Consider the following 57,671-nt stretch of genomic DNA (forward strand, 5'->3'; position numbering starts at 1 on the left):
CCCTGCGGGGGGTGCTGCTGCGCGTTCACGGCGAGGTGCGCGACGTGCAGGTCGCCGGCGACCACGACGTGGTCATCGGCCATGTCCACGAACTCGAACCCGTCGTCACCGAGCAGCGGCCGATGCTGTTCTTCCGCGGACGGTTCGGAGTGGACCAGAACGACCCCGCCGCCGCTCTCGGTCCCAACCTGTGGGGCTGGGGCGACCACTGGGGCTGATCCCTCTCCCAAGGAGACCGGCACGCCTGCGCTTCTGTGTCGGAGTCCGCTGTGTCGGAGTCCGCGTCGGCGCGGCATGAGGTCGTCGGTGCGCCGGCAACAGCACCGTGGTGCCGCACATATGGCCGATTGGTCCGCGTCCTCCCCCGTGGCGAGCAATCCCAGGTGCTGCGCCGCGCCCCCGAGCTCGCTCTTCCCTCCTCACCTGTAACTCCAGCTAATCGTGCTGTCCGGTTGCTCGACGGCCTGTGACTACGGGAGAATTCATACAGGTTTTCGAATTGTTCGGGGGAGGTGCGGTGGAGCCGTCTACGGTTGATACCGAAAACCCTCCTGGTTCGAAATCCCCTGAACCGGATTGGCGCGACCAGCTGACCGCTGGTTCCCCGCTTTGGGCCTCCACCTCGAATGGAGACACGGATACCCCCTGCGACGGCCCCGGGACGACCGGCGACCAAGCGGCGAATGGTGATCGCCGGGGTCGGTCGTCGTGGGTGCTGGTGGGTTCTGTTCGAGAGTCGGCGCAGGCGTTGGCGTTGGCGCCGGTTCCGGACGATGTGGATGTCTGTTTGGCCGAGGCTGAGGAGTTGGTGTTCGCGCGGGATCGGATCACGTGTGCTCTGGCTGATCGGGTGGGGCGGGTGCATCGGGCGGGGCAGGCCCGGCGGCATGGGCATGCCTCCACCCGCAGTTGGCTGCGCACCGCCGCGGGGATGACGGTGGCGGGTGCGGGCCGGCTGCTGACCTTGGGGATCGAGTTGGCTCGGCTGCCGCGGGTGCGGGAGAAGTTCGCGGTGGGTGGGTTGGCGGCGGGGGTGGTGGAGGCCATCTGCGCGGTGATCTCTGGCCTGTCGGATGAGCACGCTGCGGTGGCTGAGCCGATTCTGCTGGAGTTGGCGGGGAGGGCGGGGGCGGCGGAGGTGGCCAGGGCGGGCCGTTATCTGCGGGCGGTGCTGGACCCCGCTGGTGAGGACCGCGATGAGCGGGCCGATCACGGGCGGCGGTTCCTGCGGGTCCGCCGGGGTAAGGGCGGCGGTTTGGAGGGGGAGTTCTATCTCCCGCGTGAGCATGCCGCCCGGTTGCAGGCGTTGCTGGATGCGTATGCCAGGCCGAAGGCGGAGGGTGATGACCGGCCGCTGCGAGTGCGTCAGGCGGATGCGTTCATGGCGTTGCTGGAGGAGAAGATCGCCGCCGAGCTCCTGGTGCTGGTCAACGCCGAATCCCTCCCTGCCGACCCCACCCCCGGCCCCGAGACCTCCGAGCACCCCGAGGCCCCGAAAGACACTCAGAACAGCCACAGCGCCCAGAACGCCCAGAGCGCTCGGAACGCCGAGGCGGCTGAGGACAGCCGGGACGGCGAGGACACCAGCGCCCCCGCCGAGGGGGACACGACTGACGTCGCCAGCACCGACCCTGTCGACCTTGCCGAGACCGCCGACCTTGCGACCGGCCCCCATGAAGTGCAGTCCGGCGATGACGCGACCGGACGACACGAGCACCAGTGGTCCGGCCAGGGCGAGGCCGTGTGCGGGTGCGGCAGTAGGGCGCGGTGCTCGACCACAGCGCCGGAAACACCGAGGACGCCGGAAGCGCCCGGCGCGCGGGGACCAGAGCCGGGACCAGAGCAGGGGACGCCGCAGGGCGTGCTGGGACCAGAACCGGAGAGGCCACCGGGAGGAGAGCCGGGGTCTCCACCGGGAGCGTCGGCCGGAGGGCTGCCGGGGGCACTGGCGGGGGCGCTGCTGGGGGCGGTGTTGGGGACGGCGCCGGGGTTGCTGCTGGCGACCGGGCAGGTGCTGCCCGTCTCCAGCGTGCACCGGCTGGCCCGCACCTCCACCCTGGTGCGCCTGGTGATGGACGCCGACGGGCAGGTCCTGGACATGGGCCGCAAAGTCAGATTGGCCACCCCCGCCCAGCGGCGGGCCATCTTCACCCGCTACGCCACCTGCTGGATCGACGGCTGCCCCCTGCCCGCCACCAGGTGCCAGATCGACCACGCCGACAACTGGAGCACCGGCGGCCTGACCGACCTCAAACTCCTCGGCCCGGCCTGCCAGTTCCACAACCGCGACCGCTACCAGCACCCCGACCGCTACACCCGCCGCAAGACCGGCAAAGACCGCTGGGCCTTCACCTACCACCCGGCCCGGACCAGGCGGCTGCGAATCTAGACGGCGAACCCAGACGAAGTCAGGACCGGGCGGCCGGCGTGCAGCGAATGGCGCGGATCAGAGCTAGCAGATCAGAGCCAGTCGCCGTTCTGGCCGACGGCGAGCAGGCGGTTCATGGTCTCCGGGGACCAGGTCCGGTCGGGCACGCGGTGGACGGCCCGGGACCTGCGCTGGGACTCCAGATCGGGGAAAAGGGCGAGCGAGACCTGACGCGCGGCGTCGACCACGAGCGGGGCCACCTTCTCCAGCGGGGTGCGGGCGTCGCCGACCAGGGAGATGCTGGCCACCGGCCCCTCATGACCGCGCACGGCGGCGGCGACGCAGGAGATGTCGGGGAAGCACTCCCCCCGCTCGAAGGCGAGGCCCCGGCGCTGCCGGATGCGGTTGAGCTCCTGGTGCAGGGTGCCGATGTCGCCGATGGTCCGGTTGGTCAGGCGGCTGATGTGCCCGTCGATGAGCACCTCGACCTGCTCGGGTTCCAGCCAGGCGAGGATCGCCTTGCCGAGGGCGGTGCAGTGGGCGGGGGCCCGGCCTCCGACGCGCGACGGCACCGACAGGGCGAAGCGCCCGCCGACCTTGTCGAGGTAGAAGACCTCGGCGCCGTCGAGCACGGCGAGGTGGACGACCATCCCGGTCCTGATCTGCAGGTTGTGCAGCAGCGGCGCGGCCGCCTCGCGGATCTCGCCGTGGCTGCCGTCCCGGCCGCCGAGCCCGAGCGCCCGCTTGCCCAGGCTGTAGCCGAACGACGTGTGGTCCAGCCAGTTCAGCCGTACGAGCTGGTCGAGGATGCGATGAGCCGTCGAGCGCGGGAGGTGGGTGCAGCGAGCCACGTCCTCGAGGGTGAGGCGGGTGGAGCGACCGGTGAACGCGTCCATGATCAGCGTCATCCGTTCGACCATCGACGGCGGCAGCTCTCGCCGCGCGGGCGCCATCGCCTCCTGCTCGGCGCGGAGAGCGGTCATCACACCTCCCAAAACTGAAATGAATTCTTGCTTCGGAATGTAGCAACGCTCAGCGTCTCTGGGAAGAGGGGAAGAGGCATCCCGTTATGTCGACCGCTGTCCGGTTCCGGTCAGCGGGACGAGCGGCGGCAGGGGCGTGCTCCTCCACTAGAAAGATTTCTGCCAAGCGTGCTTCCCGACGTGAGGCCCTGTTCCTGGTGGATGTGGAGGTGCGCCGGTGCGGATCGGCATCGTCAGTCCTGTAGTGGTCCGGCTGCCCGGGATCCACTCCGATTGGGAGTGCGAGGCGAGCGTGGAGGACCTGGCCCGGATCGCCGAGACCGCCGACCGGCTGGGCTATCACCACCTCACCTGCAGTGAGCACGTGGCCGTCCCGGCCGGCATCGCCGCCGAGCGGGGCGCCGTCTACTGGGATCCGCTGGCGACCTTCGGCTACCTCGCCGCCCGCACGCGGCGGATCCGGCTGGTCACGCAGGTGCTGGTGCTGGGTTACCACCACCCTCTCGCCATCGCCAAGCGGTACGGCACGCTCGACCGCGTCAGCGGCGGACGGCTCACGCTGGGCCTGGGCGTGGGCAGCCTCAAGGAGGAGTTCGAGCTGCTCGGCGTGCCGTTCGAGGGCCGGGGGGCACGGGCCGACGAGGCCATCGAGGCCCTGCGCGGCTCGCTGTCGGAGCGGGAGCCGGAGTTCCACGGCGAGTTCTACGACTTCTCGGGATTCGTGGTGGAGCCGCACGCCGTGCAGCCGCGGGTGCCGCTGTGGATCGGCGGGCGCACCCCGCGGTCGCTGCGACGGGCCGCGACCTACGGTGACGGGTGGGTGCCGTTCGGCCTGCCCCTGGACACGCTCGCGTCGATGGTCCGCGAGGCGGAGCTGCCGGACGCCTTCGACGTCGTGCTGTCCGCCGGACGCCCGGTGGACCCCATCGGCGCTCCCGACGCCGCACGGCGCGCGCTGGAGCGGGTGCGCGACGCGGGCGCGACCGTGACCGGCGTCACCCTCGCCGCGACCTCGGCGGAGCACTACCAGGAGCAGTTGGAGGCGCTGCACGCCCTCGCGACCGCGATGGGCGCCGACTTCGGGAGGACCGATGGCTGACACGGCGATGACCGGGACCGACGTCGAACGGCGGCTCGCCCGCCTGGAGGAGCGCGTCCGCGTGCTGGAGGACGAGCGGGAGGTGACCCGGCTCATCCTCTCCTACGGGCCGCTGGTGGACAGCGGCAGCGCGGACGAGGTCGCCGAGCTGTGGGAGCCCGACGGCGTCTACGACGTGGACGAGCTGCTGATGCGGGGGCGGGAGCAGATCGCGGCCATGGTCCGCTCCGATGCCCATCAGGGCTGGATCGCGGGGGGCTGCGCGCACTTCAACGGCGCGCCGCACGTGACGGTGTCCGGCGACGAGGCGACCGCGATCGGCTACTCGCTCATGGTGGTGAACCGGCCCGAGGGCTTCACGCTGCGCCGGGCCACGGCCCACCACTGGACCCTGCGCCGCGGCCCGGAGGGCTGGCGGGTGGTCAACCGCACCGCCCGGGTGCTCGACGGGCGGCCGGAGTCCCCGCGGCTGCTGGCGGACGGCGTCGCCGGGAGGCCCGCGTGAACGACCGTGACAGGAACGACCGTGACAGGAACGACCGTGACAGGAACGACCACGACCTGATCGTCGAGCGGCTGGCCCGGCTCGCCGCCGCACTGGACCGTCGCGACTGGGACGCGATCGCGGGCATCTTCACCCCGGACGCCACCGGCTACCGCCGCAGGGGACGTACGGAGATCGTCGCCACGATCCGGGCGCATCTCGGCGGCTGCGGCCCCTCCCAGCACCTGCTGGGCAACCACCGCGTCGAGATCGACGGCGACCGGGCCAGGTCGCTGACGTACGCGCGGGTGTACCACCAGGGCGCCGGGGCGTACGAGGGCCGCTTCTACGAGTGCTTCGGCGAGTACGAGGACCACTGGCAGCGCACGTCCGAGGGCTGGATGCTCGCGTCCCGGGTGTTCGGCATGACGATGTCGACCGGCGATTTCGGGGTTCTCCAGCCGGGATGAGGCATCGCAGCATCACCAGGTCGCCCCGGCGGGCGAGCCCGCGCTGACCGCCTCGCCGAGACGGTCATCGCTCCCCCTCCCGGCCGCGTACGCGCCGTACCGGCCTGGTCTCGATCCAGTCGATCCGCACCTCTCGGCGGGCGATGCGCCAGGCGCCGTCGTGCCGCCGGTACGTGTCGGCGTACCTCAGGTGCCAGACCAGGTCGGACGGCCCGCCGTCGGGTACGGAGGGGCGACTGGACAGGTGGTGGGCCACGCAGGCCACCGCGCCGGTTGCGGTGCCGGGCTCCGGCCCCGCGTCGAAGACCTGCCCGGCGATCGCATGGAAGGTCATCGTGAGGTCCCGCAGCGCGGCCATCGCGCCGGCGATCTCGTCACGGCCCGTACGCGTGCCGACCGGGCCGAGCGCGCGCGGCGGGTCCGGCAGCACGAGCACCCCGTCGGGGGTGAACAGGTGGATCAGGCGCGGGATGTCGCGCTGGTCGGCGTACAGCGCGTACCTGGCCACGAGGTCGGACAGCGCGACGGCGTCGGCCGTGTCCAGGGTCATCGCGTGCTCATCTCGGGGTCAGCCCGAGGCGGGCGGCGCAGGCCGACAGCTCGTCGGTCGCCGCCCCGAGGTCGGCCGTCGGGGTGGGTGACAGCAGGATGCGATCGGCGCCCAGCGCGGCCAGCGAGGCGGCCTTCTCCGGGGTGATGCGGGAGACCAGGTGGCCGAGCGTGAGCTCCAGCGCTCCGGGGTCGCGCCCGCAGGCCTCCGCCTCGGCGCGCATCACGTCGAGCAGCCGGCGCAGGTCGTCTCCCACGACGCCGAGCGGCTGGAAACCGTCGCCCAGGCGTCCGGCGCGCCGGGCCGCGGCGACGCTGTGCCCGCCGATGTGGATCGGCACGGCCCCGCGCGCCGGCTTGGGGTAGGTCATCGCGCCGTCGAAGCGGAAGAACTCGCCATGGTGGTCGGCCCCGTCCGGGCCGCCGCCGGCCCACAGCGCGCGCATCACGCGGATCTGCTCGTCGGCCCGGCGGCCGCGGGTGGCGAAGTCGGTGCCGCAGGCCTCGATCTCCTCCTTCATCCAGCCCATGCCCACGCACACCCGCAGGCGCCCGCCGGACAGCGCGTCCACGGTCGCCAGGCGCTTGGCCAGCACGACCGGATGGTGGTTGGGCAGCACCAGGACGCCGGTGGCCAGCCCGATCTCGCTCGTACGGCCGGCCAGGAAGGCGAGCAGGTCGAGCGGGTCGGGGATGTCGCAGTCGTCGGGCAGTTCCATCCGGCCCGAGCTGTCGTAGGGGTAGACGCTGGAGTAGCGGCTCATCACGACCGTGTGCTCGACCACCACGACGGACTCGAACCCGCACGCCTCGGCATGCCGGGCGAAGCCCGCGATCCACTCCGGGTCGGCTGTCGTGTTCGCCGCCACCGGCGCCAGCACGGCGTATCTCATCGCTCCGCTCACGCTGGGAAGTTATCGGCGCGGTCCGGGGCCGGACCGCGCTCCTCCCGATGACCGGGACGCTCCCCCCACCCGCGCCGTGATCGATTCGTGACCTTGATAGCCTGCCTGCTCCGAAAGGCACGGGGATCGGGGGCCCGATGGGGGAAGGGCGACGGGTACGGCTCGGTGCGCCGCTCGACACGGCCGGAATCGTCCTCGCCACGACCTTCTTCTGCCTGTCGCTCACGCCGTCGCTGCTGCCCCGCCCCTGGTCGCTGCAGGGGATCATCGCGGGCGTGCTCTCCGCCACCGGATACCTGGTGGGAGTGATCGCCGGCGCGCTCGTACGCCCGGCCGCGGCCCGGATCACGGTGCAGATCATGGTGCGATGGCGCGAGGGGTGGAACCGCACGGGACGGCGGCGGGTCCGGCGCGTGGTCGCGACGTTCGGCTGCGGTCTCGGCGCCGCCTCGCTGGTCCTGGGTGTGCGCGCGCAGCGGGACATCTACCTGCTGATGGGGCTGGAACCGCCGGAGCGGCTCGGCTATCTCGGCGTCCCGCTCGTCGCGGCGGCCCTGTTCCTGGCCCTGCTGGCCGCCGCCAGGACGCTGCGGATCGCGGCGCGGGCGCTGGGCCGCCTCCTCGGGCGGTGGTTCCCCGCGACGGCCGCGCAGTTCGCCGCCGGACTCGGAGTGGGCGTGCTGGCCGTCTTCCTGACCGACGGGGTCCTCACCGAGGCCCTGCTCAAGGGGGCCGACCGCAGCTTCGCCGCGATCAACAGAGAGACGGCGCCGGGCGCCACCCGGCCGCGTGCCGACACGCTGTCGGGCAGCCCCTCTTCACTGGTGCCGTGGGCGTCCCTCGGCCTGGAGGGCCGCGCCTTCGTCGCGGACGCGCCCACGACGGACGAGCTGAGCCGGTTCGGCGGGCGGCCCGCCGTCGCCCCGATCCGCGTCTACGCCGGGCTCGACTCCGCCGCGACCACGCGCGCGCGGGCCGCCCTGGCCGTACGGGAACTGGAACGGACCGGCGCGTTCGGCCGCGCGGTGATCTGTGTGATGACGACGACCGGCACCGGCTGGGTGGACCCGCAGGCGGCCGCCGCCCTGGAGTTCATGTACGGCGGCGACACGGCGCTGGTCTCGATGCAGTACTCCTACCTGCCGAGCTGGCTGTCGTTCCTGGTCGACCGCGACCGGGCCAGGACCGCCGGGCGGGAGCTGTTCGACCGGGTGTACGCCCGCTGGTCGGCGCTGCCCGCGGGGCACCGGCCCAAGCTGCTGGTCTTCGGGGAGAGCCTGGGGGCGTTCGGCGCGGAGTCGGCGTTCGGCGGCGACCGGGACCTTCGTGAGCGCACCGACGGCGCGCTGTTCGTCGGGCCGCCGGACAGCAGCGCGCTGTGGCGGCGGCTCGTGGACGGCCGCGACCCCGGCAGCCGGGAGGCGCTGCCCGTCTACCGGGACGGCGAGACCGTGCGCTTCGCCAACCGGCCCTCTGACCTGGACGTCCCGGCGTCGCCGTGGAACCCGCCGCGGGTCGTCTACCTGCAGCATCCCTCCGACCCGATCGTGTGGTGGACGCCCCGGCTCGTCCTCACCCGGCCCGACTGGCTGGAGGAGCGCCGCGGCGACGACGTGCTGCCGTGGATCCGGTGGTATCCGTTCGTGACGTTCTGGCAGATCACCGCCGACCTGGTGTTCTCCCTCGACGCGCCGCCGGGGCACGGCCACGACTACGACGGCGAGGTGATCGCCGCGTGGGCGCGGATCGTGCCGCCGGCCGGGTGGGACGACGCGCGGACGGCGGCGCTGACCGCACTGATCGCACACCGCCACCCCGCTTCAGGCCTCCAGTGAGTCGAGCCAGGCGAGCAGCCGGGCTCCCTCACGCGTCATGATCCCGGGGTCGCGCAGGGCGTTGGCCAGCAGCGACATGCCCTGGTAGGCGCCCACCAGGGTCAGCGCGAGGCCGTCCGGCCCGGGCAGGCCGAGCTCGCGGAACTGGCCCTCCACCCAGTCGAGCAGCAGCCGGATCACCCGGCCCGCCTCCGCGTCCAGGCCGCCCTCGTCGCGTTTGTCCAGCTCGGCGGCGAGCGTGCCGGTCGGGCAGCCCCACCGTGCCGCGACGTCGCGCTGGCCGACCCACGCCTCCACGAGCCCCTTGAGCCGCTCACGCGGGTCCGGCAGCCGCTCCAGCCGCGCGGTGAGCTCCCCGAGGTGCCGGGCGTGCTCGTCCAGCGCGGCGGCGACGAGCTCGTCCTTGGTCTTGAAGTAGTAGTAGACGTTGCCCACGGGGACGTCGGCGGCGCGGGCGATGTCGGCGATGGTCGTTCGCTCGGCGCCCTGCCGGTGCACGACCTCGGCGGCGGCGGCCATGAGCCGCCGCCGCTTGGCGCTCGCGGACTTCACCCGGGCACTCGTCGAGTCAGTCACCTGACTGACTATAGGACGTGCTCCGCGTCACCAGTTGGCCGGCAGTCCCGGGGTCGTGGGGGGCAGGGGGCGGTTCTTCGGGTGGATGACGTACACGACCCCGCCGCTGCCGGAGCTGCGGAGCCAGACGTTCTCGAAGTCGGCCCGCGGGTAGACGTGGCGCACCGCTTCGTTGTCCGGCGAGGCGGGGTCGTTGGCGATCACGTCACCGTCGGCGGTGAAGCCGATGATGACCATGAGGTGACCGTTGGTGCTGTATCCCGCGCCGGGCAGCTCCTCCGCCTTGAACGACTGGGAGGTCACCACCGGGATGCCGGCCCGGATCAGCCGCTCCAGCTCGGTCAGCGAGCGGAGCCGGGTGACGAAGCCCTCCAGCCCGTACCGTCCCGCGTAGGCGGTGTTGAACGGCCAGTTGCCCGCGCCCTCGTAGGCGTAGTCGTAGGTGTACCGGGCGGCGTAGTCGACCTCGGGGTCGGGGTCGGAGGGGTCCACCCAGGAGGTGTCCTGCCTGCTCGGCCACTTGCCCCAGTAGCCGAGGACCATGGTGGTCGAGGTCGGGCTGCACCACGCCTCTCCCCCGCCGTCCCACTCGGGGTAGTGGCCCTCGTGGACGTTCTGCGAGCGGCGGGGCACGGGCAGCTCGACGCCCCAGGCGATGCCGCCGGGGCTCACCGGGACGGTCTGCCGGTCGGGCACGGCCGACGCCATCGCGCCGAGCGCGCGCACGACCGGATTCGCGGCCGAGCCCTGCGCGCGGTAGAGCGTGACGCGCAACTGGTAGGAGGTGATCGCCTTGCCCGCCGCGGCCACGAACGTGTCGACCGAGACGGTGCCGTCGGCGTCCCGCTGCCCGGACAGCGACGTGCGCCGGATGTCCTCGTCGCCGTACGCCCAGCGGCCGAGCACGTACCACTTCGTCTGCCCGGCGGCGTGGCGGCCGCGCATCTCGACCTGCAGCCAGCTTCCCGCGGGCACGTCGGCGTTCCAGGAGGCCACCAGCTCGGTCGCGGCGAACCCGACGGGCCGCTCGGCGCCGGTCCACCGGGCGTACTCCCAGGTCTTCGTGCCGAGCGCGTCGGTGTAGGAGATCGTGCCCACGGGGGCGGCGAAGGACAGGGTGTTCCCCGCCTTCACGCCCTCGCGGAGGCCGGGGCCGAAGTGGGCCCGCTGGTAGACGACGTCGACGGCGGACGCCGGGGGTTTTGCCGCGGCCTCGGTGGCCGTGGCCGGAATGGTGAGGGCGGAGGTCGTCAGGAGGGCGGACAGGAACACGGGCAGGAACACGCTCGGCACGCGCATGGCTCACCTCGGGGTGTCGTCGGCGTCCCCGACGCTAGAGACCTGCCGCCCTCCCGCGCATCGGCAGGAATACGTATCCGCTACCGGCGTTCGCGCGGCAGGCCCAGCACGCGCTCACTGATGATGTTGCGCTGGATCTCGTTCGAGCCCGCGTAGATCGTGTCGGATCGGGAGAACAGGTAGAGCCGCTGCTCGTCGCTCAGGTCGTACGGCGGGCCGTCGGCGACCATGCCGGCCGCGCCGAGCACGTCCATGGCCAGCTCGCCGAGCTCGCGGTGCCACACGCCCCACACCAGTTTGGAGATGGACGACTCCGGGCCGGGCGCGCCCGCCGCGATGCCCGCCATCGTGCGGACGGCGTTGAGGCGCATGGCCTCCAGGCCGATCCAGGAGCGGACGAGCCGGTCGCGCAGCAGGGGATCGTCGACGGCGCCCGTCCTGCGGGCCAGCGCGATGACCGCCTCCAGCTCGCGGCGGAAGCCCACCTGCTGGCCGAGCGTGGCCACGCCGCGCTCGAAGCCGAGCGTCGCCATGGCGATCTTCCAGCCGTCGCCGGGCGCGCCCACGATGTTCGCCGCGTCCGTCACCGCGCCGTCGAAGAACACCTCGTTGAACTCGCTGGTCCCCGCCATCTGCACGATGGGCCGGATCTCCACGCCCTCCTGCCGCATGGGCACGAGCAGGTAGGACAGGCCGTGATGACGCGACGACCCCGGCTCGGTGCGGCAGACCACGAAGCACCAGTCGGCCTCCATGGCCAGGGAGGTCCACACCTTCTGGCCGGTGACCCGCCAGCGGTCGCCGTCCAGCTCGGCGCGGGTCTGCACACCGGCCAGGTCGGACCCGGCGTTCGGCTCGGAGTAGCCCTGGCACCACAGCTCCCGGGCGGCCACGATCGGCGGCAGGAAGCGGGCACGCTGCTCGTCGGTGCCGAACGCGATGATCGTCGGGCCGAGCAGGTTCTCGCCGATGTGACCGACCCGGGCGGGCGCGCCGGCCAGCGCGTACTCTTCGTGGAAGACCACCTGCTCCTCGACGCTCGCGCCCCGCCCGCCGTAGCGCTCGGGCCAGCCCAGGCAGGTCCACCCGGCCTCGGCCATGTGCCGCTCCCAGGCCAGCCGGACGTCGAACGCCTCGTGCTCACGGCCGGGCCCGCCCAGCCCTCGGGCGCCGGCGAACTCGCCCGACAGGTTGTCCTCCAGCCAGGCCCGTACCTCTCGCCTGAACGTCTCACTCACAGCTGACACTCTACCAAACAGTTGTTAGAATGAGTGCCATGTTCACCACCGAGGAGCAGGAGGAGCTGCGGCGCACCGTACGCGCCGTGCTCGAGCGCAACCCCGCGGCCCGCCCGGCGCCCGACGAGACGCCGGAGTACGACGAGACCGTCTGGCGGCTGCTCGCCGACCAGGTGGGGGCCTTCGGCCTGGCCGTTCCCGAGGAGCACGGCGGAGCGGGATTCTCCTACGCCGAGACGCACGTGGTGTGCGAGGAGCTGGGCCGCGCCCTCGCCACGGTGCCCTACCTGGGCTCGGCCGTGCTCACCGCCGACGCGCTGCTGGCCTGCGGCGCGACCGGCGACCTTCCCGGGATCGCCGGCGGCGGCCTCGTCGGCGCGCTGGCCTGGGCCGAGGGCGGCACGTGGGATCCGGCCGCGATCCGCGCCCGCGTGACGGACGGCCTGCTCACCGGTGTCAAGGAGCACGTGCTCGACGGCGCGCGCGCCGGCCTGTTCGTCGTGCCCGCCCTCACCCCCGAGGGCGGTCTCGGCGTCTACGCGGTCGAAGCCACCGCGCCGGGTGTGCGGGCCGAGCCGCTGGTCACGCTGGACCGGACCCGGCCGCAGGCGCGCGTGACCTTCGACGGCGCCCCGGCGCGGCTCCTGAGCACCGACGGGCACCGCGTGCTGGACCGCCTGCTCGCCGTGGCCGCGACCGCGCTGAGCGCCGAACAGCTCGGCGGGGCGTCGCGCTGCCTGGCAATCACGCTGGAGTACGTGAAGACCAGGGAGCAGTTCGGCCGGCCGATCGGCTCGTTCCAGGCGGTCAAGCACCGCCTGGCCGACCTCTACGTGCTGGTCGAGTCGGCCAGGTCCATGAGCTACGACGCGGCACGCGCGCTCGCCGAGGACGCCGCCGACCTGCGGGTGCGGGCCGCGGCGGCGCAGGCGTACTGCGCCGAGGCGTTCTCCGCGGTGGCGGCCGAGACCGTCCAGCTGCACGGCGGCATCGGCTTCACCTGGGAGCACGAGGCGCACCTGTACTTCAAGCGGGCCCACTCGGCGGCGCAGCTGTTCGGCGACGCCGCCTGGCACCGGGCCCGCCTCGCCCCCGCCGTCCTCGGCGGCTGACCGGCCCGTATGTCGTCAGCGGATTGCCGCGATCCCGCGGGCCCGATGTGGATAAGGGCCCCTTCGGGGCGAGGTCTCCACTTGACGGCAGCGCGCGGCGCGTCTTCGCGTCGCGGCCGGGGGCGCTCGGTCAGACCCGCTGGATGATCGCGCCGGTGGCCAGCGCGCCGCCGGCGCAGATGGCGACCATCGCGGTCTCCTGGTCGCGCCGCTCCAGCTCGCCGATCGCGGCGGCGATCAGCCGGATGCCGGTCGCCCCCACGGGGTGGCCGATCGCGATCGCGCCGCCGTTGACGTTGAGCCGGTCCTGGTCGACGCCGTGGACCTGCGCGAACGACATGGGAACCGAGGCGAACGCCTCGTTGACCTCGAACAGGTCGATGTCCCCGATCTTCATGCCGGTGCGGGCGAGCAGCTTCTCGGCGGCCTTGACCGGGCCGTCGAGCAGGAACTCGGTCTCCGCGCCGACCAGGCACTGGGCCACGATGCGGGCGCGCGGGCGCAGGCCCAGCCCGCGGGCCCGGTCCTCGTCCATCAACACGGCCGCGCTCGCCCCGTCGGAGATCTGCGAGGCGGTCCCGGCGGTGTGCAGGCCGCCGTCCAGGATCGGCTTGAGCCCGGCCAGCGCCTCCGTGCTGGTCTCGCGCAGCCCCTGGTCCCTGGTGACGGCGGCGGGCCCGTCCCCGGCGGACCGGCCGGCGGGCGCCGTCACGGGGATGATCTGCCCGTCGCACCTGCCCTCGGCCCACGCCCGCGCGGCCCGCTCCTGGGAGCGGAGCCCGAAGGCGTCGAGCTGCTCGCGGGTGAAGCCGCGTCGGCGGGCGATCCGGTCGGCGGCGACGTACTGCGCGGGCATGTCGCGGTCCCACGAGTCCGGCCGGGGCCTGCCGACGCCCTCGCCGAGGTTGGCCATCAGCGGCACCCGGGACATCACCTCGACGCCGCACGCCATGCCGACGTCGATCACCCCGGCGGCGATCTGCGCGGCGATCAGGTGCACGGCCTGCTGGGCCGAGCCGCACTGGCAGTCGATCGTGGTCACTCCGGTCTGCTCCGGCAGTCCCGCGTGCAGCCAGGCGGTGCGGGTGACGCTGCCGGACTGCTCCCCCGCCTGGGTGACGCAGCCGCCTATCACCTGCTCGACCAGTTCGGGGTCGACGCCGAGGCGCTCCAGCGCCCCGCGCTGCGCGATGCCGAGCAGCTCGGCCGCGTGCAGTCCCGAGAGCCATCCGCCCCGGCGCCCGAACGGCGTCCGCGCGGCATCGACGATGACCGGAGTTCCCATGCGCTCTCTCGTTCTCGTGTCGGGGGTGTGGGCGTCATCGTGTCTCCCCACCCCGCGGTGGGCGGAGCGCGATCCCGGTCAGCGGAACCGGACAGGTCACGCCCGATCGCCCGCAGCGCCCCTTAAACCTCCCATATCACGCGCGTTCGGGCGCTTTGCTGACTTTTTGCGAAGTTTCGCCCGAAAGGCCCGAATAGTCATGGCACGCTGATTCGCATGTTCGCCCGAAAGCTTTCTCTTGGTGTCTCCATGACCGCCTTTGCCCTGGTCACGGGGATGGCATCACCGGTTCTCGCCCCTCCCGCCCTGGCCTCTTCCGGCGTGGCGCAGCACGTTTCCGAGCACGCGTACGCGCCGCCGCGCGTGTACGGGCGGGCCGTCTATCTGTGGGACGCCACGACCGGGCAGGACCTGCTGGACAAGAACGCCGGCAAGCGCATGCCGGTCGCGAGCCTGACCAAGATCATGACCGCGTACATCGTGCTGCGGGAGGCGAACCTCGACGACGAGGTCAAGATCAAGCGCGAGGACCTCGTGTACGCCTGGAACAACGACGGCACGACAGCCGACCTCGAAGCCGGCGACACCCTGCGGGTCGGCGACCTGCTGTACGCGTTGATGCTCCCCTCCGGCGCGGACGCCGCGCACGCCCTGGCCCGCGTGTACGGCCCCGGGGTGCGCGGCTTCGTGGACAAGATGAACGCCACGGCGCGCGAACTCGGCCTGAACGACACCCTCTACGTCAACGCCGACGGGCTGCCGACCTCCCGCGGCGACGGCTACTCCACCGCCCGCGACCAGGCCAGGCTCGCGGAGATCGCGCTCCGGAACCCCGTGTTCACCGAGATCACCTCGACTCGCCACCACGAGACCGAGGACGGCCGGTACGACTGGTACAACACCAACCGCATGCTCGGTCTGCCGGGCGCCATCGGCGTGAAGACCGGATTCACGAACGCCGCCGGGTTGTGCCTGGCCTTCGCGGCCGACCGGGACGGCCGCCGGCTGATCGGGGTCATCCTCGGCGAGAGCGTCGGCAGCCGCCGCTGGGACACCGCCGAGAGGCTGCTCGACTGGGCATCCGAGTCCTGGGCGACCGAGTCCGGCCGCTGAGCCGCCGTACGGCTCGGCGTACGACGAGTGAGCGGGCCCGCGCAATACCCCGGCGGGCCAGAAAACAGGGCCTTCCGCGATCGGTCAATCCCGGTTAGGTTCCCGATCAGTGTCCATCGGGGGGGCCTGACAACTGGAACCGTTCGGACCGTCATTGGACCCGAAGGAGAGCCCAATGCGCGCCTCGCTCGGCATGCGGGCCGTCGTCGCCACCGCGGCGTCCGCCCTCGTGCTTCCCCTCCTGCCGGCCGCGCCGGCCAACGCCGACCCCGATCCGGCGCAGATCGCGCAGACCGTGGTCGCGTCCGCGGTGAAGAAGCACCTGCGCAAGCTGCAGGACATCGCGAACGCCAACGGCGGCACCCGCGCCGCCGGCACTCCCGGCTTCGCGGCCTCCCGCGACTACGTCGCCGGGGTGCTGAAGAAGGCCGGCTACAAGGTGACCCTGCAGAAGTTCGACTTCCCGTTCTTCAACGAGAACTCCACCGCCGTCCTGCAGCGCACCGCGCCCTCCCCCAAGACGTACACTCCCACCCCGCCCGACGGCAGCACCGTCGGCGACTTCGCCACGATGACCTACTCCGGGTCGGGCGACGTCACAGCGGCCGTCCGGGGCGTCGACCTCGTGCTGCCGCCGGGAGCGGAGGCCAACACGTCCAACTCCGGCTGCGAGGCCGCCGACTTCGCCGGCTTCCCGGCGGGCGCGGTCGCGCTGGTCCAGCGCGGCACCTGCACCTTCCAGGCGAAGGCCGAGAACGCGCAGGCCGCCGGCGCCTCCGCCGTGATCATCATGAACGAGGGCCAGGCCGGGCGCACGGCCACCCTGCAGGGCACTTTGGGCGAGCCCACCGTGCACATCCCCGTCGTGGGCGTGAGCTTCGCGGTCGGCCAGGAGCTGGCCGCCGCCGGGACGTCCGTGCGGGTGAAGACCGACACGGCCAGCGAGATGCGGCCCACGCACAACGTCATCGCCGACTCCCGCTGGGGTGACCCGAACAAGGTGGTGCAGCTCGGGGCGCACCTGGACAGCGTGGTCCCGGGACCCGGCATCAACGACAACGGCTCCGGCAGCGCCGCGATCCTGGAGGTCGCCTCCGCGCTCGGCAAGATCCCGACCAGGAACAAGCTGCGCTTCTCCTTCTGGAGCGCCGAGGAGTTCGGCACGCTCGGCTCCGAGCACTACGTCGCGAACCTGTCCGCCGAGGAGCAGGCCAGGATCAAGCTGTACCTGAACTTCGACATGGTCGCCTCCCCGAACTACGCGCTGAAGATCTACGACGGCGACGACTCCGACGCCGCCGGCTCCGGCCCGGGCCCCGCGGGCTCCGACGAGATCGAGAAGCTCTTCGAGAAGTACTTCGACACGCTCCGCCAGGGCCACGTGGGCACCGACTTCGACGGACGGTCGGACTACGGCGCCTTCATCGCGGCGGGCATCCCGTCCGGCGGCCTGTTCACCGGCGCCGAGGGCGTCAAGACGCCGCAGGAGCAGGCGTTGTTCGGCGGCACCGCCGGCGAGGCGTACGACTCCTGCTACCACCAGGCCTGCGACACCATCGCCAACATCAACGACAAGGCGCTCGCGCTGAACACCGGAGCGATCGCCACCGCCGCCGTGGTCTACGCCTTCAGCCGGGACCTGCCCGGTCCGGACAGCCGCACCACCGCGGCGGCCGCGCGCACGACCGCCGCCGCCCCCGCGGCCCACGCCGTCGGGGCGCACGGCGTGCCCGCCCAGTGATCCGTACGCGGTAGCCGCACGCGGGCCCCGCCGGACGTCGATCGTCCGGCGGGGCCCCGTCATGTGGTCGTCAGCCCGTGAAGTTCACGTCGCTGCAGAAGAAGAACGTCTGGTCCATGTGCGAGGCCTGCCAGATCGTGTAGACCACGGCCCGGCCGCTGCGGCCCGAGGTGCTGAGGTTGACCGAGTAGTACTGCCCGGGGGCGTACCTGCCGGTCTTGGTGAGCAGCTGCAGGTCGTTCCAGCCGACCGCCTGCCGGGTCGGGTCGAAGCCCTGCTTGGTGACGTAGACGAGCAGGTAGTCGGCGCCGTGCCCGGCCTGGTCCCACAGCTTGATCGTGAAGTTGTTGCGGACGTCGGTCGCCTTCCACGCGCCGGGGACGTCCATGGCGTTGTACCGGCCGTTCTCCGCGTGGCCACCGCTGCACAGCTGGCCGTTCGGGATCGCGGCCTGGAAGTTGCCGCCGAGGTTCATGCGGTAGAGGCCGTTCCAGTTCCACATGGCGGTGGTGTCGGCCTGCCACGCCTGCCAGCACATCGGGTCCTGCTGGGCCATGGACGGGTTCTGGAAGTCGCTGCCCCAGCGCTGCCAGCAGCCGTAGTTGCGGGAGGCCGGGTCCACGATCGAGCCGTGGGCGGAGGCCGCGCCCGCCCAGGTGACCAGGCAGGTGATCGACGCGGTCAGCAGGGCCGTGAGGCGCAGGGCCCAGCGGCGGATCCGGGAATGTGAATGCGCGTGCACTGTTGGGTCTCCATCTTCCGGTGGGGGGTTCCGGGCCAGATGGGGAGCGCTCCCTGACGCGCGATGCTAGTTCACCGGCGTTTGTTTGACTACTCGACCAACTTGAGTCAAGAAGTGGACGTCTCCGACCTCGCGTTTCTCCGCGCCGCCCGGGAGGAACACCGTGCACGTTTCATCCTGCGATGCCGGAGCACGTCAGGTCCGCGCACCTGCCACGCCCGCGGTTCACCTCCTGGCGGGAGGGGCGCTCTGCCCCTGCTCCGACTTCGCCAGGAACGGCGAGCGGCCGAGGATGACGATGCCCGCCACGAGCGCCACCAGACCGCCGACCGCGCCCGCGAGGCCCGGCGGATCCACGTGCAGTCGCTCGCCGAAGATCGCCACTCCCAGGACGATGCCGATGATCGGCTCGGTCGCGGTCGTGGCGGGCAGCGAGATCCGCAGCGGCGCGGCGTCGAAGGCGCTCTGATTCAGCAGGATGCCGGTCGCGGCGATCACGGGCAGCAGGTAGGGCTGCCAGGAGGTGAACAGCACGGCCGGCCCCCGTGCCAGGGTCAGCAGGGACCCGCGGGTCAGCGCGTCCTGGAGGCCGTACAACGCCCCCGCCGCCCCGGCGAGCAGCATCGCCTTGGCCTGCAGGGGCATCCGCAGCGCCACCGCGACCATGCCCGCGGCCACTCCCGCCACGATGAGCACCGCGACCCAGAGCAGAGTGTCCGACGCCGGCATCCCGCCGCCGTGGGGACGCCCGGCCAGGAGGAAGACGGCGACGCCGCCGCTGACCAGCACCGCCCCCAGCCACTCCGTCGCGCCCAGGCGCTCCTGGTAGATCAGGGCCGCCGAGGCGAGGGCGAAGAGGAGATTGGTCGCCAGGAGCGGCTCCACGCGGGCCACGTCGGCGCCCCGCAGGGCCAGCGCCCCGAGAATCTGCCCGCCGACCATCGCGGCGATCCCGGCCAGCCAGATCGGCTTGCGCGCCAGGTCGAACAGCAGCCGGACGTGCAGCATCTCGCCCAGCGGCTCGGTGTACGCGACGTGCTGCTGCGCGACCCAGCCCAGCCCGAGGAACGCCGCGGCCGCGAGGCCGAGAACCACCGTGACGATCACGGCGCCGGAGCCCTCGGCATCATGATCGGTCACTCCCCTCGGCGTCCGGGTCTGCCATACGTATCCGGCCATCCCCAGTGACGACGACCTCATGTCCCGGATATGCTTTTTGGGCAATCGTCCAAGGCGTTCGACCAAGACGATCGTATGAGTCTGAAGGGAGCACGTGGGAGATGGCGGAGGTGTCCGCGGACCGGGGCAGGACCACGCGGCAGCGGCTGCTCGGCGCGGCGGCGGCCCTGATCGCCGAGGTCGGCTGGGGTGGCGTCAGCACGCGGATGGTGGCCGAGCGGGCCGGGGTCGCCCCCGGGGTCGTGCACTATCACTACGCGTCGCTCACCGACCTGCTGATCGCGGCCTCGACCGGCGCCGCGCGCGGGATGCTGGAGGAGCTGACCGGGCGGCTGACGGAGCAGCCCGGCCCCGAGGCCGGTGTCGAGTGGCTGCTGGGCGAGCTGTCCCGGTACACGGGGACCGATCCCGCCTCGCTGCTGATCGTGGAGATGTACCTCGCGGCCGCCCGGCTGCCCGATCTCCGCGAGCAGTTGCAGGAGATCGTCACAGCCTCCCGCGCCCGGGTCGCCGCCTGGCTACGCGGCGGAGGGCACGCCGGCGACGCCGAGGCGGCCGCCGCGGTCCTCGTCGCGGCGGTGGACGGCCTGATGCTCCACCGCGGTCTCGACCCCGCTCTCGACCTCACCGCTCTGGCCGGGCCGCTGCGGGCGATGGTGCGTACCAGCGGACACGAGAAGGGACGAAGCACATGAGAGCGATCATCTGCGGCGCCGGGATAGCCGGGACCACCCTGGCGTGGCACCTGGAACGCGCGGGCTGGGACGTCGAACTGGCCGAGCGCGCCCCGGCGTTCCGCGAGGGCGGATACATGATCGACTTCTACGGCCCCGGGCTCGAGGCGGCCGGGAGGATGGGGCTCCGCCCCCGGCTGGAGGAGCTCCGCCACCCCGTGCACGAGATCGGCTACGTCGACGGCGCCGGGCGGCAGACCAGCCGTCTCGCCGTCGAGGCGGGGTACGCCGAGGTGGTCAGCCTGCTGCGGGGCGACCTCGCCCGCGTGCTCGCCGAGCAGGTGCGCGCGCCGGTCCGGTACGGGACGACGGTCGCAGCCGTCAGCCAGGGCGACGGAGGCGTCCGCGTCGAGCTGACCGACGGCAGCCGCCACGAGGTGGACCTGCTGGTCGGCGCCGACGGCGTGCACTCACGGGTCAGGGAGCTCGTCTTCGGGCCCGAGGACCGCTTCATCCGTTATCTCGGCCATCACGTGGCCGCGTACGTGGTCGAGGACGAGGACCTCAGCCGGCGGGTCGGCGCGCGCTACCGGATGCTGACCGTGCCGGGTCTGATGGCCGGAGCCTACGCGGTGGGCGAGGACCGGCTCGCCCTGCTGTTCCTGCGCCGCGAGCCCGATCCCGCCGTTCCCGCCGACCCGGCCGCCTCGCTGCGCCGCCACTTCGGCGGCCTCGGCTGGATCCTGCCCGAGGTGCTGGACAGGTGCCCGCAGCCGCCCGAGCTCTACTACGACCAGGTGACGCAGGTCGAGGCCCCACAATGGAGCAGCGGCCGCGTGGTCCTGCTCGGCGACGCCTGTCAGGCGGTCTCCCTGTTCGCCGGTCACGGCGCGTCCCTCGCGATCGCCGCGGCCTGGGTGCTCGCCGGCGAGCTCCGCGCGGCCCCCGCGGGCGACCTGGCCCCCGCCCTCGACCGGTACGCCGCACGCATGCGGCCCGTCGTCGCCGACGTCCAGTCGTTCGGCCGGCGGTTCCTCCCCTGGATGGCGCCCTCCAGCCGCCTGCGCATCATGGCCCGCGACTGGCTGCTGCGGCTGGCCTCCCTCCCCGGAGCCGACCGGCTGTTCCTGAGCTCCCTGAGCCCCGGCGGCCACCGGCTCATCACCTGACGCACCGCGACATCAGCTCACGCACTGGGCGGCGTCACGCCGGGTGACGTACCGGTAACGGCTTTTTATTCCGGATGCCGCGGTCCGGAAACCCGGCCGGACTGAAGTGGCCGTCATGGAATCGGTGGCGGAAACCAGCACACCGCGGATCGCCGGGGCGCACTACCCCGTCGCGGTCGTCGGCGGCGGCCAGGCCGGGCTGTCGGTCAGCCACTGCCTGGGCCGGCGCGGCATCGAGCACGTCGTCATCGAGGCGCGGCGGGTCGGGCACGAATGGCGCGAGCGCCGCTGGGACTCCTTCTGCCTGGTGACGCCCAACTGGCAGTGCGACCTGCCGGGCTTCCCCTACCCCGGACCCGATCCCGACGGTTTCATGGTCCGCGAGGAGATCGTCCGCTATCTGGAGGACTACGCCGCCTCCTTCGGGCCCCCGCTCGCCGAGGGCGTGCGCGTCACCCGCTTACGGAGGGCCGCGAGCGGGACGTTCGAGCTCGCGACCACCGCCGGGGACCTCACCGCCGACCAGGTCGTGGTGGCCACCGGCCCCTACCACGCGCCCTCCGTCCCACGGCTGGCGGAACGACTGCCCACGGGGATCGAGCAGATCCACTCCTCGCGGTACCGCCGTCCCGCGCAGCTTCCCGAAGGCGATGTCCTCGTGATCGGCACCGGGCAGTCGGGCTGCCAGATCGCCGAGGACCTGCATCTCACCGGGCGCCGGGTCCACCTCGCCGTCGGGAGCGCGCCCCGGGTCGCCCGCTTCTACCGGGGCCGGGACTGCGTGGCGTGGCTGCACGACATGGGCCACTACGCCAGGAGCATCGACGAGTTCGACGACGCGGACGCCGTACGCCCGCGGGCCAACCACTACGTCACGGGCCGCGACGGCGGGCGCGACATCGACCTGCGGGCCTTCGCCCGCGACGGGATGCGCCTGTACGGCCGGCTGACCGGCGTGACCGGCACGACGCTGGAGTTCGCCGGCGACCTGAAGGACAACCTCGACCGGGCCGACGCCGTGGCCGAGGGGATCAAGGACGCCATCGACGCGTACATCGCGGCGCGCGGCGTCGACGCCCCCGCCGAGCCCCGCTACGTGCCGATGTGGGAACCGGACGGGCCGGTACGCTCCCTCGACCCGGCGGCGGCCGGGATCACCTCGGTCGTCTGGGCGACCGGGTTCACCCGCGACCACCGCTGGATCGAGATCCCCGCCTTCGACGGCCGGGGCTATCCGATGCACTGGCGCGGTGTCACGAACTGTCCCGGGCTCTACTTCCTCGGGCTGCCCTGGCAGCACACCTGGGGCTCCGGCCGGTTCGAGGCGGTGGGCCGGGACGCCGAGTTCCTAGCCGGCCACATCGAGGCGTCCCGGCGGCTCGCCGACGTGTGCGGCGCGCTGACCGGCGCGCCCGCCGAGCTCTCCCCCGCCCTGCCGGTCGGGTGAGCCGGATGGTCTTCGACGCGCACCGCCACATCGGCGTACTGCCCGCCCATCCCTTCTACGGCGGCCCCGCGGTCAACCCCGACGTCACCGCGCGGGCCACGGTCAGGCAGCTGATCGCCGACCTCGACGCGGAGGGCACGGAGCGTGCGCTGGTGCTGCCCAACTACGGCGTACCGGACCCGGCGGTCGCCTTCGCGCTCAACGATCTCGTCCTGGAGGCCGCGCAGGCCGACGACCGGATCCGCGCCGGGCTGTGGGTCTCGCCGCTGCCCCGCGACGAGGAACGCACCTCCCGCGTCCTCGGTCTGGCGGGCGAGCGGGGCGTGCGGGCGCTGAAGCTGAGCTTCCTGCTCGGCGGCCGCCCCGCCGACCCCGCCTGCCGTCCGGGCCTCGACCGGATCTTCGCCGCGGCCGAACGCCACGGCCTGGTCGTCCACGTCCACACCTCCCCCGGCGCCGCCTCGGACGTCGACGAGATCGGGCACCTGGTCGAGTGGTACGCCGACCGCGTGCCGGTGCACCTCGTGCACTTCGGCGGCGGGATGAGCGGCCACGTCAAGCTGGCCGGCTCCCGGTTCTTCGACTGGATCACGGCCGGCAAGCGCGTCTACACCGACCTGTCCTGGGCCATCGGCTTCGCGCCCTACTGGCTGGCCCGGGAGATCGAGCGGCGCGGCCTCGGGCACGACCGCGTGCTGTTCGCCAGCGACCAGCCGTGGGGCGACTTCGCGGGCGAGCACGCCCGGATGCGCGCCGCGGCCGGGGACGGCGAGCTGGGCGCGCTCGTCTTCCGCGGCACCTTCGCCTCCCTCTACGACTGACCCCGCTCACCCAAGGAGAGACACCATGTCCGTCGACCTGACCGACCTCGAGAAGAAGAGCATGGGCGAGATCCCCCATCCGTCCCTGCCCGAGGGCTCCAGCATCTACGGCAGCACCAAGGTCTTCCCCGACTACAAGGCCGAGGACGGAGAGTCGTACTTCACCCTCGTCCACGGCATCGCGCACGAGTCGTCGGTCAGCTTCGTGGCCGTGCTGCAGGCCACCCGGGCGCTGCGCAAGGGCTTCGAGACCGCCATCTACTTCTACGGCCCGGGCTCGCTGAACTGCCTGGCCACCCGCGGCTTCCCGACGACAGGCAACTCGGCGTTCCCGGGCGAGCACAACATCAACAACCAGCTCAAGACGTTCATCGCCGAGGGCGGGAAGGTCTACTGCTGCCGGTTCGGCCTGTCCCTGCACGGCGCCCGCGAGGAGGACCTCATCGAGGGCGTGATCCCGACCCACCCGCTGGACGTGCAGGACGCGCTGATCCACTACGCCCGCAAGGGCGCCGTCATCAACTCCACCTACCAGCTGTAGTGCCGTGACCGTCGATCTGCGGATCATGACCCGCGCCGAGCTGGCCCTGCGCGGCGTGGCCTTCGACACGCCCGTACGGCGGCCGGAGGGCGCGGGGCCGAGCGGCGACGGCCACGTCCTCGTCGACGGCGCCGGCGCGGCGCTGCCCGTCGACCCCGGCAGCCCCTACACGGTGCGCGACGGCACGGTCTGGCTCGGCGACCAGGACACCGGGGTCTCGCTGGTGCCCGTGCGGCGGCCGAGGTTCTACGACCTGACCACCGCCGACGGCGTCCCCTACGAGAAGATCGCCCGGCTGCACGGCGCGGACGTGCTCGCCACGACCGTCGTGCAGACGTGCGTCCGGTACGGCGAGGCCGACCGCTGCCGTTTCTGCACCATCGAGGAGTCGCTGCGGTCGGGCGCCACGGTCGCCGCCAAGACGCCCGCCCAGCTCGCCGAGGTGGCGGAGGCGGCGGTACGGCTCGACGGCGTACGGCAGATGGTGATGACCACCGGTACGACCACCGGGCCCGATCGGGGCGCGCGCACTCTGGCGCGGTGCGTGCGCGGCGTGCTGGACGCCGTGCCGCACCTGCCGATCCAGGTGCAGTGCGAGCCGCCGGGCGACCTGGCCTGGATCGGCGCGTTGCGCGAGGCCGGGGCCACCGCGATCGGCATCCACGTGGAGTCGCTGGACGAGGAGGTCCGGCGGCGCTGGATGCCGGGCAAGTCGTCGGTGCCGCTCGCCGGCTACGAGGCCGCCTGGGACGAGGCGGTCCGGGTGTTCGGGCGCAACCGCGTCTCGACGTACCTGCTGGTGGGGCTGGGCGAGGACCCCGACGAGCTGATCGCGGGCGCGGGCCGGCTCATCCGGCGCGGCGTCTACCCCTTCGTGGTCCCGTTCCGCCCGATGCGGGGCACGCTCGCCGCCCGCGACGGCATCGAGGCGCCCGGCGCCGCCCTGCTGACGTACGTCACCGAGGGCGTGGCGGCGCTGCTGCGCGCGGCCGGCATGCGCGGCGCGGACCAAGGGGCGGGCTGCGCGGCCTGCGGAGCGTGCGGCGTGCTGAGCGCGGCGGGCGGGTGAGGCACCGATGTACCTCGACGGGAACACTCGGGCCCCGGCGCGGGAGGAGGCGCCCGACATCCTCGCGCTGCTCGGCGACCACAGCACGCTCGCCCGCGGCCCCGGCCTCCGGATCGAGCAGGCCGCGGACGCCGCGTCCCTTCGCGCCTACCGGCGGCTGCGGCACGAGGCGTTCGTCCGGGAGCAGGGGCTGTTCGACGGGCACGACCTCGACGACAGGGACGACGACCCCCGCACGGTCACGCTGGTGGCCAGGGACCCGGCGGGCACGGTCGTCGGCGGCGTGCGGCTCGGGCCCGCCTGCGACGGCCCCGACATCGGCTGGTGGACGGGCGGGCGCCTGGTCGTGGCGCCCGCCGCGCGCGGCGGGCGGGGCGCCGGCGCGGCGCTGGTGCGGGCCGCGTGCGCCCGCGCCGAGGCGGAGGGCGTGCTGCGCTTCGAGGCGAGCGTGCGGGCCGGGGCCGAGGCGTTCTTCCGCCGCCTGGGGTGGACGCGGGTGCGGCCGGTGACGGTCGCGGGCGCGCCGCACGTGCTGATGCGCCACCCGATCGGCCGGATCGCGGCCCAGGCCGCGGCGGCGAAGTCGGCGCTCGGCCCGCTGCTCGCCGCCCTCGCCGGACAGGTCCCGCACGCCCTCGGCGGCCCGGGCTTCACCGGCGACGACGGAGCGCCGGTGCCCGGCAGCGACGTCGTCGCCGCCTGCGACGCGATCGTGCCGTCCATGGTCGAACGCGACCCTGAGTGGGCCGGCTGGTGCTCGGTCCTGGTCAACCTCAACGACCTGGCCGCGATGGGCGCCGCCCCGGCGGGGCTGCTCGACGCGCTCGCCGCCCCCGACGCCGCGCACGCCGCCCGGGTGCTGGACGGCCTCGCGCGGGCCGCCCGCGCGTACGGGGTGCCGGTGCTCGGCGGGCACACGCAGCTCGGGGTGCCGGCCGCGCTGTCGGTGACCGCGCTCGGCCGCGCCGCGCGTCCCGTGCCAGGCGGCGGCGGGCGCCCCGGCCACGAGGTGCGCCTCACGGCGGACCTCGGCGGCGGCTGGCGGGCCGGATACCGGGGCCGCCAATGGGACTCGACCACCTCCCGGCGTACGGACGAGCTGCGCGTGATGCTCGGTGCGGTCGCGGCCGGCGCGGCCGCCGCCGCCAAGGACGTGTCGATGGCCGGGATCGCCGGCACGCTCGGCATGCTGGCCGAGGCGAGCGGTTGCGCGGCCGTGCTGGACGTGGCGGCGGTGCCCCGCCCGGCCGCCGCCTCCACGGGCGACTGGCTCACCTGCTTTCCCGGCTTCGCGATGCTCACGGCGGACGAGCCGGGCGCGCCGGCGCCTCCGGCGGGGCCGGCCGCCTCGGCGGTGTGCGGGGAGTTGACCACCGGCCGGGGCGTCTGGCTGCGCTGGCCCGACGGACAGGTCACGGAGGCCGTCGGCGGCCCGGTGACCGGATTGGGGACCGCGTGAGCGCCCTGCGCATGGCGGCGGTGGCGGCCGCGTTCGGCCGCGACCTCGAAGAGGACTTCGCGATCGCCGGACGCCTCATCAAGGAGGCGCGCAACGAGGACGTGCGGCTCCTCGCGCTGCCCGAGGCGTGCCTCGGCGGCTACCTGCTCAGCCTCGACGGCGACGCGGCGGACGCCGGGCCGCCCCCGCTCGCCGTGGACGGCCCCGAGATCCGGCGGCTGGCCGCGCTGGCCGGCGACATGGTCGTGGTCGCGGGCTACTGCGAGGACGGCGGCGACGCCCGCTACAACAGCGTGGTGTGCGTCAGCGGCGACGGCGTGCTGGGCAACCACCGCAAGGTCCACCAGCCGCTCGGCGAGAACGCCAGCTACGCCTCGGGTGACGGCTTCCGCGCCTTCGACACGCCCGTCGGCAGGATCGGCATGATGATCTGCTACGACAAGGCGTTCCCGGAGTCCGCCCGCGCGCTGGCCCTCGACGGCGCGCAGATCGGGGTGTGCGTATCGGCCTGGCCGGGCTCGCGCACGAACGCGGCGCGGGACCTGGAGCGGGACCGCTGGAAACGGCGCTTCGACCTGTTCGACCGGGCCCGGGCGCTGGAGAACCAGATCGTGTGGCTGTCGGCCAACCAGGCGGGCACGTTCGGGTCGCTGCGCTTCGTCGGCAGCGCGAAGGTCGTGGACCCCGGCGGCGAGATCGTCTCGGCGACGGGCGTCGGGCCCGGCACGGCGGTCGCCGAGATCGACGTGCCGCGGGCGCTGGAGACCGCGCGCCGGTCGATGGGGCACCTGCGCGACCGGCGGCCGGAGACGTACGGGGCATGAGCGTCCTGCGGATCGCCGCGGCGGCCGCCCACTTCGGCCGCGACCTCGCCTTCGACCTGGCCCGCATCGCCAAGCTGATCGACGACGCCCGCGCCGCGGGCGCCCGGCTGCTCGTGCTGCCCGACGCCGCGCTCGGCGGCTACCTCGCCGACCTGCGCCGGCCGGACCCCGACGCGCTGCCGCCCGCGCTGAAGCCCGACGACCCGGTGATCGCGCGGGTGGCGGCGCTGGCCGCCGAGATGGTGGTGTGCGTCGGCTTCTGCGAGGACGGCGGCGACGTCCGCTACAACGCGGCCGTGTGCGTCAGCGGCGACGGGGTGCTCGGCCTGCACCGCAAGGTCCACCTGCCCGCGGGCGAGACCGCGGCCTACGGCCCGGGCGGCCGGTTCGACGCCTTCGACACTCCGGCCGGGCGGATCGGCATGTTGATCGACTACGACAAGACCTTCCCGGAGTCGGCCCGCAGCCTCGCGCTCGACGGCGCGCAGATCCTGGCGTGCCTGTCGGCGTGGCCCGCCAGCGTCACCAACCGCGCGCCCCGGATGGCCCAGGACCGGCAGTCGCGGCTCTTCGACCTGTACGACCAGGCGCGGGCCGCCGAGAACCAGGTCGTGCTCGCCTCCTCCAACCAGACCGGCGTGATGGGCGGCATGCGTTTCCTGGGCCAGGCCAAGGTCATCGGCCCGGGCGGCGACGTGCTCGCCCGCACCTGGTCGAAGGCCGGATTGGCCGTGGCCGAGCTCGACGTCGCCGCCGAGATCGACCGCGCCCGGCGGATCCTCCATCACCTCCACGAGCGCAGGGCCGACGTCTACCGGGAGGCGCGCGGGTGAGAATCGCGCTGCTCAGCTACTCGACCAGGCCCCGCGGCGGGGTCGTGCACACCCTCGCCCTCGCCGAGGCACTCGCGGCGGCGGGGCAGCAGGTGACGGTGTGGACGCTCGGCCGGGGCGGCGACGCGGGCTTCTTCCGCCCGGTCGACCCGGCCGTGCGGTTGCGCGTCGTGCCGTTCCCCGACATCGCCGGGGAGGGCGTCGGCCCGCGCGTGCTGCGGTCGATCGCGGTGCTGCGCAGGGCGTTCGCCCCGGAGGCGGCGTCCTACGACGTCGTACACGCCCAGGACTGCATCAGCGCCAACGCGGCGGGCCGGTGCGTACGGACCGTCCACCACGTCGACCACTTCACCACGCCCGAGCTGGCCGCCTGCCACGAGCGCGCCATCGTCACGCCGTACGCGCACGTCTGCGTGTCGGCTGCGGTGGCGGCCGAGCTCGCGGCCGGGTGGGGCATCACGGCGGCGGTGATCCCCAACGGCGTCGCGTACGAGCGCTTCGCGTCCGCCGATCCGGTCGCCACCCGGATGTGGCGCCGGCGACTCGGGACGTACGTCCTGACGGTCGGCGGCATCGAGCCGCGCAAGGGCTCGCTCGACCTGCTGGAGGCGTACGCGCTGCTGCGGGAGGCACGCCCGGACGTCCAGCTGGTGATCGCCGGCGGTGAGACGCTCTTCGACTACCGCGACTACCGCGCGCGGTGGGAGGCCCGGGCGGCCGAACTCGGCGTCGAGCCGACGGTGCTCGGCCCAGTCATCGACCCGGACCTGCCGCCGCTCGTGGCGGGCGCGGGCGCCTTCGCCTTCCCGTCGGTGAAGGAGGGCTTCGGGCTCGCCGCGATGGAGGCCCTGGCGGCGGGCGTCCCCCTGGTGGTGCGCGACCTGCCCGTCCTGCGTGAGGTCTTCGGCACCGCCGCGCGCTTCGCCGCCACCCCCGGCGCCCTCGCCGCCGAGCTCGCCGACGCCCTCGGCTTCGCCGATCCCGGCAGGCGTACGGCGGGCCGGGCGCTCGCCGCACGCCACACCTGGCCGGCCGCCGCCGAACGGCACATCGCGTTGTACGAGACGCTCGCGTCGTAGGCTCGGAGCGTGGTGATCAGACCCTTCGACGCGGTGCTGTGCGACTTCGACGGTGTCGTGAAATTTTCCGATCTCGAGCAGCAGGCGGAGATCGAGCGGGCGTACGGGGTGGAGCCGGGGACGGTGGCGCGGGTGACCGGTGGGTCGGCGCTGGTGGTCCCGGCCCTGACCGGGCTGGTGACCCGCGAGGAGTGGCTGGCGTCGGCCGTTCCCGTCCTCGCCGAGCTGGTGGGTTCGCCCGCGCGGGCGAGCGCGCTGACCGCCGACTGGCTGGCGGCCCGCACGTGGGCGGACGAGGAGGTGCTCGCGCTGCTCACGCGGGCCCGCGCCCGCGTCCCCGTCGTGCTCGTCAGCAACGCCACCTCGGAGCTGGCCGCCCACCTGCGTGAGCTGGAGCTGCACGACGCCTTCGACCACGTCGTCAGCAGCTACGACGTGGGGGTGGCCAAGCCCGACCCGCGGATCTTCGAGATCGCCGCCGGCCGCGCCGGTGTCCCCGCCCGGCGCTGCCTGTTCGTCGACGACCGGGCCGAGAACGTCGACGCGGCAAGGGTGCTCGGCATGACCGGGGTCGTCTACCGCGCCCCGGCGGACCTGGCGGGGGCGCTGCTCCCGCTGTTCGGGGAGGTTCACTGATGGCGGTGCGGCGGGTGCTGGCCTTCATCGACAGGCCCGCCGGGGCGCGGTTCGGGGAAGCCGCCGCGTTCTGGACGGCCGTCACCGGCACGCGCCTGTCGCCGCGGCGGGGCGACGGCGGGGAGTTCGCCACGCTGCTGCCGGAGACCGGCGACGCCTGCGTGAAGATCCAGGCGGTGGGCGACGGGGGCGGCGCGCACCTCGATCTGGAGGTGGACGACGTCCGTGCCGCGATGGCCCGGGCCGTGGCGCTCGGCGCCGCCGTCGCCGACGACCACGGCGACTGGGCCGTGCTGCGCTCCCTGGAGGGCAGGACGTTCTGTCTCGTCCCCGGAGAGGGGGCGACGCGGCGGCCGCCCGTCTTCGCCGGCACCCGCCTCGACCAGGTCTGCCTCGACATCGCCCCCGGCGCGTACGAGGAGGAGGTGGCCTTCTGGGCGGCGCTGACCGGGTGGCCCCCGCGCCGAGGGTCGCTGCCCGAGTTCACGGTGCTGGCGATGCCGGGGATGCCGGTGCGGATCCTCCTGCAGCGGCTCGGCGAGGGTCCCGGCCGGTCCGCCCACATCGACCTGGCCTGCGCCGACCCCGACGCCGCTCGTGTACGGCACGAGCGGCACGGCGCGGTGCTCGTGGCGCGGGGGCGGCACTGGCTCGTCATGCGCGACCCGGCGGGCGGTGTCTACTGCCTCACGTGCCGGGACCCGGAGACCGGCTCACTGCCGGGGTAACCGTCAGGCGGCGGGGCGCAGGTGCCGCAGCGCGGCGGCGAGTCGCTCCAGCTCGGCCACCATCGCGTCCGCCGCCGAGCTCATGACCTCGTTGGGCCGCAGGCGGCCCTCCTCGTCGAGGAGCTGGGCGACGAACGGGATCGAGACCGCGTCGAACACCGGCACCATCTTCAGCGTGGTGACGACCTGCTTGAGCATCTGCACGGCCCGGGTGCCCGCGGAGACGCCGCCGTAGCTGACGAACCCGGCCGGCTTGTACTGCCACTCGTGGTGCAGGTAGTCGATGGCGTTCTTCAGGACGGCGTTGAAGCCGTAGTTGTACTCCGGCGTGACGAACACGAACGCGTCGCCGCGTTCGACGGTCGCGCTCCACTCCTTGGTGTGCTGGTGGACGTACTGCCGGAGCCGGGGGTGGTTCGGCTCGTCCAGGAACGGCAGGTTCACCTCCGCCAGGTCGACGAGCTCGACCTCGAAGGCGTCCTGGGCGACCGCGCGGTCGCGGAACCACTCCGCCACCGGTAGCCCGACGCGCCCGGGACGCGTGCTGGCGATGACGATCTGCAGAACTGGCTTCGCCATAATTCCCCCAAATCATGACTAACGGGATTGAACGCCCCAACAGTACGCCTTGGTCCATTTGGCCATCGACCGGGTCCGCCCACACGCACAGAAACGGATGTGGAGAAGCTCGCGACGTGCGGCTCGACGCGGTGGGGGCGTCCGCGGCTTTAGCGAGCGCGTCCGGGCGGCGCTCGCTGAATCCCGACCGGTGACGCCTCAGCGGGCCAGGTGGCGGCTGATGACGAGGCGCTGGATCTGGTTGGTGCCCTCGAAGATCTGCATGATCTTCGCCTCGCGCATGTAGCGCTCGACGCGGAACTCGCGCGTGTAGCCGTACCCGCCGAAGACCTGGACCGCGTCGGTGGTGACCCGCATCGCGGTGTCGGTCGCGACCAGCTTGGCGACGCTGGCCTGCCTGCCGTACGGCAGGCCGGCGTCGCGGCGGCGGGCCGCGTCGATGTAGGTCGCCCGGGCGCAGTCCACGCCCGCGGCCATGTCCGCGAGCAGGAAGCCGAGCCCCTGATGGTCGATGATCTTCTTGCCGAACGTCTCGCGCTCCTTGGCGTACGCGACGGCCTCGTCGAGCGCGGCCTGGGCGAGGCCGGTGGCGCAGGCGGCGATGCCCAGCCTGCCGGAGTCGAGCGCGCCGAAGGCGATGGGCAGGCCCTGGCCCTCCGCGCCGATGAGGCGGTCGGCCTCGATCGGCACCCCGTCCCAGTGGGCGGTGGTGGTGGGGATCGCGTGCAGGCCCATCTTCTCCTCGGGGCGGCCGAAGGTCAGGCCCTCGGCGGCGCCCGGGGCGAGGAAGCAGGAGACGCCCCGGCTGCCCTCGCCCGTCCGGGCGAACAGCGCGTAGAAGTCCGCCCGGCCGCCGTGGGTGATCCACGCCTTCGTGCCGGTGATCCGGTAGCCGTCCTCCGTCTTGTCGGCCCTGCAGGTCAGGGCCGCCGCGTCCGACCCGGCCTGCGGTTCGGACAGGCTGTAGCCGCCGATCAGCCGCCCCGCGAGCATGTCCGGCAGCCAGCGCTCCCGCTGCTCGGGCGTGCCGTACGTCGCGACGGGGAAGCAGGACAGCGTGTGCACGCTGACGGCGACCGCGACGGCGGCCCACCGCGCGGCCAGCTCCTCGATCACCTGGAGATACACCTCGTACGGCTGGCCGCCGCCGCCGTACTCCTCCGGATAGGGCAGGCCGAGGAGCCCGGCCGCGCCGAGCGTGGCGAACAGGCCCTCGGGGTAGGTCTCGGCCCGCTCGTGCTCGTCGACCCGGCGGGCGAGTTCCTTGTCGGCGATCTCACGCGTCAGCTCGACGAGGTCCCGGGCGTCCTGGCCGGGCAGCAGACGGTCGACAGTCACAGCACCTCCATCAGTGCGGGGTCGTCCAGCCGGGCGAGCAGGGTCGTCGCGCGGTCGCGGAACTCCGCGACCCGGGCGAGCTTTATGCCCTCGTAGCCGCGGATCACATCCGGCAGTGCGGCGATCTCCGCGACGGTCTGAGCGGTCGCCGGGGTGAGCCGGTCGAGCGCGCGCCGTACCAGCTCGCGGTACTCCCCGACCAGCGTACGCTCCACGCGGCGGACGCCGGCGTGCCCGAACACGTCGAACGCGGTGCCGCGCAGCACTCGGGCGGCCCGCAGCCCGCGGAACACGACATCGGCGGACCGGCGCAGCCTGATCTTGCGCTTCAGGCCCATCGCCCGCAGCAGCGGCGGGTGCAGCAGCACCGACACGGCCGCGCCGGAGCCGAACTCCCGCTCGCGCCGGGCCCGCTCCACCGGGTCGAGGTGCAGCCGGGCGACCTCGTACTCGTCCTTGTACGCCATGAGCTTGTGCAGTCCCCGGGCGTACGCGAGCCCGATCCGCGTGCCGGCCTCCTCCCCCGCCCGCTCGGCGGCCAGCGCGGCCACCCGCCGCACGTCGCGCGCGTACGAGCGGGCGTAGGCCGCGTTCTGGTAGCCGGTCAGGTCGGCGATCCGCACCGCGAGCGTCTCCTCCAGCGCCCCGGTCCCGGCCGCCTCGCGCAGGGCGGCGTCGTCGACCGGGACGGCGGGAGGGGCCGGGGGGATCGCGGCCCGGAAAACGGCCTCGCGGTCGATCACAGCGGCCCGCCCCCAGCGGAAGGCCGCCAGGTTCTGCTCCACCGCCGCCTTATTGAGGCGGATGGCCCGCTCGATCGCCTCGGCCGAGATCGGGATGCAGCCGTGCTGGTAGGCGGCGCCGACGAGCACGAGGTTGGCGGGCATGTGGTCGCCGAACAACGCCTCGGACAGCGCGCCGGCGTCCACCTGGAGGCCGGCCTCGGGCAGGGTGGCCGACGCGATGCGGGTGACCGCGTCCTCGGGTCCGGAGAGGGCGGCGCGGCCGGTGACCATGGCGGCGGTCGGCACGATCGCGGTGTTCACGACGGCGACCGTACGGCCGGGCGAGGCGACGGCGAGCGTGTCGTCCGCGGCGGCGCCGAGCACGTCGAAGCAGAGGAGGACGTCGGCGGTGCCGCGGGCGGCGCGGACCGACCCGCCGATCCGATCCGGGGACACCCGCACGTCGCTGATGACGGGACCGCCCTTCTGCGCCAGCCCGGTCTGGTCCAGCCCGGCGGCGTACAGGCCGTCGAGATGGGCGGCCATCTGCAGGATCTGCGAGACGGTGACCACTCCGGTGCCGCCGATGCCGGGCATCCGCAGCAGCACCGAGCGCTCCGGGAACCGCGGCGCCGGCTCGGTCAGCGCCACCGGCGGCTCGGGCACCGTACGCGACACCGCGGAGCGGGGCTCGACGAGCAGGAACGACGGGCAGTCGCCCTTCAGGCAGCTCAGGTCGGAGTTGCACGACGCCTGGTGGATGCGGGTCTTGCGGCCGAACTCGGTCTCCACCGGCTGCACCGACAGGCAGGTGGAGGCGTCCCCGCAGTCGCCGCAGCCCTCGCACACGCGCTCGTTGACCACGACCCTGGCCTTCGGCGTGGGCAGCTTTCCGCGCTTGCGCAGCCGCCGCTCCTCGGCCGCGCAGCGGTCGTCGTGGATCAGCACGGTCACCCCGTCGATCGCGGCGAGCTCCTTCTCCACCGCCGGGAGGTCGTCGCGGTGCCGTACGGACGCGATCGGCGCCAGCCGCACACCCCGGTAGGTCTCCGGCTCCGGCGTGGTGACCACCACGCGGCGCACCCCCTCGGCGGCGAGCCACCGCGTCAGCACCGGGACGTCGAGGCGGCCCTCGGCGCGCTGCCCGCCGGTCATCGCCACCGCGTCGTTGTAGAGCAGCTTGTACGTCATCGAGACGCCGGCGGCTACGGCGGCGCGCACGGCGAGCGAGCCGGAGTGGTGGAAGGTGCCGTCGCCGAGGTTCTGGGTGAAGTGGCGGTCGGAGGTGAAGGGGGCGAGGCCGAACCACTGGGCGCCCTCGCCTCCCATCTGCGTCAAGCCGACCCGCCTGCCGCGTCCGTCGCCGTCCAGGGCGATCATGGCGTGGCAGCCGATGCCCGGGCCGACCAGCGTGTCGTCGGAGGCGCGCGTGGAGGCGTTGTGCGGGCACCCCGAGCAGAAGTACGGCGTTCGGGCGGCGACCAGGGGGAGCATGATGCGACGCCTCGCGGGGGCGGGCGACAGGATCGCCGTCTGACGGGGCAGGCGGTCGGGGCCGAGGCAGGTGGCGAGCGCCTCGGCCACGTCATCGCCGCCGAGCGTGCCGCGCGCCGTCAGCAGTTCCCGGCCGACGATGTCGGGGCGCTGCCCGGTGTCGTACAACGCCTGCTTGAGGTGCCCCTCCAGGAACGGCACCTTGTCCTCGACCACGAGCACCCGGTCGAGCCCGGCGGTCATGGCGGCGAGGTCGTCGTAGGCGAGCGGGAACGGCATGGCGAGCCGGATCAGCCGCAGGCCGAGGTGGTCCATCGCGGCCTCGTCCAGGCCGAGGTCGGCCAGGGCGCGCAGGACCAGTGCGTAGGAGGCGCCGGACGCGAGCACGCCCGTCGTGGCCCGGGGCGCGTCGTGCGTGATCCGGTTGAGGCCGTGCGCGCGGGCGTATTCGCGGGCCAGGCCGAGCCTGCGGGTGAGCATGTCGTGCTCGGCGTCGAGCGAGGCCGGGCCGACCAGGGTGGGCGGCGCCCCGCGGTCGGCGCGGTCCGGCACCGGGACGCCGGAACGGATGTTCTCGCGCAGCGGCCCGAGGTCGACGGTGGCCGAGGCGTCGGCGACGTCGGCGACGATCTTCAGGCCGGCCCACAGTCCGGTGGCCCGCGACAGCGCCACCGCGTGCAGCCCGAGCTCGACGACCTCCGCCACGGAGCCGGGGGCGAGCAGCGGCATCGACAGGCTCTGGCACATCGGCTCGCAGGAGCTGGGCACGGTCGACGACTTGCTGCCCGGGTCGTCGCCGATCCAGGCCACCGCCCCGCCGAGCGGCGCGGTGCCGGCGAGGTTGCCGTGCCGGATCGCGTCCGCGGCCCGGTCGAGGCCCGGGTTCTTCCCGTACCAGAACCCGGTCACCCCCTCGTGCCGGTGGCCCGGCACCTGGGCGAGCAGCTGCGTGCCCGCCACCGCCGTGGCCGCGAGCTCCTCGTTGAGGCCGGGCCGGGCCACCACCCCCGCCTCCTCCAGGAACCGCGCGGCCCGTGCCATCTCCAGGTCGACGCCGCCCAGCGGCGAGCCGGGATATCCGGAGACGAACACCCGCGTGTCCAGGCCGCGCGCGGCGTCGAGGCGGCGCTGCTCCAGGGTGAGCCGGACGAGGGCCTGGACGCCGGAGATCAGCACGGTGCCGTTCTCGGCCGCGTACTTGTCGTCGAGCGAGACGGCCGGCGAGGGCACGGGCGAGGACACGCGAACCTCCTGAGGTCTGGGGGTGACCCACAGCACACCAACGCGCCCGGCGTCGGCGCAAGCATCGCGCGGGAAACAGCCGCGAAGACGCAAAAAGATAGAGAGGTTTGCCCGGAACGCTACTGTTCTTTGCGCCGGTGCCGGGCCGGCACCGGGTGGAGAGGGAGCGTGCCCATGGCGGAGATCGACGACATCGACCACCGGCTGCTGCGCCTGCTGCGTGAGGACGGGCGCAGGACCTTCTCGGAGATGGCCGCCGAGATCGGGTTGTCGGTGGCCGCGGTGAAGCGGAGGGTCGACCGCCTGCGGGAGATCGGCGTCATCACGGGCTTCACCGTGCGGATCGACTACGCCAAGCTCGGCTGGGGCATCGAGGCGTTCACCGAACTGCGCTACCCCGGCACCACCCCGGTCGGCAAGATCGTCCGTACCGCCACGGACGTGCCGGAGGTGCAGGAGGTGTTCACGATCGCCGGCGACCCGGACGCGCTCATCCACGTCCGGGTCCGCGACCTCGGCCATCTCCAGCAGGTCATCGACCGGCTGCGCCGCGCCGGCGACGTGACCGGCACCAAGACCCTGCTCGTGCTGGGGTCGTGGACCCGCGACGTCGGGCCGGTCGATGACCTCAGTCGTCGTCCCCTCGGGAGCTGATGCCGGCGGAGTTCACGAAGTCGATCAGCGGGCCGTCGGCGAGCCTGCCCGTCCGGTGCGCCCGCTGCAGCTTGATGAGCAGGTCGCGGACGCGCCGCGCGGCCTTGTCGCCCTTGTCCCCGCCCCGGCCCCTGGCCAGGTCCCTGGCGGTCTTCCTGATCTCCTCGTGGGCTTCGCGGGCCAGCTTCGGATCGATGCCGCCCCTGCTCTCCTGTGCCTGTACGGCGTGGTCGAAGGCGGCCAGCCACTCCATGTAGCTGCGGTAGACGCGCCGCGTCGCGGTCGGCGTGGGAGACGGCTCCGGTGACGGCCTGAAGGACGGTGTCCTGGACACCCGGGGTGACGGACTCGCCGAGGCCTTCCCCGGCTCAGTGGGTGACGTCTCAGCGCGGGTGGCCGTCGGGGACTGGGCCGCGACCGCGGCGGGTTCGGCCCGCCCGCCGCCGTCGGACAGCGCCGCCACCCCGATCGTGACCACGGCGAGCCCCGCCACCGCGGCGCCGAGCCGGATCAGCGTCCGCCGTTCGAGCGACGACCCCCGAGCACGGCCGGCCGGGACGGCGGGCGGCGGGACGTCGAGCAGCGCCGTGTCGCCCGCACGCGCGCCGCCCGGATACGGCCCGTGCGGCGGGGGCGATGCCGTCACCCCGGCCTCCCACGCCGCCGTCCCGCCGTCCCACGCCGCAGCCGTCCCGCCGTCCCACGCCGCAGCCGTCCCGCCTTCCCGCGCCGGCTCCGCCGCGGAGAGGGCGACGGCCGCCAGGACCCGGCGCACGACCTCCGCATCGGCGGGCCGTGCGGCGGGGTCCTTCGCCAGCAGCGCCATGATCAGGTGTTCCAGCTCGGCGGGGATGTCGGGCCGGTGCCGGCCGGGCGGCACCGGAGCCTGGTGCATGTGCTGATACACCAGCTCCGGGGCCGACCCGGTGAACGGCGGGTGCCCGCACAGCAGCTCGTAGCAGACGCACCCCAGCGCGTAGAGGTCGCAGGCGGCCCCGCCGCCCCGGCCGTCGATCTGCTCCGGCGCGAGATACGCGGCGGTGCCGACGACGGTGCCCACCATCGTCAGCCGCGCCGCCTCGGTCGCCACCTGGGCGACGCCGAAGTCGACCACCTTGAGCACGCCGCTCGCGGTGCGGTGCAGGTTCGCGGGTTTGACGTCCCGGTGCACGACCCCGGCGCGGTGGGCGGCGTCCAGCCCCGCGGCGGCCTGGCTCATGAGGTCGCACGCCTCCGCCACGCCGTACCGGCCCCGGTCGAGCAGCTCCGCGGCCAGGCTGCGGCCGGTGAGCAGCTCCATCACCAGGTAGGGCCGCGCGTCCTGCTCGCCGACGTCCAGCACGGTCACCACGTTCGGATGGACGACGCGGGCGGCGGCGCGTGCCTCGCGGGCGAAGCGCTCCCGCGAGGCGACCCCGGCGACCTGCGGCGCGAGGATCTTGACCGCCACAGGGCGGTGGGCACGCAGGTCCCGGCCCCGCCAGACCTCGCCCATCCCGCCCTGGCCGATCAGTTCCTCCAGCTCGTAACGACCGCCGAGCGTGGACGGCACCACGTCCCGCACCTCCCCATAGCGACTCGCGCCCAGATGATCGGGAGCCAACCTATCCTCTCGGGCAGGCAGGGCGAGAACGGCCGGACCGCCGGGGCGCGGAACGCCCACGCCCCGGCGGGGACGGCACGGGCGGCCGCTCAGGCGCGCAACTCGGGGAACTCGTCGTCCCGCCACTCCCTCGACGGCCCGGCCCCCTCCTGCGCCGCGGAGGTCTCCCTGGCCCGCAGCTCGACCCGGCGGATCTTCCCCGAGATCGTCTTGGGCAGGTCGGCGAACTCGATCCGCCGCACCCGCTGGTACGGCGCGAGCCTCTCACGGGCGTGCCGCAGGATGGCCGCGGCGGTCTCCCGGTTCGGCTCCCAGCCCGCGGCAGGCACCACGTACGCCTTGGGCACGGCGAGGCGGATCGGGTCGGGGGCGGGCACGACCGCCGCCTCCGCCACGGCGGGATGCTCGATGAGCACGCTTTCCAGCTCGAACGGCGAGATCTTGTAGTCGGACGCCTTGAACACGTCGTCGGTACGTCCCACGAAGGTGATCGAGCCGTCGGCGTCCCGGACCGCGACGTCGCCCGTGTGGTACAGCCCGCCGGCCATGGCCTCATCGTCACCGTCCAGGTATCCGGTCATCAGGTTGACCGGGCGGGCGGCGAGGTCGAGGCAGATCTCGCCCTCGTCCGCCGGCCGGCCGGTCACCGGATCGACGACCACGACCGGGACCCCGGGAAGGGGGCGGCCCATCGAGCCCGCCTTCACCGGCGTGCCGGGGGTGTTGGCGATCAGGGCGGTCGTCTCGGTCTGGCCGTACCCGTCGCGGACGGTCAGCCCCCACGCCCGCTCCACCTGGGTAATGACCTCGGGGTTCAGCGGCTCCCCCGCGGCGACCGCCTCACGCAGGCGGCCCGGCCCATCCCCGAGGTCGGCCTGGATGAGCATCCGCCACACGGTCGGCGGCGCGCAGAACGTGGTCACCTCCGCCCGGCGGATCAGCGCGAGCAGGGCGGCCGCGTCGAAGCGGGAGTAGTTGTGCACGAACACCGTCGCCTCGGCGTTCCACGGGGCGAAGAAGCAACTCCAGGCGTGCTTGGCCCAGCCGGGCGAGCTGATGTTGAGGTGGACGTCGCCCGGCCGCACTCCGACGAAGTACATCGTCGTCAGGTGCCCCACCGGATAGGACACCTGCGTGTGCCGCACGAGCTTGGGCCTGCTGGTCGTTCCCGAGGTGAAGTACAGCAGCAGCGGGTCGCCGGGAGAGGTCCGGGCCTCGAACGGCTCCGGCTCCGGCATCGCGTAGGCGTCGCCGTACCGGAGCCAGCCGGCCGCCTCGCCCACGCAGACGCGTCCGTACCCGCCCGGGACGCCGTCGAACTTGTGCGTGTCGGCCGCGTTGGCGACGACGTGCCGGACCCGTCCCCGCCGTACGCGGTCGGCGAGGTCCGCCGTGCCGAGGGCGGTGGTCGCCGGCATGATCACCGCGCCGAGCTTCATCACCGCCAGCATCGACTCCCAGAGCTCGACCTGGTTGCCGAGCATCAGCAACACGTGGTCGCCCTTGCCGACCCCCTGGGCGGCCAGCCAGGCCGCCACCTGATCGGAGCGGCGGGCCATCTCGTCGAAGGAGTAACGCCGCTCGGAGCCGTCCTCCTCCACGATCCACAGGGCCGTGCGGTCGTTCCCCCGGGCGATGACGTCGAACCAGTCGGTGGCCCAGTTGAACCTGTCGCCGAACCCCGGCCACGCGAACTCACGCGCCGCCCGCTCGGGGTCCTCCCGTAAGCGGAGCAGCAGGTCGCGGGCTTCCCGGAAGGCGTTGGTGCCGGTCGTCTCGCTCACGCGGAACTCCTCGTCGTCGAAGCGGTCCCAGCCGTCAACGTACGGCCGTCACCCGCGCGGTGTCACTCCCGAAGATCCGCGAGCAGCGGATCGGCGACGGCCTCCTCGTAGACCGCGGCCCCGTGCTCACGCATCGCCTCCGCGAGGGCCGGATCCCATGGCGTGGGCACCGGTCGCCCGGTGAGCCCGACACGCCCCTCGCCGTCAGCGGCCTCCCCGTCCCCGGCCTCCCTGCCCCCGGCCTTCACGGCGTCGCCGAGACCGGCGAGGTAGTCGGCGGCGGTCATGCGCCAGAGCTCCGCGCCGTGGCGCCGCGCGACGGCTCCGGCCATGTCCACTCCCGGCCAGTCGAAGTCGCCGTGGTAACGCAGCCGGGCCCCGCCGCGCACGGCGACCGCCGCCAGCCGGTGGAAGGCCGTCGACGGGCGTCCCTCGGTGCAGACGAGTGGCGGGCATCCCGGCCCCAGCTCCGCCGCCGCGCGCCGCAGGACGGCCGGGTTCTCGCAGACATGGACGACCGGGGCCCGCAGAGTGATCGAGAAGGTGCTCAGCTGGTGAAGCGTGACCTGGAACGGCGTGCCGAACCGGGCGGCGCCGGTGAGCCACTCCCCCAGTCCCTCCCCCTCCGCCGGCAGGTTCAGGACGAGGATCCGGCTGGCGAGGTCGTCGACTACGACCTCGTAGTGGTCCCACAGTTCACGGCGCCCCTCTGCCGTCCCCGGAAGCGGAACGCTCTCGCGGATCGCGAGCGCCCGCAGGACCAGGGTGGACAGGGTGGTCCGATGGTTGAGGGCCTTGGGATCGCCGGTGACCTCGGCAGCCAGCCCGGCGAGGGTGACGGGCGCGCGGCCCTCGGGACGGGCCTCCAGGAACTCCAGAACTGCGACGGCCTGTGCGAGCACGCCGACGGTCTCCGGCCGCGCGATGAGTCTGCCCACCGTGCCGTTACGACGCACCGCACCCAGCCAGGTGCGGAACCACTCGGCGCTCTCGTGCAGCGGGCTCTGCTCGGCAGGCCCCAGGGCCTCACGCCGGGCGGCGAGGGCGCGGGCGGCTTCGGCGGGGCGGTTCGCCAGCGGGCGGCCGTCGAGGGCCTCCAGCAGTCCGGCGAGGGTGAGCCCGGTGCCGGCGCGTACGACGGCGTCGAGTTCACGCAGCGTCACGGAGACGGTCCCGGCGCCGAGACCGCGATGGCGGCCGGTGATGCCGATGATCGCGTTCCGTTCCGCCTCGTCGGGACCGCCGAGCCGGACCGGCGGCCCGTCCAGGCTGCCGCCGTTGTTCTCCAGGCGCCGCCGCGCGGCGCGGAGCAGGCGCCGGTATTCCGGCGCGTGGTAGCGCTTCACCGCCTCGGGGCCGCCGCTCATACCTCTTCCTCCATCTCGTCGGCCCTATCGTGATCGGCCGCGGCGAGGAGAGTGCCCTCGGTGAGGGCGGGAGCGCGGCGGCTCGGCCGGAAACCGAGCAGCGTCTCGGCCAGTTCCTCGTTGCCGGCGAAACCGGCGTCGGCGTCGATGGTCTGGTCACCGTCCCAGAGCATCAGCATCGCCGAGACCGCGTGGGCGCTCTTGTCATGGTGCATGTCGTAGTGCGCGGCCATCGGCACGGTGTCGAAGTGGATCCACAGGTCGTGGCCGGTCATGAACAGGTCGAGGCCGAACTTCACGGTCAGGCCCAGCAGCTCGGGCTTGTACCGGTCGTCGATGCCGGCGAACGCCTCGTCCAGCGCGATCGTGCGCGGGCAGGTGGGCTTGGCGGACGAGTAGAGGGCGTTGGCCGCCGCGAACAGCGGAAGGTGGATGGCCGCCGACTTCTCCCCGCCGGACATCTGCTCGTGCTTGGCCCGGGTGAGCTTCGCCTCCTTCTCCCCCGGCACGGCGAGCACCAGCTCGAAGCCGTACCAGGTGCGGTAGTCGAGCACGTCGGCGAGGGCCTGCCTGTACGTGGCGCGCGGATGGGCGGCCCGGTAGCCGCGGATCATCTCCCGCAGCAGGCCGCGCAGCTCGGCCAGCCCGGCCACGCCGAGCCCCTGCGCGTCCCGGTCGAGGAGCCGCGCGACCGCGACCTGCCGGTCGTTCAGCCTGTCGGAACGGCCCCAGCGGATGCCGATCCTGGTGCCGGACGACATGGGCCGGGACCGGGTGTCCTCGTTCATCCCGCGCACGAGGTCGCGCGCGGTGCGGACCCGGTCGTGCACCTGCTGGGCGAGCGCGGTGAGCAGCTCGTCCTCCAGCACCGTCCGCTCCCGCTCCTCGAGCAGGATGCCCTGCTCCTGAACGCGGTCGGCGACGCGCCGGGCGAACGCGGCGACGGGATTGCGGCCTCCCTCGTCGCTGACGTAGACCATCACGACGCCGGTGGGGTCGTGCTCCAGGCGGTAGTCCTCGGCGCAGCCGTCGAGCGCGTCCTGGAAGGTCCGCAGCGAGGCCGACAGCCGGCTCGCGGAGCTCTTGAGCGCGCTCTCCCCCGGCACGCGGATGTCGGCCATCTCCGCGGCGAACGCGTCCAGCAGGGCGGCGACCTCTCCCGGCAGCACCCGGCCGACGAGGGCGGCGGGATCGGGCGGCGGCCCGCCCCCCTCTCCGGCGATGGCGTGGGCGGACAACTCCGCCGCCACCGACGCGGCCGCCTCGGCGGGCTCGGGCCAGCCGACATGGGCGGGCCAGGGCGCGGTGGCGGTGACGCCGAGCAGCGGGCGCAGCTCCAGGTGCGCGTACGGCCCGAACGACGCGGCGTGCTCGAAGAGGTGCCCGAGGGCCTGGCCGACAGACGCCTGGCCGTGCTTGAGGTCGTTCTCGGCGACGATCAGCGCCCTGTCCTCCCGCGCCGCCGCGGCGGCGTGCTCCTCGCACCGCCGGCGGACCTCGGCGAGGTGACGCTCGGCCTCGCCGACCTGGGCGAGCACCTCGCGCAGCGGCGCGTCGAGGGCCTCCTCGCCCGCCCTGAGCTCCTCGACGTCGGCCCGGTGCTCCCGCTCCTTGTCCTCCAGAGCGCGGGAGTCCGCGTCGTGCCGCTCGCGCTGCCGGGCGATCGCGGCCTGCCGGGAGGCCAGGTCCCGCTCCTCGGACGCGGCCCGCTCGCGGCCGTCGTGCAGCCGCTGCGCCGTCGCGAGGAAGTCGTCGACGGCCCGCGCGACCGCGTCGACCTCCTGCTCGGCGACGGGCATGCCGCGTTCGGCCGCGACCTGCCGGAGCCGCCGGCGCGCCGCGTCGACCTGGGCCACCGCGGCGTCCAGGTCGCGGCGGCGGCCGGCCAGTGCCGACCGTGCCTGGGCCAGCAGGGCGGACTCGCGCGACACGCGGGCGACGGCCGCGGCGACCGCCGTGGCGGGCGGAAGCTCCCGCCGTGCCCGGGCGAAGTCCTCCAGGCGGCGGTTGGCACCCGCCAGGTCCCGCTCGGCGGCCTCGTGCGCCCGGCTCGTCTCAACGATCATCTCGTCGTACTCGGCGAGCCTGGCCGCACGGCGGTTGGCCCGGTTCGTGGCGCCGATGTATTCGGGCGACGGCTTGGGCCTAGCGCCGACGAGGAGACCGAGGCCGAACTGGGCCCGGCCGGTCACCACCGGCACCGGTCCACCCTCTAGATCCCGGCGGGGCGTGATCGTGTCGGAGACCGCGACCGACCGCAGCACGTCCGCGACGACCGCCGCCGGAACCAGGTCCTGCTCCTCCGGCACGAGCACGTCGGCGAGCGTACGGCCGGACGGGCGGCTCTCCTCGGGAAGCGGGAGCAGGTAACCGTCGGGCTCCGGGACCGCGACGGCGTCGAGGGTGTGCCGCGCCTGCGGGTGCACCCAGGCGGTCAGCAGTCCCGCGCCGTACAGGGCTCCTTCGAGACCGGCCGCGTCCTGCTCGCCGAGGCCGTCGGCGAACCGGACGAGCCGCCACAGGGGCGCCCCCGGGCGTCCGTCGCGGTCCGCCGTCCGGCGATCGTCGTGCGGCGGCGCCTCGTCGCGCTCCGCCGCGATCTCCTCCCGCTCGCGGCGCAGGCGGACGAGCTCGGCGGCGAGGTCGCGGACCCGGGCGGACAGGCGTTCGGCGGACCTGGCCGCCTCCGTGCGCCGTTCCTCGGTCCGCACGCTGTAGACCTCGGCCGGGGACGGCGCTCCGGCGTCACCGGCGTGGTCGAGGGCCTCGGCCAGGGCCTCCACGTCGGCCGGCCCGGCCACGGCCCCGTCGTCCCCCGCGTGCTCGTCCCCCGCGTGCTCGTCCCCCGCGTGCTGGTCCTCCGCGTGCTGGTCCTCCGTGTGCTCGTCGTCTGGGCGCGCATCCGCGGGCCGCCCGTTCTCTGAGAGCTCCTTCTCCGAAAGCTCCCGTTCCGCGCGCTCCTTCTTTGGCGGCACCGGCGCACCGGCCCAGCGGACGGCCCAGGCACCGAGTGCCTCCCGCGCATCGCGACGCGCTGCCGCCAGCGCGGCGTCGGCGGCCTCGCACCGCCCTTCCCGTTCCCCGACGTCCTTGTCGGCATTGTCATGGTCGGTCTCGGCCCGTAGCCGGTCCCGTTCCGCCGCGGACACTCTGGCGACCTCGTCGCGGACCTTCGCGACGTCGTCCCGGCGGGCGGTGGCCCGGGCCCTCGCCGTCGTGAGCAGGTCCTCCCCCGTGTCGGCCGGACCGTCCCCATCGTGGGAGACTCCGGCCCGCTCCGCCGCGTCGGCGAGGTCCGTGGCGTGGCGGACGATCGCCGCCCGGGCGCCCTCCAGCCGCTCCGCGAGCTCGCCCGCCTCTCCTTCGAGGGCGGCCAGGTGATCGGCGACGTCCGTCAGCCGGGCCCGCTCCCGTTCGATCTCCTCGCCCGTCTTGGCGACCTGACGGCGGCGCAGGTCCAGCTCGCCCCGGGCGCGGTAGGCGTCGTCCGCGCGCAACACGGCGAGGCGGCGCTCCAGGCCCTCCCGCTCGGCCTCCGCCGCGGCGGCCGCCGCCGTCGCGGTCTCGCGTGCGGCCGCGGCCGTCTTCCGCGCGTCCTCGGCCCGCACCAGCGTGCGGGCGTGCTCCACCGCGCCGGCCATCTCGGTCTGGATGCGGGACAGCCGTGCCTTCGCGTGGGTGCGCAGGTAGGCGACGTAGTCGGTCAGGAACGCCCGTACGGCCTCGTCCGCGGCGGCGAAGTCGTCGAACTGCTTCTGCACCGCCGCGAGGTTCTCGAAGTCGCGGGCCGCCTGGTCGACGAGCTCCTCGTCGAGAGGGCTGAGACCCGAGGTGAGCGTGGCGGACACCTTGTCGGGGTCGAGGTCCTTGGCCAGCAGCGGGCGGCGCAGCGCCAGCAGCAGGTCGAGGAGCTGGGTGTAGCGCTCCCTGCCCAGCCCGAACAGCCGGGCGTCCACCGCGTCGCGATACTGCGTGGCGGTCTCGCTGTGGGCATCCGGCCCGAGAACGGCCTTGAGCTGCCGCTCGGTGAGCGGCCGGGAGTCGGGCGCCAGCAGCCCGAAGTCGACGCCGAGGCGCTTGTCGGTGACGAAGAACGAGGTCCGCACCCCGTCGCGGTGCCGGTGCGCGCGGATGCCGATGACGAGGGTGACGGTCTCGTCGGTCTCGGCGGGCTCCGCCCCGATCTCCCGCCGGGCGAACTCCATCCACACGTAGCCGTACTCGGCCTCCTGCCCCCGATAGAGCAGGTTGGACTTCATCGTCCTGTTCTCGCCGCTGAACGGGTCGAGCCGCCGGGCGTCCGCCACACCGTCGAGGATGAACGGGAAGAGCACCTCCAGCGCCTTGGTCTTGCCCGAGCCGTTGTGCCCGCGCAGGACCAGGCGCCCGTCGGCGAAGGCGAACTCCTCGTCGACGTAGTCCCACACGTTGATCACACCGGCCCTGCTGGGCTGGAACCGGTCGCTCGGCGGCGTCATCGCTCCTCCTCCTGCGCCGGCGCGTCCTCCCGCGCCGACGGGTCCTTCTGTGTGGCCGGCTCGGGCAGCGCCACCAGCGCCAACTGGCCGCCCGAGGTCCGGGTGGGCAGGGCGGCCCGGATGTTGCGGTACCGCAGCGCGGCGGGCAGGACGAGCACGCCGCCGGGCACCGGCCTGAGCAGCATCAGGTCCGCGAGGAAGCCGACGACCGCGTCGAGCAGCCCCCGGGGATCCTGCTGCCAGGCTGTCGTGAACGAGGCCGCCCCGAACTCGTCGTACATCTCGGTCGTCATCGACTCGAGGCGGCCGCGCTCCACGAACGGCGCCTCGGCGGGCGCGGGCCGGTCGCCGGGGGAAAACGGCTCCGCCTCCGCGGCGGACCAGGCGAGTTCGGAGACCACGCCGTCGCGGGGCAGGCCCGCGTCCATCCGCGCGACGAGGCCGGCCTGGTCGTCGGCGAGCGCGGGGACGGGCAGCCTCTTCGGAAAGTGCTCGGGATCCTCCAGCAGGTCGGCGATCTTGGCCAGCAGGAGGCCGGCGGCCCGGCTCACCGCGTTGCCCCGGCCCGGGAACGGCCGGTCGGTGAAGACGCCGCCCGGATCGGCGAGCATGACGCCCTCCGCGCGCCGTTCCAGGGCCAGGCCGGTGAGCCGGACGAGGTCCTCGGCGAGACCCGGGGACCGCAGCGCGTCGGCCACCTCGGGGTCGACGTCCGCGAAGTACACCACGGGGAACTCGACGAGCAACCGCCTGGCCCTGCGGACGGGGTTCGCGTGCGGCGGCTCGTGCACCAGGCCGGCCGCGCTGGTGAGGTGCTGGACGGGCCGGGCCGGTTTGAACAGCACCGCGCAGATGTCATGGTCGATGTCGTACAGCGCGTCGCCGCGCTCGGTGTCGCGCGCCCACCACTCCAGGCTGCCGTCGGACAGCCGGAGCGCGCCGCGGTCCACCAACCAGCCCAGCACGTCGACGACGGCGGCCTTGTGCGAGCCGAGCGCGGGGTCGAAGCCGAGACCGTCGATGGAGTTGGCCAGCGGCGTGAAGATCCGCACCAGGTCCGCCAGGCTGATCTCGATGCGGGAGCGCTGGAACGACCCGAGCACCAGGCACAGGTAGGCCAGCCGGCGGCGGTCGAACGGCTTGCCCTTGCGGGAGAAGATCGACCGCTGCGTCTCGTCCAGGACGTCGAGATGGCGGACCAGCCGCACGTGGTGGGTCGTGGCGATCAGCGTGTAGCCGAGCAGTTCGCGGAAGTCGCGCGTCATCTCGTCGGCCCACCGCAGCGCCTGGTCGAGCACGCCGGGGCGCGGCCGCTCCCTGGTGATCAGGTCGCAGGTCAGCACCCGGCGGACCGCCTGCTGGTAAGAGCCGAGGTCGGCGGCGGAGACGCCGATGGCGGCCCGGGCGCGAGGAGTCGTCACCGGGAACCCCCCGCCCCCGAACCCGCCGCCGGTGTCCGCCCGGCGATCTCGACCCGGAACCCGGGTAGGTGGAGCAGTCCCCGCGCGGTGCGCACCGCGCTCCCGCTGCCGGACGGCACGAGCCGGATCATCACGGCGTCGTCGGCGCCGGAGCCCCTCTTCAGGCGGCCGGCGACGACCGTGCGTCCCTCCAGCGCCCGCGTCATCAGCTTCAGCAGGACCCTGGTCTCCGCGTCGTCGAGCTCCCGGCCGTGCGCGCCCAGCCCCACCAGGTGTCCGGCGGCCTCGCGCTCGGCCGCGCGCTCCGCGGCCTGCTCGCGGCGTAGCGCGGCCCGCGCGCCGGGGTTGCCGCGCACCGGAGCGGGCACGCCCGTCGTGGGCGCCTTCCCACTGCGGAAGAGCGTGACCGACACCTCCACCCCCGGCGCGTCCCACCACGTGTTCCTGGGCGAGATCTGTTCGGTGTCCTCGTGGGCCACGCCCAGGTGCCGCGCGCTGCGCAGGTTGAACGCCGCCCCCATCAGCGCGTGGGCGGCCCCCTCGTCCGGTGCGTTCCAGACCCACTCGGCCAGGTGCCGCAGCTGGGTGGCCCGGTTGACGCCGCCGCGCTGCGCCTCCGAGATCTGCCGCAGCAGCGCGATCACCCCCGACACCGCGACGCGCGTCGCGTTGCGCAGCTCCCCCGCGCGGGACTCCTCCGGCCCCTCGGGCGCGAACCACGCCCGCAGGGCAGACCAGCGGCGGCGCCAGTCCTCCAGCCGCTCGTCGCGGTCCATGAAGGGCCGTTCGTCCGCCGCCGCCGCGCGGTCGAGCAGGGAGACCAGGCCACTCGTCTCGACGTCCCGTACGGCCGCGGCCAGGCGGGGCAGATATCGGTCGAGCTCCGCCATGAACTCGGACATGTGCGTCAGCAGGGCGTTCTTGTAGCGCAGGAACGTCTCCGGAGAGGCGTCGGTGGAGCGGATGATCTCGCCGAGCGTCACGTGGAAGTGCGCGGAGCGGCGTCCCATGTCCTCCATGACCGCGTCCAGCCGGGACAGCCGGCGGTAGACCTGCTCGCCCTCCCCCGCGCGGTTGGCCGCCGCCAGTGCCTTGAGGTCCTCCAGGATGTCGGAGAAGACCAGCCGCGACAGGTTCGCGTCCTGGATGCGGGCCGCGAGCAGGCCCTCCACCGAGGTGTACGCCCAGTAGCCGAGCTCGCTGAACTGGTAGACCGACTGCCTGTTGCGGTAGCGGACGAGGTCTCCGGCCCGCGAGGCGTCGTCGAACCGGTGCACCACCCCGTCCTCGTACAGGGCGTCCAGCCGGTCGCGCAGGTTGCCGTCGAAGGTGGGCACCTCGTCGTGGAGCCGGGCGAGCTCGGTGAGGGCCGCCTGCACCTCACCCGCGTCCACCTGGACCTGGTGCACCTCCCGCAGCCGGTCCATGGCCCGCAGCACCCACAGATAGGCCACATGGTCGTCACGCCTGGTGAAGTTGAACAGCCTGAACCGATCGCTGATCGCCGGCGAGTCGAGGTCAAGCGCCCTGCGTTCCGCCATCCGGCCCCCCAATCCGTGTCACGGATCCATGCCGGAAATCCGTGACGCACCCGCCCGATCGCGGAGTCCCGCCCGCCAGATCGCGGGCGGGGCTCCGCGTGCCGAGACGACCGTATTGGAGGGCACCGACAGTTCCGACCGGCACCCGTGGCCCGCCGCGGTTCCTGCCGAGATTCGTCAGCTCACCGTCAGGGAGTAGCCGTTGGTGCGGAAGTCCATCCCGCCGCTCGACGAGGTGATCTCGTAGCCGAACTGGACGTCGCCCAGAGTCACGTCGCCGAACCAGTTGTTCGTCCTGAGCCAGGTCAGCACCGCCTTGATGTCCACGGTGCCGGAGGTGGCGTTGCCCCGCCGGACGAACGAGAACACCTGGTTGGAGCCGTTGGAGCCGCGGTACACGTCCCAGCTGTGGCCGCCGACCGTCACGCTCGTCTGCCGGGAGCCGAGCGGCCCGACCGGGCCGTACTTGTTCATCCAGAGCATGATTTCGTAGGTGTGGCCGTCGCACCAGATGTCGTACGCCGCCGTGTACGCGCCGCCGTTCGGCACGGTGACGTTGAAGCCGCTGGTCGCCGAGCGCAGCGCGCTGATGCGCCGGTTCACGTTCCGGCTGACGTTGGGGTAGGACTTGACGCCGCCGGTGTTGGGGTGGTTCGCCCACACGCCCCAGTTGCTGTACGAGTTCGCCCAGATCGTCTGGGGACCGGCGCCGCCGCCCCAGATGTTGTTGTAGAGCGTGTAGCCGCCGTTGGTCCAGGTGCCCCACTGGTCCGACGAGGACCACACGGCCGCCTGGGCCGGGCTGGCGAGCAGCCCGACGACCGCCATGAGCGTCGATGCCGAGACGAGCAGACGCAGCGTTCTGAGCATGGTCTTCCTCTCCGCCGTAGTCCCTTCCGGCGCCGCCCGCGGCGGGCGGCGCCGTCGAATCCGCGGCGTCGAAGCGCTTCGACGGCATTTCGACGGTCCGAAACCTTCGACGCCGGGAGTGGGGTCACCGTAGGACCGCGAGCCCGTCGAGGAAACCCCGGCGTGACAACATCTCCGACTCCCCTGGTCAAGCCCGGCCGCGCGCGGGGCGCCGGTGAAACTTCCAGGCTCAGAGCTCTCGCGGCCCGTGCGTCCTCACCCAATCCGCGACGGCCCTGCCGATCAGCTCCGGATGATCCTCGGGGGTGTGGTGCCCCGCGACCACGTCGTACCGGCGGATCTCGAGGCCGGTCATGGTGGCCGCGCACCAGTCGATCATGTCCCGGTGCATCATCGTGCCGGGTCCGGGTGCGAAGGCGAGCAGCAGCTTCGGCACCTGCGGGCTGGCGGCCAGCCACGCGCCGTACGCCTCCACGCGTGCCACCACGTCGGCCGGCTCGCCGCCCAGCGGCATCGAGCGCGCCCACCGCAGCAGCGGGAGGCGGCTCTCCCGCGTCGGGAACGGCTCGCGATAGACGGCCAGGTCGCTCCGGTCGATCGGGGTGGCGACGGTCCCCGGCAGCCCCTGTTCGATGAACGCGTCGTCGTCGAGGATCATCTTCTCGCCGACGCCCTCGGTCTTGATGGCCGCGAACAGCTCCCGGCCCCCTTCGGGGAACTCCTCCCAGGTCATCGGCTTGACGATGGTTTCGGTGAAGGCGATCCCCCGCACGCGATCCGGATGACGGGAGGCCCAGTCGAAGGCCAGGGCGCCGCCCCAGTCGTGGCCGACGAGGACCACGTCGCGAAGGTCGAGGGCGTCGAACCAGGCATCCAGATAGCGCGCGTGATCCGCGAAGGTGTAGGCGATGCCGGGCTTGCCGGAACCACCCATGCCGATCAGGTCGGGCGCCAGTAGCCGGCCCTCGCCGACAGCGGGCATGACGTGCCGCCACAGGTAGGAGGACGTGGGGTTGCCGTGCAGGAAGACCATCGGCGCCCCGGAACCGGCTTCCCGATAGTGGATGGTTGCGCCGAGCACACTCTGAACGGGCACGACGGATTCCTCTCAGATGTCGAAGTGCGTGATCCGGCCGGTCTCACCGGAAGGCGGCCACGTTGCGTACGGCCCAGTCGGCGAAGGACCGGGGAGCGCGGCCGAGGACGCGTTCGACGTCCGCACCGGCCCTCCGCTCGGCCTCCAGCGGCTCCCCCAGGATGGCGAGCGTCCCCTCCACCACCTGCTCGGGCATGACGTGCAGCATCTGCGCCCGCGCCTCCTCCCGGGTCTGCTCGGCGAACCGCACCGGCGTGCCCAGCGCGGCCCCGATCGCCGCCGCGCGTTCCCGCGGAGTGGTCGGCGCGGGCCCGGTCAGTTCGTAGACGTGGCCCGCGTGCCCGTCCTCACGCAGGACGGCCGCGGCGACCTCGGCGATGTCGCCCGGGTCGACGGTCGGCAGGCCGACGTCGCCGAACGGAGCGGCGACGGTACGGCCGCCGCGGACGGACTCGGCCCAGGCGTAGGCGTTGGAGTGGAAGCCGCCGGGACGCAGGATCGTCCACTCCAGGCCGGACCGGCGCACCGCGTCCTCGAAGGCGGCGGGGTGGCGGTAGAACTCCGGCCTGGTCCCCGCCCCCTGGGAGGACAGCAGGACGACCCGGCCTACCCCGCCGGCCCGGGCGGCGTCGAGGACGGCCCGCGGGTCCTGACCGGCCACCAGCAGGAACAGTGCGTCCGCTCCGTCGAAGGCGTCCTTCAGCCCGGCGGGGTCCTCCAGGTCGCCCCGCACATGGCGTACCCCCTCGGGGAGTTCGGCGGCCCGCCGGGAGACGGCGGTCACCCGCTCGCCCGCGGCGGCGAGCAACGCGACCAACCGGCCCCCGACGTTCCCGGTGGCGCCCGTCACGACAATCATCGTCGCTCCAATAAGTTAGTTGGCTGACTTACTTGGAGCAACCGTAGCGGTCGCGGATCCGCTTGTCGACTCTCAGTCAGCTGCCCAACTAACTCAATTCCCGGACGCGCTCAGTCCTTGACCGCGCCGGCGGTGACGCCCGCGGCGACGTAGCGCTGCGCGATGACGAGAAGGACGGTGGCCGGGATCGAGGCGACGACCGCGGTGGCCATGATGGCGTTCCACTGCTGGTTGTTGTTGCCGATGTAGTGGTAGATGCCGAGCGTGATCGGCTGGTGGGCGCCGCCCTGGTCGAGGGTGGAGGCGAAGACGAAGTCCGACCACGCCCACAGGAACGCGAACAGCGACACCGTGATGACCGAGTTGCGGCTGACCGGCAGGACCACCGACCAGAAGGTCCGCAGCACGCCCGCGCCGTCCACCCGGGCCGCCTGCAGCAACTCCTCGGGGATGCCCGACATGAACGCCGTGAGGATCAGCACCGCGAACGGCACCGCCAGTGTCGAGTCCGCCACGATCAGCCCCGGCACGGTGTTGAGCACACCGGTGGCGAGGAAGATGGCGTAGAACCCCATCGCCATGATCACACCGGGGATCATCTGCGCGATCAGCAGCACGAAGCCCAGCACGCCACGGCCGCGCGGCCGCAGCTTGGCCAGCGAGTACGCCGCGGGCACCGCGATCGCCAGCGTCAGGGCCACGGTGCCCAGCCCGACGACCAGACTCACCCCGAGGTACGGCAACTGCTGCTCCAGCACCGCGCGGTACCCCTCGAGCGTCCCGTGCACGGGAAACCAGTACGGCGGCGACTTGCGCATGTCCTGGTCCCGGGTGAACGACACGTTGACCATCCAGTAGACGGGGAACAGCATGAACGCGGTGAACACCACGCCCAGGCCGGTCCGCCACCAGCCACGCCCGGCCGCCCTCATGCCGCTCCCTGCCTTCGCTGCGCGCGGATGTAGACGAGGCCGAAGACCAGCGCGATCACGATCAGCAGATTGCCGACCGCCGCGCCCGGCCCGAAGGAGGGCAGCAGGTTGCCGAAGCCCAGCCGGTAGGACCAGGTGGCAAGCGTCGTGGACGCGTCGCTGGGCCCGCCCTTCGTCATGATCCAGATGATGTCGAACACCTTCAGCGTGTAGACCAGCCCGAGCAGCAGCGTGATCGCCGAGACCGGCCGCAGCAGCGGGAACGTCACCTTCCAGAACCGCTGCCAGCCGGTCGCACCGTCCAGCTCGGCCGCCTCGTGGATGTGGGACGGGATCGCCTGCAGGCCGCTGTACAGCACGACGAGGTTGAACGGGATCCCGATCCAGATGTTGGCGATGGTCACCGACCACAGCGACCAGTCCGGCGACGTCAGCCAGTTGACCGGGTCGATGCCCACCGCCGCGAGCACCGCGTTGACCACGCCCGACTCGCTGTTGAGCATCCACGACCACGTCGAGGACGACACGATCAGCGGCAGCAGCCACGGCACCAGGAACAGCGCGCGCAACGTCGCCGACAGCCGGAAGCTCCGGGTGAAGAACACGGCCAGGGCGAGCCCGATGGTGAACTGGAAGGCCAGCGACACCACGGTGAACACCACCGTGTGCCACAGCGCCGGCCCGAACGTGGCGTCGCGGACGACCTTCGCGTAGTTGGCGAGCCCCGTGAACGGCGCGTCCCCCCGGACGAACGACCGCACCGTGTAGTCGCGCAGGCTCAGGTCGACGTTGCGGTACAGCGGATAGACGTAGAACGCGAGCAGATAGACCACCATCGGCGCGAGGAACGCCCATGCCGCCCACTGGCCCGATCGCCGTGCGGGCGCGCGGTGAGCGCTGCCGGCGCCCTGGGAACGCGGCGCCGGAACCCGCTCCCGCCGGTTCTCCCCCGCGCGCGGAGCCGGCGTCTGTGTTGCGTGTTTCATGCTTTCCTTCGTCTGAGGAGAGGGCGGGCCCGGATGCTCCGGGCCCGCGCGCCGCGCCTACCGAGCCGCCTACCGAGCCGCGCCTATTGAACGGCGCTCGCCGCCGTGGCCTGGGCGGCCGTCAGCGCCTCCTGCGGCGGCTGCGACCCGCTCAGCGCGGCCTGCATCGCCTTCCACATGGGCTCGGAGATCTTCGGGTACTTGGTGCCGAGATCGTCGCTGGTGCGGCCCTTGGCCGCCTTGACCGCCTCCACCCACACCTTCAGCTCGGCGTTCTGCTCGACCTGCGTGGCCTGCACCTCCTCGGTCGGCGCGATGTACGACAGCGTCGTCGTGGTGGTCAGCGAGTTGCCGGTGCTGGCCACGCACGTCACCAGCTTCTGCGAGGCGACGTAACGTGCGATGTCCTTCTGCACGGGCACGCTGACGAACTCGCCTCCGGTCGGCGCCGGGGCGGTGCCGCCGCCCTTGGCGGGGATCGGGATGATCCCGTACTCGAAACCGGTCTTCTTGGCGTTGGCCAGCTGCCAGGTGCCGTTCTCGCCGAACGCGAAGTCGCCGGTCGCGAACTCCTGCCAACTCGTGGTCTGGGTGTTGTTGATCACCGAGGTGGGGGCGTAGCCCTTCTTCACCCAGTCGGTCCACAGCGACAGCGCCGCCACGCCCTCCGCCGAGTCCAGCTTGGTGAGATTCGCGCCCGCGCCCCAGAACCACGGCAGGAACTGGAAGCTGCCCTCCTCGGTGCCGATGGCGGAGAACGTGATGCCCTTCTTGCCCGCCGCCTTCACCTTCTCCAGCGCCGCCGTCAGCGACGCCCAGTCCTTCACCGCGGCCGCGTCCACCCCGGCCTTCTTCAGCACCTCCTTGTTGTAGTAGAGGGCGAGGGTGTTCGCCCCGATGGGGATGCCGTACGTCTTGCCGCCGATCTGGCCCGCGGCCAGCAGGTTCGGCGAGACGGCCGAGGTGTCGATCTTCGTCTCGTCGGTCGAGGTCAGCACGCCCGCCTCGGCCAGCGTCGAGACGACCGGGTTGTCCACGATCAGCACGTCCGGCGAGTTGCCCTGCTGGGCCGCGAGCAGCGCCTTGTTGGTCAGGTCGGTGGTGTCGTAGGCGGTCCGCTTGACGGTCACCCCGGCCTGCGTGCCGCACTGGGTGAGCAGCTTCACCCAGTCGGAGGAGTCGTCGAACTGCGGGTACGGGTCCCAGATCGTGTAGGTCCCTCCCCCTGCGGCCTGGCCCGCGCCCGCCGGGGCGCCGCCGTCGCCGCCGGACGACCCGGAGCACGCGGTGAGCCCGCCGGTGACGGCGAGGACCACCAGGCCCAGGCCGGCGGCGCGCCGGCCCCTGTCGAGGCTTTCCATGTCGTTCTTCCTTTCGATGTCCGGCGCGGCTCAGGTCAGCTGGATGTAGTCCAGCTCGGCGTAGCCGGTGCCGCCGGCGAAGTTGGGGGACCCCTTGGCCAGGCGGATCACGTTGTAGCCCGCCCGCAGGTTGACCGTGGTGCTGATGGTGGCGCCGAACTGGCCCCACGCCGCGGTGGGCGGGTAGCTGACCGTCGTCCAGGCGCCGCCGTTGTAGGCCAGGCCCTGTGTCGCGGTCGCCCCGGTGGCGTTGGCGTAGCCGATGGTCATGGTGTACGCGCGGGCCGTGGGCACGTTCACCACGAAGTCGACGTAGCTGTCGGTGCTGTGCGTGCTCGTGTTGTTGTCGATGCGGCCGACGTAGCCGCCCTCGGACGCGCTGGAGCTCGTCAGCCGCTGGGCGCGGAAGACGGCGGCGTTCTCCGCCTCGTACCGCTGCTGGTAGGACGGCACCCCGCTCACCGGCTCGATCACCAGGTTGTAGGCGCTCGTCGCCGACATGTTCGGCACCGAGACGCTGATCTGCCCGTTGCTGACGGTGTACGTGCTCGTCGAGACGGTCGTGGGCGCGGTCACGGCGGTGAAGCGGCCACTCGCGGGGGTCGACTGCAGCGTGACCCGGACCGAGGAGCCCAGCGCGCCGATGCCGGTGACGCGGACCGTGTTGGTGCCGGACTCGTTGCCGAAGACCACGTTGACGATCTTCCGGGTGGAGTCGTAGGAGGCGAAGCCGTCCAGCCCGGTCTGGGTGGCGGGGGTGGTGGTCACCATGCGGCCGGCCATGTCGCCGTACCACTTGTACAGCCACCAGGTGCCGGTGGGCTGGCTGTTGTTGACGACCAGCCCGTTCATCGTGCCGTACTCGTACCAGAACGCCCGGTGCGCGGACTCGACGCCGCCGCGCTCCAGCTTGGCCACGTAGCTGGCGATCCGGCCGGGGACGTCCACCTCGCTCGTCGCGGCGTACTCGTTGATCGAGATACGCCGAGGGCTGATGCCGAGCGAGCTTTCCAGCGCGCGGTAGTCGGCGATGTGCGCGGCGATGGCGGTGGGATCGCCCAGCTCGTGCCAGCAGATGACGTCGGGCAGCGTGCCCGCGGCCTTGGCGCTGCTCAGGAAGGACGACAACCAGGAGCGGTTGTAGTAGGAGGTGCTCGGGCCGACGATCGGCGTCGTGGCGTCCAGTGCCCGCACGGCCCGGTAGGTGCGCGTCCAGCCGTCGTTGAAGGACCCGGCGGCGGAGGTGTTCCACGTCCAGTCGGGCTCGTTCCACAGCTCCCAGCCGATGACGTTGGTCACCGAGGTCGCGTTGAGACGGGCGCGGACCATCGTGTCGATCTTGGCCAGCCAGTCGTTCCAGCTCACCCACCGGTACGGGAAGTCCGGGTAGATGTCCGGCATCCGGATGAACTCCCCGGCGCCGAGGCGGGTGGCCTGCGGGGCCACGAGCAGGGAGTCGCCTCCGGGCGGCTGGCCGTTGGGTCGCTGCCCCACGCCGGGGGCGGGCTGCGTCAGCGAGTTGAGTTTCAGCGGCAGCAGTGTGGAGTCGGCCGGGCGGCTGTTCTCCGCCAGGCCGTACAGGCCGCCGGCGGCGACATGGGTGACGGGCCGGAAGGGCTGGGCGACGTTCACCGTGAGGGTGGCGCCCGCCGCTTCGGCGGGCGCCAGTGGGACGAGCGCCGTGGTCAGTGACACGGCCAGCGCGGACAGCAGGACCGTGCTTCGGGGTCTGCGCATGAACGACCTCGCTCTTTCTGTGCTCAGGTGGGGGGTAGAGCAGGAGGTGAAGCGGGACCGTCCCTCCCCGGACCGGCGGACGCCGTGGACGGTCCCCATGCGGGCGGGTCCGGCCCGGTGGGGGCCGGCCCGCCGCGGTCATCCGGCGGCGGCGACCGGGATCCAGACCCGCATCGGGCCCTCGCTCCGGTTGCCCCACAGGAAGTACGGCACCGCCGTGAGCGTGAGCGGCGTGCCCGTCCGCTCCCGCCTGGGTCCGGCGGTGTACAGCGAATCGCCGGCGTCGGCGACCAGCCCGCGGGCGGTGAGGACGACCGGGACGTCCGGCAGGTCCTCCCGGTCACCCGGTGTGATCGGAACGGCAGGGGCGGCAGGGTCGAGCCGCACGTCCTCCAGGACCGTGCCGGGCGGCAGGTCGGCCTGTTCCAGGCAGTACACGAGCGGGCCGCGCGCCAGGGCCACGCACCCGCGCACCGCGTCGACCCGTGGGTGGGCGGCCACCTGCCGGACGGGCATCTCGAGGTCGAGGACGACGGTCGCGCCCGGCCTCCAGGCGCGGGTGACCCGGACATAACCGTCCCGTACGGGCGCCCGAACCGGTTCCCCGTCGACGCTCACCGTATACGCGGCGCACCAGGCGGGCACGCGCAGCGCGAGTGTCCAGGGCGCGTCGGCCTCGGAGGTCACGGCCAGCTCGACGCGTCCCTGCCAGGGGTAGTCCGTGCGCATCTCCACTCGGCGCCCGTCGGGGGTGGTCAGAGAGGCGTCGCCGTACAGGTGGATCTGCAGGCCGCCGTCGTCGGCGGTCGACAGGTAGCCGGGCAGCGAGGCCATGAGGCGGGCGATGTTCGGCGGGCAGCAGGCGCACGAGTACCAGGGCAGGCGGCGCGCCGCCGCCTCCTCGCCCGTGCTGGCGTGCCCGGTGCGCAGGTGCAGGGGGTTGGAGTAGAAGAAGTGCCTGCCGTCGGACGAGACGGCGGCGGCGACCGCGTTGTACAGCACCCGTTCCATCTCGTCGGCGTAGCGGGCCCGTCCGGTCGCGAGCAGCAAGCGCCAGTTCCATTGGAAGCTCGCGATCGCCGCGCAGGTCTCGCCGTAGGCCCGGTCGGGCGGCAGCTCATACGGGTCGCCGTACGCCTCCTCACGGTGGCGCGAGCCGTGTGCGCCGGTGACGTAGGTCCGCGAGCGGAAGGCGTCGGCCCACAGCCGCTCCGCCGCGTCCAGCAGCGCCAGGTCGCCGGTCTCCACGGCCACGTCGACCATCCCGGCCAGCAGGTACAACTGCCGTACGGCGTGCCCGGTGACCTCCCGCACCTCGCGTACCGGCTGGTGGTCCTGGTAGTAGC

General features: G+C 73.1%; 48 protein-coding genes (2 of these 48 only partly in view). 22 read left to right on the forward strand and 26 right to left on the reverse strand.

From position 1 onward, the window contains the following. Window positions 1-218, forward strand: partial view of a flavin reductase family protein gene (locus HHX30_RS32770; RefSeq protein ID WP_169986943.1) — the 3' end only. The gene continues 355 nt to the left of window position 1, outside the view; only the last 218 of its 573 coding nucleotides appear in the window; its start codon lies beyond the left edge, outside the window; it ends in the stop codon at window positions 216-218. 569 nt (window positions 219-787) lie between these two features. Next, window positions 788-2,389, forward strand: coding sequence for an HNH endonuclease signature motif containing protein (locus tag HHX30_RS32775; protein WP_169986945.1), 1,602 nt, complete (start codon window positions 788-790; stop codon window positions 2,387-2,389). A 71-nt stretch (window positions 2,390-2,460) separates the two neighbouring features. On the opposite strand, the gene HHX30_RS32780 is transcribed toward HHX30_RS32775, so the two are convergent. After that, on the reverse strand, window positions 2,461-3,351 hold the full coding sequence (locus HHX30_RS32780; protein WP_249350697.1) for an IclR family transcriptional regulator: 891 nt from the start codon (window positions 3,349-3,351) through the stop codon (window positions 2,461-2,463). 217 nt (window positions 3,352-3,568) lie between these two features. Between HHX30_RS32780 and HHX30_RS32785 the strand changes: the two genes are divergently transcribed. Genes HHX30_RS32785 through HHX30_RS32795 form a run of 3 tightly spaced genes read left to right on the forward strand, consistent with a single transcriptional unit; the run spans window position 3,569 to window position 5,404 of the window. Then, a complete protein-coding gene (locus HHX30_RS32785) occupies window positions 3,569-4,450 on the forward strand; it encodes an LLM class F420-dependent oxidoreductase (RefSeq protein ID WP_169986947.1) in 882 nt (293 codons plus the stop codon). Beyond that, on the forward strand, window positions 4,443-4,955 hold the full coding sequence (locus HHX30_RS32790) for a nuclear transport factor 2 family protein (RefSeq protein WP_211592926.1): 513 nt from the start codon (window positions 4,443-4,445) through the stop codon (window positions 4,953-4,955). Before HHX30_RS32785 ends, HHX30_RS32790 begins: the two co-directional genes overlap by 8 nt. Next, complete coding sequence (locus HHX30_RS32795; protein WP_169986949.1) at window positions 4,952-5,404, forward strand: nuclear transport factor 2 family protein; 453 nt, start codon at window positions 4,952-4,954, stop codon at window positions 5,402-5,404. Before HHX30_RS32790 ends, HHX30_RS32795 begins: the two co-directional genes overlap by 4 nt. Before the next feature lie 64 nt (window positions 5,405-5,468). Here HHX30_RS32795 and HHX30_RS32800 read toward each other — a convergent pair whose 3' ends face one another. Beyond that, window positions 5,469-5,954 carry a nuclear transport factor 2 family protein gene (locus HHX30_RS32800; RefSeq protein WP_169986951.1) on the reverse strand — a complete coding sequence of 162 codons (486 nt, stop codon included), beginning with the start codon at window positions 5,952-5,954 and terminating at the stop codon, window positions 5,469-5,471. A 7-nt stretch (window positions 5,955-5,961) separates the two neighbouring features. Then, complete coding sequence (locus tag HHX30_RS32805; RefSeq protein ID WP_311922963.1) at window positions 5,962-6,858, reverse strand: LLM class F420-dependent oxidoreductase; 897 nt, start codon at window positions 6,856-6,858, stop codon at window positions 5,962-5,964. A 137-nt stretch (window positions 6,859-6,995) separates the two neighbouring features. Here HHX30_RS32805 and HHX30_RS32810 point away from each other — a divergent pair, with 137 nt between their 5' ends. After that, window positions 6,996-8,693: an alpha/beta-hydrolase family protein gene (locus tag HHX30_RS32810; protein ID WP_169986953.1), complete on the forward strand. Its 1,698-nt coding sequence runs from the start codon at window positions 6,996-6,998 to the stop codon at window positions 8,691-8,693. Here the strand turns inward: HHX30_RS32810 and HHX30_RS32815 are convergent. From HHX30_RS32815 to HHX30_RS32825, 3 genes are all read right to left on the reverse strand, one after another. After that, complete coding sequence (locus HHX30_RS32815; protein WP_169986955.1) at window positions 8,679-9,269, reverse strand: TetR/AcrR family transcriptional regulator; 591 nt, start codon at window positions 9,267-9,269, stop codon at window positions 8,679-8,681. The genes HHX30_RS32810 and HHX30_RS32815 overlap by 15 nt on opposite strands. Window positions 9,270-9,296: 27 nt before the next feature. Beyond that, a complete protein-coding gene (locus HHX30_RS32820) occupies window positions 9,297-10,568 on the reverse strand; it encodes a C39 family peptidase (protein ID WP_169986957.1) in 1,272 nt (423 codons plus the stop codon). A gap of 80 nt (window positions 10,569-10,648) precedes the next feature. Next, window positions 10,649-11,806 carry an acyl-CoA dehydrogenase family protein gene (locus HHX30_RS32825; RefSeq protein ID WP_396706115.1) on the reverse strand — a complete coding sequence of 386 codons (1,158 nt, stop codon included), beginning with the start codon at window positions 11,804-11,806 and terminating at the stop codon, window positions 10,649-10,651. Window positions 11,807-11,844: 38 nt separating this feature from the next. Between HHX30_RS32825 and HHX30_RS32830 the strand changes: the two genes are divergently transcribed. Beyond that, window positions 11,845-12,918, forward strand: coding sequence for an acyl-CoA dehydrogenase family protein (locus HHX30_RS32830; RefSeq protein ID WP_169986961.1), 1,074 nt, complete (start codon window positions 11,845-11,847; stop codon window positions 12,916-12,918). A gap of 130 nt (window positions 12,919-13,048) precedes the next feature. On the opposite strand, the gene HHX30_RS32835 is transcribed toward HHX30_RS32830, so the two are convergent. After that, window positions 13,049-14,203 carry a steroid 3-ketoacyl-CoA thiolase gene (locus HHX30_RS32835; protein ID WP_169986963.1) on the reverse strand — a complete coding sequence of 385 codons (1,155 nt, stop codon included), beginning with the start codon at window positions 14,201-14,203 and terminating at the stop codon, window positions 13,049-13,051. Between the two features lie 321 nt (window positions 14,204-14,524). On the opposite strand from HHX30_RS32835, the gene HHX30_RS32840 reads away from it, so the two are divergent. After that, window positions 14,525-15,316, forward strand: coding sequence for a D-alanyl-D-alanine carboxypeptidase family protein (locus HHX30_RS32840; RefSeq protein WP_311922964.1), 792 nt, complete (start codon window positions 14,525-14,527; stop codon window positions 15,314-15,316). 175 nt (window positions 15,317-15,491) lie between these two features. Beyond that, a complete protein-coding gene (locus HHX30_RS32845) occupies window positions 15,492-17,057 on the forward strand; it encodes a M28 family metallopeptidase (protein ID WP_169986967.1) in 1,566 nt (521 codons plus the stop codon). Window positions 17,058-17,127: 70 nt separating this feature from the next. On the opposite strand, the gene HHX30_RS32850 is transcribed toward HHX30_RS32845, so the two are convergent. Together HHX30_RS32850 and HHX30_RS32855 are read right to left on the reverse strand one after the other, a co-directional pair. Continuing rightward, on the reverse strand, window positions 17,128-17,799 hold the full coding sequence (locus tag HHX30_RS32850; protein WP_396706121.1) for a lytic polysaccharide monooxygenase: 672 nt from the start codon (window positions 17,797-17,799) through the stop codon (window positions 17,128-17,130). 225 nt (window positions 17,800-18,024) lie between these two features. Then, window positions 18,025-18,939, reverse strand: a complete 915-nt coding sequence (locus tag HHX30_RS32855; RefSeq protein ID WP_211592928.1) for a DMT family transporter — start codon at window positions 18,937-18,939, stop codon at window positions 18,025-18,027. 140 nt (window positions 18,940-19,079) lie between these two features. On the opposite strand from HHX30_RS32855, the gene HHX30_RS32860 reads away from it, so the two are divergent. The 12 genes from HHX30_RS32860 (at window position 19,080) to HHX30_RS32915 (ending at window position 30,258) form a co-directional block, all read left to right on the forward strand. Next, on the forward strand, window positions 19,080-19,673 hold the full coding sequence (locus HHX30_RS32860) for a TetR/AcrR family transcriptional regulator (RefSeq protein WP_169986971.1): 594 nt from the start codon (window positions 19,080-19,082) through the stop codon (window positions 19,671-19,673). Next, entirely contained in the window at window positions 19,670-20,821 is a 1,152-nt protein-coding gene (locus HHX30_RS32865) for an FAD-dependent monooxygenase (protein WP_169986973.1), read from the forward strand. Before HHX30_RS32860 ends, HHX30_RS32865 begins: the two co-directional genes overlap by 4 nt. A gap of 115 nt (window positions 20,822-20,936) precedes the next feature. Next, window positions 20,937-22,268 carry an MSMEG_0569 family flavin-dependent oxidoreductase gene (locus HHX30_RS32870; RefSeq protein WP_169986974.1) on the forward strand — a complete coding sequence of 444 codons (1,332 nt, stop codon included), beginning with the start codon at window positions 20,937-20,939 and terminating at the stop codon, window positions 22,266-22,268. Window positions 22,269-22,273: 5 nt separating this feature from the next. Continuing rightward, window positions 22,274-23,089 (forward strand): amidohydrolase family protein, encoded by an 816-nt coding sequence (locus HHX30_RS32875; protein WP_169986976.1) that lies wholly within the window; start codon window positions 22,274-22,276, stop codon window positions 23,087-23,089. Window positions 23,090-23,114: 25 nt separating this feature from the next. After that, a complete protein-coding gene (locus HHX30_RS32880) occupies window positions 23,115-23,630 on the forward strand; it encodes an MSMEG_0572/Sll0783 family nitrogen starvation response protein (protein WP_169986978.1) in 516 nt (171 codons plus the stop codon). 4 nt (window positions 23,631-23,634) lie between these two features. Next, on the forward strand, window positions 23,635-24,699 hold the full coding sequence (locus tag HHX30_RS32885) for an MSMEG_0568 family radical SAM protein (RefSeq protein WP_211592935.1): 1,065 nt from the start codon (window positions 23,635-23,637) through the stop codon (window positions 24,697-24,699). Between the two features lie 7 nt (window positions 24,700-24,706). Beyond that, window positions 24,707-26,158 (forward strand): MSMEG_0567/sll0787 family protein, encoded by a 1,452-nt coding sequence (locus HHX30_RS32890; RefSeq protein ID WP_169986980.1) that lies wholly within the window; start codon window positions 24,707-24,709, stop codon window positions 26,156-26,158. Further along, window positions 26,155-26,982 carry a carbon-nitrogen hydrolase family protein gene (locus HHX30_RS32895; RefSeq protein ID WP_169986982.1) on the forward strand — a complete coding sequence of 276 codons (828 nt, stop codon included), beginning with the start codon at window positions 26,155-26,157 and terminating at the stop codon, window positions 26,980-26,982. The genes HHX30_RS32890 and HHX30_RS32895 overlap by 4 nt, the downstream gene beginning before the upstream one ends. Further along, the gene (locus tag HHX30_RS32900) at window positions 26,979-27,815 is read left to right on the forward strand and encodes a carbon-nitrogen hydrolase family protein (RefSeq protein ID WP_169986984.1); all 837 of its coding nucleotides are present in this window, start codon (window positions 26,979-26,981) and stop codon (window positions 27,813-27,815) included. Before HHX30_RS32895 ends, HHX30_RS32900 begins: the two co-directional genes overlap by 4 nt. Continuing rightward, on the forward strand, window positions 27,812-28,894 hold the full coding sequence (locus HHX30_RS32905; RefSeq protein WP_169986986.1) for an MSMEG_0565 family glycosyltransferase: 1,083 nt from the start codon (window positions 27,812-27,814) through the stop codon (window positions 28,892-28,894). Before HHX30_RS32900 ends, HHX30_RS32905 begins: the two co-directional genes overlap by 4 nt. A gap of 9 nt (window positions 28,895-28,903) precedes the next feature. Beyond that, window positions 28,904-29,530 carry an HAD-IA family hydrolase gene (locus tag HHX30_RS32910; protein ID WP_169986988.1) on the forward strand — a complete coding sequence of 209 codons (627 nt, stop codon included), beginning with the start codon at window positions 28,904-28,906 and terminating at the stop codon, window positions 29,528-29,530. Then, window positions 29,530-30,258, forward strand: coding sequence for a VOC family protein (locus HHX30_RS32915; protein WP_169986990.1), 729 nt, complete (start codon window positions 29,530-29,532; stop codon window positions 30,256-30,258). Before HHX30_RS32910 ends, HHX30_RS32915 begins: the two co-directional genes overlap by 1 nt. Before the next feature lie 3 nt (window positions 30,259-30,261). On the opposite strand, the gene HHX30_RS32920 is transcribed toward HHX30_RS32915, so the two are convergent. The 3 genes from HHX30_RS32920 to HHX30_RS32930 all read right to left on the reverse strand — a co-directional run bounded on the left by HHX30_RS32920 (window position 30,262) and on the right by HHX30_RS32930 (window position 35,636). After that, complete coding sequence (locus HHX30_RS32920; protein WP_169986992.1) at window positions 30,262-30,837, reverse strand: NADPH-dependent FMN reductase; 576 nt, start codon at window positions 30,835-30,837, stop codon at window positions 30,262-30,264. A 198-nt stretch (window positions 30,838-31,035) separates the two neighbouring features. After that, window positions 31,036-32,175 (reverse strand): acyl-CoA dehydrogenase family protein, encoded by a 1,140-nt coding sequence (locus tag HHX30_RS32925; protein WP_169986994.1) that lies wholly within the window; start codon window positions 32,173-32,175, stop codon window positions 31,036-31,038. Further along, window positions 32,172-35,636 (reverse strand): indolepyruvate ferredoxin oxidoreductase family protein, encoded by a 3,465-nt coding sequence (locus tag HHX30_RS32930; protein WP_169986995.1) that lies wholly within the window; start codon window positions 35,634-35,636, stop codon window positions 32,172-32,174. Before HHX30_RS32930 ends, HHX30_RS32925 begins: the two co-directional genes overlap by 4 nt. Window positions 35,637-35,810: 174 nt before the next feature. Between HHX30_RS32930 and HHX30_RS32935 the strand changes: the two genes are divergently transcribed. Further along, window positions 35,811-36,290 (forward strand): Lrp/AsnC family transcriptional regulator, encoded by a 480-nt coding sequence (locus HHX30_RS32935; protein WP_169986997.1) that lies wholly within the window; start codon window positions 35,811-35,813, stop codon window positions 36,288-36,290. Here the strand turns inward: HHX30_RS32935 and HHX30_RS32940 are convergent. From HHX30_RS32940 to HHX30_RS33005, 14 genes are all read right to left on the reverse strand, one after another. Then, window positions 36,265-37,893, reverse strand: coding sequence for a serine/threonine-protein kinase (locus HHX30_RS32940; RefSeq protein WP_169986999.1), 1,629 nt, complete (start codon window positions 37,891-37,893; stop codon window positions 36,265-36,267). The genes HHX30_RS32935 and HHX30_RS32940 overlap by 26 nt on opposite strands. An 89-nt stretch (window positions 37,894-37,982) precedes the next feature. Next, window positions 37,983-39,677 (reverse strand): AMP-binding protein, encoded by a 1,695-nt coding sequence (locus HHX30_RS32945; protein ID WP_169987001.1) that lies wholly within the window; start codon window positions 39,675-39,677, stop codon window positions 37,983-37,985. A 62-nt stretch (window positions 39,678-39,739) separates the two neighbouring features. Beyond that, entirely contained in the window at window positions 39,740-41,044 is a 1,305-nt protein-coding gene (locus tag HHX30_RS32950) for a TIGR02679 family protein (protein ID WP_169987003.1), read from the reverse strand. Further along, the gene (locus HHX30_RS32955) at window positions 41,041-45,522 is read right to left on the reverse strand and encodes an SbcC/MukB-like Walker B domain-containing protein (RefSeq protein ID WP_169987005.1); all 4,482 of its coding nucleotides are present in this window, start codon (window positions 45,520-45,522) and stop codon (window positions 41,041-41,043) included. Before HHX30_RS32955 ends, HHX30_RS32950 begins: the two co-directional genes overlap by 4 nt. Beyond that, window positions 45,519-46,943, reverse strand: a complete 1,425-nt coding sequence (locus HHX30_RS32960; protein WP_311922965.1) for a DUF2398 family protein — start codon at window positions 46,941-46,943, stop codon at window positions 45,519-45,521. The genes HHX30_RS32955 and HHX30_RS32960 overlap by 4 nt, the downstream gene beginning before the upstream one ends. Next, complete coding sequence (locus HHX30_RS32965; protein ID WP_169987007.1) at window positions 46,940-48,484, reverse strand: TIGR02677 family protein; 1,545 nt, start codon at window positions 48,482-48,484, stop codon at window positions 46,940-46,942. Before HHX30_RS32965 ends, HHX30_RS32960 begins: the two co-directional genes overlap by 4 nt. Window positions 48,485-48,661: 177 nt before the next feature. Beyond that, a complete protein-coding gene (locus tag HHX30_RS32970) occupies window positions 48,662-49,414 on the reverse strand; it encodes a GH12 family glycosyl hydrolase domain-containing protein (protein WP_311922969.1) in 753 nt (250 codons plus the stop codon). A 169-nt stretch (window positions 49,415-49,583) separates the two neighbouring features. Further along, window positions 49,584-50,450 (reverse strand): haloalkane dehalogenase, encoded by an 867-nt coding sequence (locus HHX30_RS32975; RefSeq protein WP_169987011.1) that lies wholly within the window; start codon window positions 50,448-50,450, stop codon window positions 49,584-49,586. A 43-nt stretch (window positions 50,451-50,493) separates the two neighbouring features. Further along, window positions 50,494-51,309 (reverse strand): SDR family oxidoreductase, encoded by an 816-nt coding sequence (locus HHX30_RS32980; RefSeq protein ID WP_169987013.1) that lies wholly within the window; start codon window positions 51,307-51,309, stop codon window positions 50,494-50,496. Window positions 51,310-51,419: 110 nt separating this feature from the next. After that, the gene (locus HHX30_RS32985) at window positions 51,420-52,241 is read right to left on the reverse strand and encodes a carbohydrate ABC transporter permease (protein ID WP_169987015.1); all 822 of its coding nucleotides are present in this window, start codon (window positions 52,239-52,241) and stop codon (window positions 51,420-51,422) included. After that, on the reverse strand, window positions 52,238-53,227 hold the full coding sequence (locus HHX30_RS32990; RefSeq protein ID WP_169987017.1) for a carbohydrate ABC transporter permease: 990 nt from the start codon (window positions 53,225-53,227) through the stop codon (window positions 52,238-52,240). Before HHX30_RS32990 ends, HHX30_RS32985 begins: the two co-directional genes overlap by 4 nt. Window positions 53,228-53,310: 83 nt before the next feature. Next, entirely contained in the window at window positions 53,311-54,588 is a 1,278-nt protein-coding gene (locus HHX30_RS32995; protein ID WP_169987019.1) for an extracellular solute-binding protein, read from the reverse strand. Window positions 54,589-54,618: 30 nt separating this feature from the next. Beyond that, window positions 54,619-56,325 carry a hypothetical protein gene (locus HHX30_RS33000; protein WP_211592936.1) on the reverse strand — a complete coding sequence of 569 codons (1,707 nt, stop codon included), beginning with the start codon at window positions 56,323-56,325 and terminating at the stop codon, window positions 54,619-54,621. A 138-nt stretch (window positions 56,326-56,463) separates the two neighbouring features. Continuing rightward, window positions 56,464-57,671, reverse strand: partial view of a glycoside hydrolase family 127 protein gene (locus tag HHX30_RS33005; protein ID WP_169987021.1) — the 3' portion only. Its footprint extends 751 nt past the window's final position; only the last 1,208 of its 1,959 coding nucleotides appear in the window; the start codon falls outside the window, past its right edge; its stop codon occupies window positions 56,464-56,466.

It is taken from the genome of Microbispora sp. H10836 (assembly GCF_012999525.1).
Lineage (GTDB): Bacteria > Actinomycetota > Actinomycetes > Streptosporangiales > Streptosporangiaceae > Microbispora.

What these genes read in the sequence shown, in the direction of transcription:
- HHX30_RS32880 (WP_169986978.1), top strand. Translation starts at nt 23,115, where the DNA reads ATGTCCGTCGACCTGACCGACCTCGAGAAGAAGAGCATGGGCGAGATC.
- HHX30_RS32965 (WP_169987007.1), bottom strand. Translation starts at nt 48,484, where the DNA reads ATGGCGGAACGCAGGGCGCTTGACCTCGACTCGCCGGCGATCAGCGAT.
- HHX30_RS32810 (WP_169986953.1), top strand. Translation starts at nt 6,996, where the DNA reads ATGGGGGAAGGGCGACGGGTACGGCTCGGTGCGCCGCTCGACACGGCC.
- HHX30_RS32915 (WP_169986990.1), top strand. Translation starts at nt 29,530, where the DNA reads ATGGCGGTGCGGCGGGTGCTGGCCTTCATCGACAGGCCCGCCGGGGCG.
- HHX30_RS32955 (WP_169987005.1), bottom strand. Translation starts at nt 45,522, where the DNA reads ATGACGCCGCCGAGCGACCGGTTCCAGCCCAGCAGGGCCGGTGTGATC.
- HHX30_RS32890 (WP_169986980.1), top strand. Translation starts at nt 24,707, where the DNA reads ATGTACCTCGACGGGAACACTCGGGCCCCGGCGCGGGAGGAGGCGCCC.
- HHX30_RS32985 (WP_169987015.1), bottom strand. Translation starts at nt 52,241, where the DNA reads ATGAGGGCGGCCGGGCGTGGCTGGTGGCGGACCGGCCTGGGCGTGGTG.
- HHX30_RS33000 (WP_211592936.1), bottom strand. Translation starts at nt 56,325, where the DNA reads ATGCGCAGACCCCGAAGCACGGTCCTGCTGTCCGCGCTGGCCGTGTCA.
- HHX30_RS32935 (WP_169986997.1), top strand. Translation starts at nt 35,811, where the DNA reads ATGGCGGAGATCGACGACATCGACCACCGGCTGCTGCGCCTGCTGCGT.
- HHX30_RS32800 (WP_169986951.1), bottom strand. Translation starts at nt 5,954, where the DNA reads ATGACCCTGGACACGGCCGACGCCGTCGCGCTGTCCGACCTCGTGGCC.
- HHX30_RS32990 (WP_169987017.1), bottom strand. Translation starts at nt 53,227, where the DNA reads ATGAAACACGCAACACAGACGCCGGCTCCGCGCGCGGGGGAGAACCGG.
- HHX30_RS32790 (WP_211592926.1), top strand. Translation starts at nt 4,443, where the DNA reads ATGGCTGACACGGCGATGACCGGGACCGACGTCGAACGGCGGCTCGCC.
- HHX30_RS32900 (WP_169986984.1), top strand. Translation starts at nt 26,979, where the DNA reads ATGAGCGTCCTGCGGATCGCCGCGGCGGCCGCCCACTTCGGCCGCGAC.
- HHX30_RS32980 (WP_169987013.1), bottom strand. Translation starts at nt 51,309, where the DNA reads ATGATTGTCGTGACGGGCGCCACCGGGAACGTCGGGGGCCGGTTGGTC.
- HHX30_RS32780 (WP_249350697.1), bottom strand. Translation starts at nt 3,351, where the DNA reads ATGACCGCTCTCCGCGCCGAGCAGGAGGCGATGGCGCCCGCGCGGCGA.
- HHX30_RS32820 (WP_169986957.1), bottom strand. Translation starts at nt 10,568, where the DNA reads ATGCGCGTGCCGAGCGTGTTCCTGCCCGTGTTCCTGTCCGCCCTCCTG.
- HHX30_RS32995 (WP_169987019.1), bottom strand. Translation starts at nt 54,588, where the DNA reads ATGGAAAGCCTCGACAGGGGCCGGCGCGCCGCCGGCCTGGGCCTGGTG.
- HHX30_RS32875 (WP_169986976.1), top strand. Translation starts at nt 22,274, where the DNA reads ATGGTCTTCGACGCGCACCGCCACATCGGCGTACTGCCCGCCCATCCC.
- HHX30_RS32865 (WP_169986973.1), top strand. Translation starts at nt 19,670, where the DNA reads ATGAGAGCGATCATCTGCGGCGCCGGGATAGCCGGGACCACCCTGGCG.
- HHX30_RS32845 (WP_169986967.1), top strand. Translation starts at nt 15,492, where the DNA reads ATGCGCGCCTCGCTCGGCATGCGGGCCGTCGTCGCCACCGCGGCGTCC.
- HHX30_RS32835 (WP_169986963.1), bottom strand. Translation starts at nt 14,203, where the DNA reads ATGGGAACTCCGGTCATCGTCGATGCCGCGCGGACGCCGTTCGGGCGC.
- HHX30_RS32950 (WP_169987003.1), bottom strand. Translation starts at nt 41,044, where the DNA reads ATGAGCGGCGGCCCCGAGGCGGTGAAGCGCTACCACGCGCCGGAATAC.
- HHX30_RS32870 (WP_169986974.1), top strand. Translation starts at nt 20,937, where the DNA reads ATGGAATCGGTGGCGGAAACCAGCACACCGCGGATCGCCGGGGCGCAC.
- HHX30_RS32920 (WP_169986992.1), bottom strand. Translation starts at nt 30,837, where the DNA reads ATGGCGAAGCCAGTTCTGCAGATCGTCATCGCCAGCACGCGTCCCGGG.
- HHX30_RS32860 (WP_169986971.1), top strand. Translation starts at nt 19,080, where the DNA reads ATGGCGGAGGTGTCCGCGGACCGGGGCAGGACCACGCGGCAGCGGCTG.
- HHX30_RS32830 (WP_169986961.1), top strand. Translation starts at nt 11,845, where the DNA reads ATGTTCACCACCGAGGAGCAGGAGGAGCTGCGGCGCACCGTACGCGCC.